This window comes from Streptomyces sp. NPDC048644, assembly GCF_043199105.1.
Classification (GTDB): Bacteria; Actinomycetota; Actinomycetes; order Streptomycetales; family Streptomycetaceae; genus Streptomyces.
In genome coordinates this window covers 278,038-334,036 of the sequence record NZ_JBICVO010000002.1, presented here as the reverse complement: position 1 = coordinate 334,036, position 55,999 = coordinate 278,038, and the positions used below count along the sequence as shown (strand labels likewise).

Genomic DNA, 55,999 nt, shown 5'->3' with positions numbered 1-55,999 from the left:
GATGACACCGAAGAGTACGACGCCGGAAATGGTCAGAATCATGGGATTCGCTCCTGGGTGGTGGGGACGGTCACCGTGAGTTCTTCCAGCCTCACAGGGCGCATCAAGCCCCCAAAAGCTGCAAATGGGTGATTTATCGTTGAAACCCCCCAAACAGGCCCACCCGTGCAGCGACCTCCCGCGCCATGTGCTGGGCGGGGCACCGGCCGTCGGCGCCTACCGGCACAATCGGGGGGTGCCGAAGAACAAGCCCCGCCGCGCCGCCGCGGTCACCCCCGAAAGCCCCTGCCCCTGCGGTCGCGACGCGTCCTACCGCGACTGCTGCGCGCCCTTCCATCAGGGCCGCGCCACCGCCCCCACCGCCGAGCGGCTGATGCGCTCGCGCTACGCCGCCTTCGCCGTCGGCGACCCGGCCTACCTGCTGCGCACCTGGCACCCCTCGACCCGGCCTGCCGGTCTGGAACTCGACCACGGCAGGCGCTGGGCCGGCCTGGAAATCCTCGGGACGACGGGCGGCAGCGCGTTCCACACCGAAGGCACGGTGGAATTCCGCGCGCACTCCACCCTGCGCGGGCATGCCGACGCCCAGTACGAGAACAGCCGCTTCGTCCGCGAGGACGGCGCGTGGGTCTATCTGGACGCGGACGCGGGGGAGTAGCGGGGGAGTGGGCGCGGGGAAGTAGCGGCCTCGGCGCGTCGGTTCAGTGGCCGCGCAGCTGCTCGATCTCGCGGCGGTCCCGCTTGGTCGGCCGCCCCGTGCCCCGGTCGCGGAGGCCGATGAGGGGGATCTCCTCGCGCGGCGGTTCCGGCGGGGTGTTGTCGACGAAACATTCGGCGGCGACGGCCGCGCCCACCCGCTTGCGCACCAGCCGCGAGACCACCACGACGCGCTCCCGGCCCGCGTGCCGCAGCCGCACCTCGTCCCCCGTGCGCACCGTGTAGGCGGGCTTCACCCGTTCCCCGTTGACCCGGACGTGCCCCGCTCGGCAGGCGGTCGCGGCCAGCGAGCGCGTCTTGGTCAGCCGCACGGACCAGATCCAGCTGTCGATGCGGGTGTTGCCCTCGTCTGAAGCCATGCCACGACTCTAGGACACGCGCCGGAGCCCGGGGAGTGCCACCGGAAGCGCCGCGGGCCGGGTGCGCCCGGGGCCGGACGCACGCCCGGACGCCCGCGGTCGAGGCGCTCAGGCCGACGCCCGCTTCCCGCCCTTCTTCGCCGCCGCCTTCTTCGCGGTGCTCTTCTTGGCCGACGCGCCGCCGGACGTGCCGGACGTGCCCGACCTGCCGGACCTGCCCGACGACGAGGCGCCGCCCGAGCCGGAGGCGCCGGCCTTCGCCCGCCCGCCCGAGGTCTTCGGCGCCGCCTTCTTCGCACCGGACGACGCGGTCTTCTTCGCCGCCTTCTTGGCCGGGGCCTTCGCCGCTGAAGCCTTCTTCGTGCCGCCCTTGTCCGCACCGGGCTCCGCACCGGACTCCGTGCTGCTCCTGGCGCCCTTCCGGCCCCGGATCGGGGTGACCGACGCCGGCTCCTCGCCCTCGTCCGCCGCGCCTTCCCCGCGTCCCTCCCGGGCCGCCTTCACGCTGCTCTCCAGCGCGGCCATCAGGTCGATCACCTGGCCGCCTGACGTGCCGGACGAGGTGGGTGCGACCGGTTCGCCGCCCTCCAGTTTCGCCGTGACCAGCGCCTCGACGGCCTCGCGGTAGTCGTCGTGCAGTTCGCCGGGATCCAGCTCGCCCAGGGAATCCATCAGGGTCTCGGCCAGCGTCAGCTCGTTCTCGCGGATCTCGACGCCGTCCGGCACCACACCGGCCGTCGAACGGATCTGGTCGGGCCACAGCAGCGCGTGCATCACGATCGCCCCGTCGTGGGACCGCAGCATCGCCAGGGTCTCCCGCCCGTGCATCGCCACCTTGCCGATCGCGACCTTCCCGTGGTGCTCCAGCGCCTCCCGCAGCAGGGTGTACGGCTTGACGGCGGCCGGCCCGTTGGGCCCCAGGTAGTAGGACTTGTCCATCTGGAGCGGGTCGATCTCGCCGGCATCGAGGAACGACAGGATCGTCAGCGTCTTCGTGGTCGGCAGCGGCAGCCGGGACAGATCGTCGTCGGTGATCGGCACGATCGAGTCGCCCGCCTGGTACCCCTTGCCGATCTCCTCGTTCGACACCTCCTCGCCGTCCAGTTCGCAGAACTTGCGGTACTGGATCCGTCCACCGTCCTTGTCGTGGATCCGGACGAAGGACACCGAGGTGCTGCGGTTCGTGGCGCTGTAGGTCTTCACGGGGATGCTGACCAGGCCAAAGGAAATAACGCCGTTCCATACAGATCGCATCATTCATCCCTTATGTGGGATTCTCATCGTATGTCGCCTATTACGGCCGTGGAGGGGCGGCGCCTTTCGCTGACCCGCCTGGAGAAGGTCCTCTATCCCGAGACCGGCACCACCAAGGGCGAGGTGCTGCACTACGTCACGACCACGGCGGGCGCGATCCTGGCGCACCTCCACGACCGGCCGGTGTCCTTCCTGCGCTTCCCCGACGGGCCGGACGGCCAGTGCTTCTTCACCAAGAACGTGCCGCCCGGCACCCCCGCCTGGGTGAAGACCTCCGAAGTGCCCCGCAAATCGGCCGACCACGGCCGCCAGGTGGTGCTCCAGGACGTCTCGTCCCTGGTGTGGGCCGCGAACCTCGTCGTCGAACTGCACGTACCGCAGTGGACCGTGGAGCGCCCCGGAGTCGCCGACCGGCTCGTCCTGGATCTCGACCCGGGCGCACCGGCCACCATCGTCGAATGCTGCGCCGCCGCCCGGTGGCTGCGCGACCGGCTGGCCGCCGACGGCCTGCACACCTACGCCAAGACCAGCGGCTCCAAGGGCCTGCACCTCATCGTGCCCGTCGAGCCCACTCCATCGGACGACACCACCGCCTACGCGAAGACCCTCGCCATCGAAGCCGCGGCGGCACTGCCCGAACTGGTCGTCCACAAGATGAAGAAGGAGCTGCGCCCCGGCAAGGTGTTCATCGACTTCTCGCAGAACTCCGCGGCCAAGACCACCGCGGCGGCCTACACCCTGCGCGCCCGCCGCACCCCCACCGTCTCCACCCCCGTCACCTGGGACGAGGTCGCCGACTGCACGGAACCCGGCCAACTCTCCTTCCTCTTCGGCGAGATCGCAGGACGGCTGGCGCGCCACGGAGATCTGCTCGGCCCGCTCCTCAACCTCAACCGCGCACGTCCGCTCCCGAGGGCCGCCCGGTGACCGCGCTGCCCCGGATCGCCCCCATGCTCGCCACACCCGGCATCCTCCCGGCCGCGCGCGACGACTGGCGGTGGGCGTACGAGAGCAAGCACGACGGGCAGCGCGCCGTCATCGAGCTGCCCGGGGACGGCGCGGTGCTGCTGCGGTCCCGTTCGGGTGCGGACATCACCGCCGTCTACCCCGAGTTGCTGCCCCTGGGTGCCGCCGCCGACGACGGGGCGCCGGCCGTCCTGGACGGGGAAGTGGTCGCGCTCGACGAGGAGGGCAGGCCCGATTTCGAGCGGTTGCAGTCCCGGATGGGGTTGTCAGGGTCGCCGGTGAAGGCCGCCCGGCTGGTGTCGGGGAATCCCGTCCATCTCCTGCTGTTCGACGTGATGTTCCTCCGGGGCCGCAGCCTGCTGCGGCTGCCGTACGCCGAACGCCGCGCGGCACTGGAGGGCCTCGGACTCCGGGGGCCGCACTGGTCGACGCCGGCCGCGCTGCACGGGCACGGCGCGCAGGCGCTCGCGGCCACGAAGGAACGCGGCCTGGAAGGCGTGGTCTGCAAGCGGCTCGACTCCGTCTACACGCCGGGCATCAGGTCCCGCTCCTGGATCAAGATCCGCAACATCCGGACCGTGGACGCGATCGTCGGCGGCTGGGTGCCGGGCCGGGGACATCTCGCAGGGCTGCCGGGCGCATTGCTGCTGGGCCGGTGCGAGGCGGGGGAGCTGCGCTACATCGGCAACGTCGGCACGGGATGGAACGCCCGCGAACGGGCCCTGCTCGCCGAGCTGTTGCGGATCGCGGCCGTGGACGCCTGCCCGTTCGCCACGGTGCCGCCGGTCGCGGACGCCCGATGGGTCCTGCCGCGCCTGGTGGGCGAGGTCCGCTACGCCACCGAGACGAAGGCGGGGCTGCTGCGGCAGCCGTCATGGCACCGGCTGCGCCCGGATCTGGCGCCCGGGGACGCCGGGTGAACGGGGCTGCCGAACGCCCCGGGTGCGCCAACCGCGTCCGTGGAAAGGGAGATGTCAGTGCCCCGGCATAGATTGGGGGCATGACGGAGGGGACACACGACACCGACACGATGCGGCTGCGGGCGCAGGCAGGTACCGCAGCCGCGGCACAGGCGGCGCCCGGTGCGGCGGCGGAGGCAGCGGAGCGGCCGGGGGAGCCACGCTCCGGGCGGCGGCGCCACGCGGCGGCCAAGGCCAACGGAGCGATGCGCTCCTCGATGCTGATGGCGGCGGGGACCATGGTCTCGCGCGCGACGGGCCTGATCCGGCAGGTGCTCCAGGCCGGAGCACTGGGCACCGGCCTGCTGGCGACGACCTACAACACCGCCAACGTCGTCCCGATGAGCATCTACACCCTGCTCATCGGCGGGGCGCTGAACTCCGTCCTGGTCCCGCAACTGGTCCGCGCCCGCACCGAGCACCAGGACGGCGGCCGTGCCTACGAACAACGCCTGGTCACCCTCGTGCTGTGCGTCCTCGGCGCGGGCACTCTCCTCGCCCTGTGGGCCGCCCCGCAGATCGTCGCCGTCTACGCACCCGACGGGGCCGACACGCACGCCGCGTTCGACCTCACCGTCGTCTTCGCCCGCTTCCTCCTGCCGCAGATCTTCTTCTACGGCCTGTATTTCATCCTGGGACAAGTGCTCAACGCCCGGCAGAAGTTCGGCGCGATGATGTGGACGCCGGTCCTCAACAACATCATCCTGATCGCGATGCTCGGCCTCTACATCGGGCTGCTGGCGGGCCCGGACCGCATCGAGGACATCACCCAGGGCCAGATCGACCTCCTGGGCATCGGCACCACCCTCGGCATCGCCGTCCAGGGCATCGCGCTGATCCCGTTCGTACGGGCCTCCGGCTTCCGCTTCCGCCCGCGCTTCGACTGGCGCGGCGCCGGCCTGCGCAAGAGCATCTCCGCCGCCCGGTGGACGCTGCTCTTCGTACTGGCCAACCTCGCCGCGATGACCGTCGTCACCCACTTCGCCAACGCCGCCGACCGGCAACTCCCCACCTCAGGCGTCGGCTTCACCGCGTACTCCTACGCGCAGACGATCTGGATGCTGCCGCAGTCGATCGTCACCGTGTCCCTGGTCACCGCGCTGCTGCCCCGGATGAGCCGCGCGGTCGCCGAACACCGCCTCGACGACCTGCGCGGCGACCTCTCCCGGGCCCTGCGCGTCAGCGGCGTCGTCATCGTGCCGGCCGCCTTCTTCTTCCTCGTCTTCGGGCCGCAGACCGCCCAACTCCTGTTCGCCCACGGCGCGGTGGACGCCGCGTCGGCCGCGCCGGCCGGGCACATGCTCCAGGCCCTGGGGCTCGGTCTGATCCCGTTCTCCGCCCAGTACCTGCTGCTGCGCGGGTTCTACGCCTTCGAGGACACCCGTACGCCGTTCTGGATGGGCGCCTGGATCGCGACCGTGAACATCGCCCTGGCCACCGCCTGCCATCTGCTGCTGCCTGCCCGCTGGTCGGTCACCGGCATGGCCGCCGCCTACGCCGTCGCCTACGGCATCGGGCTGCTGATCACCGCCCTGCGGCTGCGCAAGCGGCTGTACGGCAGGCTCGACGGGCGACGCCTGTGCCGGACCTACGGAAAGCTGGCTGCGGCTGCGGCCGTGGCCGGGGTGCTCGGCCGACTCGCCGCCATGGCCTGCGAGGCCGTCCCGGCGCCGAGCGACTGGGCACCGGCGCTCACCTTGATAGCGGGCGGCGCCACCATGGCCCTCGTCTTCCTGGCCCTGGCCCGTGCCCTGAAGATCGGCGAGCTGCGGAGCCTGCCGCTGCCGGGGCTGCGGTGAGGTGACGGGCGGCGCCCGCCGAGGCGCGCCGCCCGACCGGCCGGCCGTCCGCCGCTTACGACGCGGTGCGGGCCGCGGTGCCGATCCAGTTGATGACGGCCGTGGTCGTGGCATCGTCCAGATCTGCGAGGGCGCGCAGCGCCGCCGCGTCCTCCGGCGCCGGGGCGACCCCGGCGGCGGTGAGCGCCACCTGGAGGTCCAGCCGACGGCGGTCGGATGTGGACACCGGCGCGTGCGTCCGGCTCTCCGCCTGCGGGGCCGGGTCCTGGGGTGGCGCCTCCGGAAGCCGCGGGACGATCGGCAGCAGGTCCTCGGGGCGCGGCGGCGGCAGGAACTCGTCCACCTTGGTGTGCGGGCGGGCCAGCGGCATGGGCACCGTCACGGACGGGAGGCGCAGCGGCAGCGGCTGGGGCCGCCGGGCGGCCGTCTGGTGGGTCACCACCGTGGGCCACTGCTCGTGGGCGGCGGGCGCAGGGGTGGGACCGGCCCGGTTGCCGCTTTCGGTGCCGATCGGGGACTGCTCGCAGTACGGCAACATCGGGGGGCCTCCACAGCTCACGATCCGTAAGACGTCTTGACCTCCAGAACCTTCTCTGCGGTACGGGAGTTGCGGAGTCCGCCACGGTTCACCCGATGGGAGCAACACGGCAATTCAGGACAGGGGAGACAAGCCGCCGAGTGAGGTGACGGGCCCTCCGTTCTTTACTGGAACGATCGGTTGGAAACTTGTAAGGTCCTCCTCATGGGCAGGGGCAAGGAATTCGACCCGGATGTGGCGCTGCAGGCGGCCCTGGAGCTGTTCTGGCGCAAGGGGTACGAGGCCACGTCGATGCAGGACCTGGTCGACCACCTCGGCATCAACAGGGGCAGCATCTACGCGACGTACGGCAGCAAGCACGAGCTGTACCTCAAGGCGTTGGACCGCTACTGCGAGGGGGAGGGCAGCGTGGCGCTCGAACTGCTCAGCCGCCCCGGCTCGGCGCTCTCCGCGGTACGGGACTTCCTGCTCGCGCACGCCGCGCAGTGCCACCGGGACGAGGAGCGCAAGGGCTGCCTGGTGACCAACTCGGCCACCGAACTCCTCCCCGGTGACGCCGGTGTCGGGCGCCGGATCGAGACCGCGCTGCGCGATGTGGAGAACGCCCTCACGGGCGCCCTGATCCGGGCCAAGGGGCAGGGTGAGCTGGACGAGAACGCTCAACCCCGTTCCCTGGCCCGCTTTTTGGTCACCTTCATCCAGGGGCTGCGGGTCATCGCGAAGACGCAGGACGAGCGACGCCTGGACGACGCGGTCGACCAGGCGCTGACGCTGCTGCGCTGAGGCGACCGGCGGCCGGTGACCAGCGGCCGGCGACCCACAGCCGGTGACCGGTGAGCGGCGACCGACCGCCGGCCACTGGGCCGACGGCCGGCCGCTGCCCCGGTCGGCGCCCCGCCCTCCCCTTCTCCCTCCCCATGGATCCCCCTGCCCTTTTATTGGAACGATCGGTTAGAAAATTATGAAGGAGAGTTGACCGTGCCCCGTGCCGTATATGTGTTGTCGATGGGCATTTTCGCCATGGTGACCAGCGAATTCGTGGTCGCCGGTCTGATGCCGCAGATGGCCGGCGGGCTGGGGGTGAGCGTCGCGCAGATCGGCTACCTCATCACCGCATTCGCCGTGGCCATGGCGGCCGGCGGCCCCTTCCTCACTGTCGCAGTGCTGAAGCTCCGTCAGAAAAGGGCGCTGTACGTCCTGTTCGCCCTCTTCCTGACCGGGAACGTGCTGGCCGCCGTGGCGCCCGGCTACGGCGTTCTCCTCGCGGCCCGGATCATCACCGGCGTCGCCTCGCAGGCGTTCTTCGGCGTCGCCATCTCTCTCTGCGTCCAGCTGACCCGCCCCGAAGTCCGGGGCCGCGCCATCGCGCTGGCCATGAACGGGCTGATGCTCGGCACGCTGCTGGGCCTGCCGCTCTCCACCCTCATCGGCGAACACCTGGGATGGCGTGCGGCGTTCTGGGTGATCTCGGGAATCACCGTCCTCGCGGCGCTCGCCACGCTCGTGGGGGTGCCCGCCCTGGGGCGCGCGCCCGGAAGCGGCGGCATACGGGCCGAGTTGACCGCCTTCCGGAATCCCGGGCTGTGGCTCGCGCTCTCCACCAGCACGCTGATCATCGGCGCGACGTTCTCCGCGTTCAGCTACCTCCACCCCATCCTCACCGAGGTCACCGGCTTCGCGTCCGGTACCGTCCCGCTGCTGCTCATCGCGTACGGCGCCGCCACCGTCGTCGGCAACACCGTCGTCGGACGGCTGGCCGACCGGCACACCCTGGGCGTCCAACTGGCAGGTCTGGCGATGAACGCGCTCTTCCTCGCCGGGTTCGCCCTGCTCGCGGGGCACGCCGTGCCCGCCGTGGCGCTGATGGTGGGAGTCGGCCTGGTCGGCGTCACGATGAACCCGGCGATGGTCACCCGCGTCCAACGGGCCGGGAACGCACGCCCGTTGATGAACACCATCCACTCCTCCTTCATCACCCTCGGCGTCATCATCGGCTCTTCGGCGGGCGGCCTTGCGATCACCGCCCACGGGCTCCGCGCACCGCTCTGGCTCGGCGCGGCGCTCGCCCTCATCGGCATCGGCACGCTGGTGCCCGACCTCATCCGCGCCCGCCGCACCACCCGGACACCCCTTCAGCCGGCAACTCCGGCCACGGGCACCCTTTCCGCGCCCCCCGCGGTCGTCGCCACCGTTGCCGCCGACCCGAGTGAGGTCTGCGTGGCGGGTTCCTGACGACGCGGATCCGACGGGCCGTGAACGGAGCGGGCGGCCCGGGGAGGCCGGATCGAAGGGGTCGTCTGGCACGAAAAGCGTGGCCGTCACCAGCTGACCACACAACTCTCGCCTCGCATTCACACTGTGGTGATTACCGCGATGGAAAGCTGCCTGCGGCCGTATACCCAACGGCCGGTATCGGCCGTGCCCCCACATCACGCGGCCCGATGCCACATTTCGGGGAGAGGACACCATTCGTGGACAACACCCGCGTGACCCGCAGAGGTCGCCGCACCGCGCTCGCCGTGGCCGCAGGGACCGTACTGGTCGCGGTGGCCGCACAGGTTCCGGCCACCGCGACGGCCACTCCGGCCGCAGGACCGGCTGCCCGCCACTCCATATCCGCCGCACCCGCGATATCCGCCGGCGCCTACGACGACACGTACTACAAGGACGCCATCGGCAAGACGGGCCAGGAGCTCAAGGATTCGCTGCACCGGATCATCAGCAGCACCCAGACCGGGAAGCTGTCGTACGACCAGGTCTGGGACGCGCTCAAGGACACCGACGAGGACCCGGCCAACAGCGCGAACGTCATCCTGCTGTACTCCGGCCGCTCGCAGAGCAAGGACGCCCACGGCGGGAACCCGGACGACTGGAACCGCGAGCACGTCTGGGCGAAATCGCACGGCGACTTCGGCACCGCCACCGGACCCGGAACGGACATCCACCACCTGCGGCCCGCCGATGTGTCCGTCAACAGCATCCGCGGCAACAAGGACTTCGACAAGGGCGGTTCGGAGGTCGAGGAGGCGCCCGGCAACCGCACCGACGACGACTCCTTCGAGCCCCGCGACGCGGTCAAGGGCGACGTGGCCCGCATGATCCTCTACATGGCCGTCCGCTACGACGGCGAGGACGGGTTCCCCGACCTCGAACCCAACGACAAGGTCGACAACGGCTCGCAGCCGAACATCGGCCGCCTCTCGGTCCTCCAGCAGTGGAACCAGGCGGATCCGCCCGACACCTTCGAGCAGCACCGCAACCAGGTGATCTTCGACAAGTACCAGCACAACCGCAACCCGTTCATCGACCACCCCGAGTGGGTCAACGAGATCTGGTGACCCGCAGGGACTGAAGCGGGGCGACACGTGCCGGCCTCCCGCAGGACCGGCGCGTGTCGCCCCGGCGCGTCGTGGGGCGCCGGCGGCAAGCCGTCCGCCCCCGGCCCGCGCCGGAGCGGATGACACCTTCTCAGGCCGTCGGGGGAGCCGGTGAACCGTATGGAGCACTCCAACCGGCGACCGGCGGATGTCGTTCCTAGCGTGGCCTCATGTCGTCAGCGAGTTGGCCTTCCGTCAAAGCCGGTACCGCAGCGGTCGTTTGTGCCGCGTGCCTGGTGGTCACCTGCCCGCCGGCCACCGCCGGGTCGTCCGGCACCGATGATGAGCCCGGCAGCGGAGCATCCGGCTCCGGTACCCGGCTCGACCGCAGCGGTGTGCAGTTCCGTTCGGGCGTCTCCGATCCCCCTTCCGTCTCCGCCCTGTCGTGGATGGTCACCGACGCGGACGACGGGAGGATCCTGGCCGCCAAGAACGCGCACCGGGAGCTGCCGCCCGCCAGCACACTCAAGACGCTCTTCGCGGTGACCGTGCTCCCGAAGTTCGGGCAGGGGAGCGTGCACACCGTCTCCGAGGACGACCTGTCCGGCATCAACGCGGGCAGCTCCCTCGTCGGCGTCAAGGAAGACATGAGCTACTCCGTCGCCGACCTCTGGCGCGGGGTCTTCCTCAGCTCGGGCAGCGACGCGGTGCACACCCTGGCCTCGATGAACGGCGGTTGGCAGGAGACCGTCTCGGACATGCAGGAGATGGCGCACCGCCTCGGCGCCCGCGACACCACGGTGGAGTCGGCTGACGGCTTCGACACGCCGGGCCAGGTCTCCTCCGCCTACGACCTCACGCTGTTCGCCAAGGCCGGGCTGACCAACCGGGACTTCGCGCGCTTCGCCGCCACCAAGGAGGCGCAGTTCCCCGAAACGGGCGGCCCGGACTCGTTCGGCATCCAGAACACCAACCGGCTGCTGGTGGGCTCGCACGGCGTGACCCCCTACCCCGGCCTGGTCGGCGTGAAGAACGGCTACACCAGCAAGGCGGGCAACACCCTGGTGGCCGCGGCGCAGCAGGACGGCAGGACCCTGCTGGTCACGGTCATGAACCCGCAGTCCGGCCAGTACAACGCCGTCTACGAGGAGGCGCGCGCCCTCCTGGACTGGGGCTTCTCCGCGGAGCCCGACGCCTCCCCGGTCGCCATGCTGCCGGACAAGGTGGGACTGGCGATGGCCTCGACGTCCCGCACCGATGGCCACGACCGTGATCAGGACCGGGACCAGGATCGCGAACAGAACCAGAACCAGAACCAGAACCAGGGCCAGGACCGTGCCCGGGGCGATGACCGCGCCCGTGGCCACGATCACAAGCAGCCCGCGGGTGAGCACTCCGGTGTGGTCCACGTGTCCACGGTGAGCCGGGGCGACAAGGGCGGTACGGCGCCCTGGGGATGGTGGTTCGCCGTCATCGGCGCGGCGCTGCTGACGGGCCTCGGCACCGAGCTGTGGCGCAGCCGGCGGCGCGGCTGACCGTCCGGGGCCCCGGACGGCGCGTCCTGCCTCGTACTGGCGTGTCACCGGTCAGGGATTCGGCGGATCCCGATGGCCTCGGCCGGTGAACGATGACGCGACTGCCACGGTGGTGATGACTGGCGGGCGATGCTCGGTGTAGCGTCCTGATCAGCTGTCGTGGTTCCGAAGTGCCGGGCGCCCGTGTCGCATTCACGGGCGTTCTTTCTGTGCGATGCCTCTCCGGACCAGGGCGATCACCTCCGGATCCCGTGCCATGCGGGAGCCGATACGAGCCCATTGAACGAAGGAGACAGGTATGGCCAGCGGCACGGTGAAGTGGTTCAACTCGGAAAAGGGCTTCGGCTTCATCGCGCAGGACGGCGGCGGCGCCGACGTCTTCGCGCACTACTCGAACATCGAGGCCCAGGGCTTCCGTGAGCTCCAGGAGGGCCAGAAGGTGACCTTCGAGGTCACGCAGGGCCAGAAGGGCCCGCAGGCGGAGAAGATCCGCGTGGCCTGAGCCCGGCTCACTCCGGCGCCCGCCCCCGTTGCCATCCGGGGCGGGCGCCGTCGTCTGCGGACCTCCCCGGCGTCACGGCCTGCGGTCGTTGAGGATCCTCTGGAAGAGCCGGTGATCGCGCCAGGCACCGTCGATGTGCAGATAGCGCTCGGCGACGCCGTACGCCTCGAAGCCGTTCTTGGCCAGCACGCGCTGCGAGGCGACGTTGTCGAGCAGGGTGCCTGCCTGGATCCGGTGCAGGGCCAGCACGGAGTCCGCGGTTTCGCAGACCTGCCGCACGGCGGCGCCGGCCAGACCGCGGCCCACGTGCCCCACGTCGACCCAGTAGCCCAGGTCGGCGCTGCGGAACTGGCCCCGCACGATGCCACTGAGGACGATCCCGCCGACGATGTCGTCCCCGGCCCCGTCCCCGTGCCCGTCCCCGTGCCCGGCCCCGTCCCCGTCCCCGTCCCGCACCAGCACCCAGGACAGCAGCCGCTCCGCCTCCTCCTCGGCTCGGTGGGCGGCCAGGTGCGCCCGCTGCCCTTCGGTGGTGTAGAACGCGTCGTTCCTGGCCGGATCCCAGCGCTTGAGGTGGGCGCGGCTGCGCCGCTGTGCGCGGGCGAGACCCGCGGCGTCGTCCGGTGTCACCGGGCGCATCAGGACATCGGGGGCGAGCCGGGCCGAGATAGTGATCATCGGACCAGCGTAGAGGCGCCGTCGGGCGCCGTGGGAGCCCGCGGGGGCCACCGGCCGCCCGCGGCCCCCGCCGTCCGGGCCCGTACACAGCTGTGCCCCGCCCGGACGCGCCGGGTGGCGCGCCCGTCACGGGGCACGGGGTGGCGAGCCGGTGCGCGGGCGCCCGGTTCGCGTCGTCAGGTCTGCGGCGGCTGACCCTGGTCCCGGCCGAACTGGTCCTTGAGCTTGTCCTGGGCCTTGTCCACCTGGCTCTTGTACTTGTCTTGCGTCTTGCTGTCGACGTAGTCGCCGGCCTTGTCCACGCCCTTGCTCGTCTGGCTTTCGTGGCCCTTCAGCATGCTCTTGAGCTTGTCCATCATGGACATGGGTCATCCTCCTCGCGACGATCCCCCTCGGCTCCAGCATCACCCCCGGCCGCGCGTTCTGCATCCGCGCGCCAGGAGGGGCACCCGGCCGCGGACCCGCCCGAATGGCCCCCGTCCGGCGGGCGGGACCGCGGGGCCCGGCCGAGAATGCAGCGGTGAGCGATGAACACCGCAGTGCCGACGACGCCGCGCCGCGGCCCGCGCCGGATGACGAGGAACGGCGGCGCGCCAGGATGACGCTGGCCGACCGGGCGCGGGACGCGGACGACCTGTCCCTGCTGATGGACATGCTGGGCCTGTATCCGGGCCGGGACACCCGCCCCACGGCGGGCGGCGGCCGGCCGGACGGGCGCGGGACCGAGGACGAGTGACCCGGGTCCTGGCCCGTCCGGGGCCGGGGGTCAGCCGTCGCTGCCCGCCCTGTTCAGGCGCAGCGTGACGATCTGGAACGGCCGCAGCGCCATCCGCACCGTACGGTCCTCCCGGTGCAGTTCGGGACCGTCGTCCACCGGGCGCTCCAGCAGGTCCGTGGCGCGGGCGCCGGCCAGGCCGAAGGCGGTGGTGACGGCGGTGGCGGCCCGCCCGCCGCGTGCCTCGTGCAGCCGGACGATCACGTCGCCGCTGCCGTCGTCGGCGAGCTTCACCGCGGTCACCACGACCGCGTCGTTGTCCACCGTGACCAGCGGAGCGACCGGACCCGCGCCCGGGACGCGGCGTTCGGGGAGGTTGATGCGGTGGCCTTCGCGCACCGCGTCGCCGATGGCGGCTCCGGGCGCGAGGGCGTAGCGGAAGCGGTGCAGCCCCTGGTCGGTCTCCGGGTCGGGGAACCGGGGCGCGCGCAGCAGCGAGAGCCGCACGGTCGTCGTCGTACCGCGGTCCGGCGCGTCGCGGACGGTACGGGTGACGTCGTGGCCGTACGTCGCGTCGTTGACCAGCGCGACGCCCCAGCCCGGCTCCTCGATGTGCACGAAGCGGTGCGCGCAGGTTTCGAACTTGGCCGCCTCCCAGCTGGTGTTGGTGTGCGTGGGCCGGTACAGGTGCCCGAACTGGGTCTCCGCGGCGTAGCGTTCGGCGTGCAGGTCCAGCGGGAAGGCGGCCTTGAGGAACTTCTCGGTCTCGTGCCAGTCGACCTCGGTGTCGATGTCGACGCGCCGCTGCCCGCGGGCCAGCGTCAGCGTCTGCACGACGCGCGAGGCGCCGAAGCTCCGGACCACCCGCACCGTCGCCGCGTCCCCGGACACCGCGTCGAGGGTCACCTCGTCCGCCGCGGTCAGATCCGTGACGGTGTTCCGGTAGAACGCGTCCACGTCCCAGGCGTCCCACATGTTGGGGAAGTCCGGGTGGATCTGGAGCAGGTTGGCGGCGCCGCCCGGTGCGACTGCCTCCCGCCCTGCCGTCAGGTCGTACGCGGAGACGATCAGGCCCCGCGCGTCGACCTCGGTCCGCAGCAGGCCGTTGGCCAGCACGAATCCGCCGCCCGCGCGCGGCTCGGCCAGCACATCGGCGCCGTCGGACACCGCAGGCGCCAGGGCCCCGGCCGCGACACCTGACCTGGGGTGCGGCGCCGCGTTCGCCACCAGCTCCGCCGCGCCGTCACCGGCCAGCGCGGCCAGCGCGCCGGCGATCAGGCCCTCCAGCTCGGCGGCCACCTCGGCGTAGGTACGCTCCGCCTCGCGGTGCACCCACGCGATCGACGAGCCGGGCAGGATGTCGTGGAACTGGTGCAGCAGCACCGTCTTCCAGATCCGGTCCAACTCCGCGTACGGGTAGGGGTGTCCGGCCGCGACGGCGGCCGTCGCCGACCACAGTTCGGCCTCCCGCAGGAGGTGTTCGCTGCGCCGGTTGCCGCGCTTCGTCTTCGCCTGGCTGGTCAGCGTCGCGCGGTGCAGCTCCAGGTACAGCTCGCCCACCCACACCGGCGCCTGCGGGTACTCCGCCTCCGCCTTCGCGAAGAAGTCCGCAGGCTTCTCCCACACCACGGTGGGCGAGCCGTCCAGATCGCGCAGCCGGCGGGCCTTGGCGATCATCTCGCGGGTGGTGCCACCGCCGCCGTCGCCCCACCCGGTCGGCGCCAGCGAGTGCCGTGCCACGCCCTTGTCCTTGAAGTTCCGCGCCGCATGGGCGATTTCGCTGCCCGCCATCTGGCAGTTGTAGGTGTCGACCGGCGGGAAGTGCGTGAAGATCCGGGTGCCGTCGATGCCCTCCCAGCGGAACGTGTGATGCGGGAACGCGTTGATCTGGCTCCAGGAGATCTTCTGCGTCAGCAGCCACTTCGCGCCCGCCGCCTTGATGATCTGCGGAAGCCCGGCCGCGAACCCGAAGGTGTCGGGCAGCCACGCCTCGTCGTTCTCGACGCCGAACTCCTCCAGGAAGAACCGCTTGCCGTGCACGAACTGCCGCGCCATCGCCTCCGACCCGGGCATGTTGGTGTCGGACTCCACCCACATGCCGCCCGCGGGCACGAACCGGCCGTCCGCGACCGCCCGCTTCACCTTGGCGTAGACCTCGGGGCGGTGCTCCTTGATCCACGCGTACTGCTGGGCCTGGGACATCGCGAAGACGAAATCCGGCTCGTCCTCCAGCAGCGCCGTCATGTTCGACGTGGTCCTGGCGACCTTCCGCACCGTCTCGCGCAGCGGCCACAGCCACGCCGAGTCGATGTGCGCGTGCCCCACCGCGCTGATCCGGTGCGCCGACGCGCCCGCGGGCGCCGCCAGCACCTCGCGCAGCTCCGAACGGGCCGCCTCCGCACTCCCGTTGACATCCTGGAGGTCCACCGCGTCCAGTGCCCGCCCGATGGCCCGCAGCAGCTCCCAGCGCCGCGGCGCATCCACGGGCAGCTCGGCCATCAGCTCCCCGAGCACCTCCAGATCCTGGATCAGCTCCCACACGGTGGTGTCGAACACCGCGAGATCCAGCCGCGCCAGGCGGTACTGCGGCTCGTCGCCCGCGGTCTCCCGGTCGCCCAACGCGGTGGGCTGGAACGGGTGGACGTCCAGGATCACCGGGTTGGACGCGGCTTCGAGGTGCCATTCGACGCGTTCGCCGCCCTGCACCGGCGCGCCGGCCCGCACCCACTGGTTACGGGGGTTGATGGCCTTCACCGGGCTGCCGTCCGGTGTGTACACCAGCGCCTCGCACTGGAACCCGGGCATCCGCTCGTCGAACCCCAGGTCAAGGACGGCCTCCACGGTCCGGCCCGCCCACTTGGCCGGCACCTCGCCGGTCACCTTGAACCAGGTCGTCGCCCAGGGCGCGCCCCACGCGTCGCCGACGGCCACCGGTGTGTGCTCCGCCGCAAGACCCTCGGCCACCGGGACAGGCTCACCCGGCGCGACCCAGGCCGCGACCTCCAGCGGCACCGCGTCCGGGTACAGGGCGGGCCGGATCCGTTCGTCCAGCACCCGCTTGAGGCGGGCTTCGATCAGTGCGCGATCGTCATGCATGGCAGGTGGCTCCGTAATGTCGTGATGAGGGTGTGTGCGGTGGTACGGGAGGGGCGGTCGGCTACCAGGAGTGCCGGATCACAGCCGGCTCCGACGCGGTGAACAGTTCGCCGACCGCCCGGATGCGGAGCACGGCGGCCGGTTCCGTTCCGGCGCGGCGCAGCCCCGGCAGGTGGAACGCGGTGCCGCAGGTGCCGCCGAGGAACCGGACGCCGCCGCCCGGCAGTTGGCGGGACAGCTCGTAGTGGCGCACCGGGCCGGGAGCGCGCCGCCAGGACAGCCGCAGGGCGGTCGCGCCGTCGGCGGTCGCCGCGTCGGTGACGACCGCGCCGGTGGGCGCCGCCGGTATCGCCGCGTCGCCGTCCCGTACGGCCAGCAGGCCGAGCCGCCACCCGACCGGGGTGCCGCTGCGGCCGGTCAGCCGCACACCCAGCGCGTGCAGGATGCCGGGCGCGAGGGTGCCGAGCGGTACGGACGTACGCCGCCAGCCGTCGCCCGGTACGACGGTCCCGGCGGGCAGGTAGGCGAAGGGGGCCGGCTCCCCGGGGGCCGACGGCTCGCGCAGCGCGACGGCCACCTCCACGGTGACGGGCCCGGAGTCCGCGTCGGCCCGGTACACCAGATCGACCGTGGTGGCGCCGCCGACCGGCAGCCGGGCGCCGTACAGCTCCACCGTCGCCGGCGCGACGAGGTCACCGCGCACCCGCAGGCTGCTGCCGCCACGCCAGGCGTCCTGGAAGTCCAGCGTCACATCGGGGCGTTCGCCTTCGGTGCGGACCACCCAGCGCCGGGCGGGCAGCCGGTCCTGGAGCCCGAGGTGGTGCCACGGCGCGTCGGACACCGCGGCGCCGCCTTCGTACCAGCGCAGCCCGTGACCGGTGTTGAACGATGTCCCGAACGGCAGCGCGTCGAGCGTGGAACGGTCCGCCACGGCGGTGGCCGGCGCCCGCCAGCCGCTTTCGGTGCCGCCGGGGCGGGTCGGATCGAGGCCCTCACCGGACCAGAAGCGGTCGTCCGCCGCGTGGAACTGCTCGGGCGTGCGCCCATCGGGCAGGTGGTTCAGCGTCCAGTCCGGCCGGTAGAAGCCGTACGAGACCACGTGGTCGCGCCCGTCCGGGATGATCGCGTCCCAGTCGGTTGCGGTGTCCCAGCCCGCGGACTCGACGTCGACGCCGGCCCACAACGCGTACCGGCTGCGGCCCAGTTGCTCCGCCAGCCGCCCGGATGCGGCGAGCCGCTGCGCACTCCAGCGGAAGTCCACGAACATCGAGTCGGCGACCGGCCCGTGCGCGTCCTGGAAGAACGCCTGGTTACGGGAGTTGAGGGCGCCCTGCCAGCCCACCCGGCCGTCGGTGTCCATCGCGTCGTACCAGGTGATGCGCAGCCCGCGGCCGGTGCCCGCCGTGCGCAGCGCCCGCAGGAACGCCTGCATGTCCGCGGCCAGCGCGGCGTCCCCGCCACCGGTCTCGGCGTTGATGAACCACCCGTCGAAGCCGTACGCGCGGGCCACCTCCACCAGCTTCGCGGCCAGCGGGAAGCGGCCCGCCGCGGGTTGCCCGCGGTGTGGTCGAACGCCGCCAGGGCACTGATCCTGGCCTGGCCCTCGCGGGCCGTGGTGTTCGCGGGTACCGGCGTGAACCGCCGGGCGAGCGGCACCGTCGCAGTGTTGAACGCCAGGTCGCGGTCGGCCTGCGGGGTCCACGCCAGCAGGCTGCGCCAGGTCACGCCGTCGCCCGGAGTGCCGGACGGCAGCGAGTCGGGGAACCAGTACGACGCGTACGGCTGGAGGGGCGCGGCCTCACCGGCCGCCGCCCGGGGCCGTGCGGCGGCCGGGGCCGTGCCCAGCGGCGGGCCGAACAGCGCGGCGGCGGCACCGGCACCGGCCAGCACCACACGGCGGCGGGACAACGGGAACGGTTCCTGGGGCATGGGCTCCTCCGAAAGCGCGGACGGTGAACGGGTGGGACGGCCGTGGCCCTGGTACCGCCCGGATCCCGGCGGCCGGGACCGCCGGGACCGGGTCACGCCAGTACCTCCTGCGGCGTACGGACCTCGGTGATGCCACGTGCCGCCAAATGCTCTACGTCATCGGCGCGTTCGGCCAGTACGAGAGCGGGCCGCAGCCCTTGACCGGCCAGCCGCGCCCAGGCTTCGAAGACGTCGCCGCCGGGCGCGCACACCGAGCGGCGGGGGGCCGCGTCCGCGTCGCCCGCGTCCACGGCGAGGGCGGTGGTGCGCGCCGCGGGCCGGTGCACCCGCCCGCCCCACTCGCCGGCCAGCGCGGCGAGCGCCTTGGCCGCCGGCTTGACCGTCCCGTCGTTTCCGAGCAGGCCGAGGTCGTACTCAAGAGCGGGAAAGTCCGCCAGCGACCGGGACACGTCGTGCGAGCACCACCACGTCACGCCCCACACGTCCGGGCAGTCCAGGGCGTTGCGGACGGTGGCATCCGTGAACCGTGCCGCCTGATCCTCGGGGATGTGCGGGGCGGGGGCGCCGACTTCCTGGAGCCACACCGGGCGGTGCGGATCGCTCGCCCACGCCTTCGACAGCTCGATCAGATAGGCCGCGTGCTGCTCCGTCGCGGTGCCCGTCGGACCGTGCCGCTGCGCGGTGCCGTTGAACACCCAGGAGTGCACGGCCGTCACGGCACCGCGCCGGGCGGCGTGCGCCGGGGTGAAGGGGTGTTCGTCGCGGTACCAGGCGGCGTCGTAGGCGGCGTGCAGATGCATCCGGCCGGGGGCGCCCCGCTCGCAGGCCGCCAGCATCCGGTCGAGCCACGCCCCTGCCTGCGCCTCGGTGATCAGGTCAGGGTCGGGATGCGGGCCGTCCGAGAACTGGTTGATCTCGTTGCCCAGCGTCATGCCGAGGAAGTTGGGCCGGCCGGCGAGCGCCGCGGCCAGCGTGCGCAGGTATTCCTCCTGGCCCGACAGGACGTCCGGGTCGGTGAAGAGGTTGCGGCGGTGCCAGGTCTGCGTCCAGGCGGGCAGGAAGTCGAAGCTCGACAGGTGGCCCTGGAGACCGTCGACGTTGACGTCGAGGCCGCGTTCGGCCGCGGCGTCCGCCAGCCGTACCAACTGCTCGACGGCGGCCGGCCGGATCAGGGTGCGGTTGGGCTGGAACACCGGCCAGAGCGGGAAGACCCGGACGTGGTCGAGGCCGAGGGCGGCGACGGCGTCGAGGTCGGCGCGTACCGCGTCCAGGTCGAAGTCCAGCCAGTGGTGGAACCACCCTTGGGCGGGTGTGTAGTTGACGCCGAAGCGGAGCGGGCGGTGGGCGGGGTCCTGCTCGGGCATAGCGGTCCCTGTGGGTGAGAGGCGGCGGACGGCACGGGCGGGGGAGCGGCCGGTGGTTCTGCGGGCTTCAGCCCTTGACCGCACCCTCGCCGACACCGCGGAAGAAGAAACGCTGGAGACAGGCGAACAACACGATCAGGGGGAGCACGGCGATGACGGTGCCGGCCGCGACCAGGCGCTGATTGTTCGCGAAGGTGCCGTGCAGGAAGTTCAGGCCGATCGTCAGGGTGAACTTCGACTGGTCGCTGAGCACGATCAGCGGCCACAGGAAGTCGTCCCACGCCCCCATGAAGGCGAAGATCGCCACCACCGCCAGGGTGCCCTTGACCGAAGGCAGCGCGATCCGCAGGAACCGCTGCCAGGCGTTGGCACCGTCGACGAACGCCGCCTCCTCCACCTCGTAGGGCAGCGCGGCGAAGGCGTTCCGCATCAGCAGCACGTTCATGGCGCCGATGCAGGCGGGCAGCAGCACCCCGATGAGGGTGTTGTTGAGCTGGAGTTCCCGCATCGTCACGAACTGGGCGATCATGATGCTCTCCACCGGCACCAGCATCGCCATGAGGAAGACGACGAGTGCGGCCTTCCGGCCGCGGAACTTCATCCGGGCCAGCGCGTAGCCCGCCAGCGCCGCGCCCAGACAGTTCGTCAGGACGTTGGCGACCGCGACCTTCAGGGAGTTCAGCGCGAAGTCCCAGACCGGGATGATCTTTGCGACACCGGCGTAGTTGTCCAGCGTCGCCGCGTGCGGTACCAGGCTCGGCGGATAGCGGTAGATGTCCTCGCCCGCCCCCTTGAGCGAGGTGGACAGCTGCCACAGGAACGGCCCCACGGTCAGCGCCAGCACGGCGAGCAGCAGCAGGTACCGCAGTACCCATTGCCACACCGGTGTCCGCCGGCCGCTCCTGCCGCGCCGTGCCCGGCCGTCGTCGTCCGGCGCGGCCCGCCGCTGCTGTCCTGCCGTGACACTCATGCGTCCTCCTTGCGGTTGGCGCGCAGCACCAGCAGCATCAGCCCCAGCGTGATCACGAACACCACGACGGACAGCGCCGACGCATAGCCGACCCGGCCGTTGAGACCCGTGCCGACCTGCTGGACCAGCATCACCAGCGTGGTGTCCTCGCCACCGGGGCCGCCGGTCGGACCGGCCATCAGATAGACCTCGGAGAACACCTTGAAGGCGCCGACCGAGGCGAGCGCGGCCACCAGCACCATCGTGGAGCGCACCGCGGGGACGGTGACCGTCCAGAAGCGGCGCACCGCCCCCGCGCCGTCGACGGCGCACGCCTCGTGCAGTTCGCGCGGGACGTTGGCCAGCGCCGCCAGATAAACGATCATGTAATAGCCGAGGCCCTTCCAGACCGTGACCGCCATCGCGCTGAGCAGCAGCAGCCACGGATCGCTGAGGAAGCCGACCTTGCCGAAGCCGACCGCCTCCAGCACGGCGTTGATCAGCCCGCGGTCGTCCAGCAGCCACACCCAGATCAGCCCTACCACCACGACGGACGCCACCACCGGCGTGTAGAACGCGGCACGGAAGAACGTGATCCCGGGGAAGCGCCCCTGGACGAGCAGGGCCAGCAGCAGCGGCAGGATCACCAGCAGCGGCACGACCCCCAGGACGTACAGCAGGCTGTTGCGCAGGCCGGTCCAGAACATCGCGTCATGGATCAGCTCCTGGTAATTGGCGCCGCCCACGTACTGCCCCGCGACGAGCGTGCGGGAGTCGGTGAAGGAATTCACCACCGTGCTCAGGAACGGATACAGGCTGAACCCGGCGACGATCAGCAGCCCGGGGGCGAGGAACAGCCAGGGGCTGGTGGGCAGATGCCTGCGGACGGCCCCCGGCACCTTCGGCGCTCGGGCCGTGCCGGTCGTCACCGTGCGCCCGCACCGGTCGTGAGCAGCCGGTTGCACTCGTCGACCGCACCGTCGAGCGCGGCCTTGGGCGACTCCTTGCCCTGCACCGCCTTCGCGACGGCGTTGCGCAGCACGGTCTTCATCTGGTCGCTGATCAGCACCGGCGTGTAATTCACCGCGCTGCCAAGGGACGTGGCGGACGCGATGCGTACCCGGGTCGCGTCGGTGCCGTCCTCCTTGGTGAAGTACGGATCGCCGAGCGAACCCTCGGTGCTCGGGAAGATCGCCACCCGCTTCGCGAAGTCCATCTGGTTCTTGCGGTCCGTGACGAAGTGGGCGAACGCCACCGCGGCCGGTTTGACCTTGCTCTGCGCGTTCACCATCAGGCCCTGGACGTACATATTGGCCTTGCCGGTGTTGTTGACCGTGTCCGTGATCCCGATGTTCTTGTAGAGGCTCGGCGCCTCCCTCTTGAAGTTCCCCAGATCCAGCGCACTGCCCGGGTTCATCGCCACGGACTGCTGCTGGAACTTGCGCCCCGCGGACTCGGCGACGGCGGTCAGGGCCTGCGAATCCAGCGCGCCCGCCTTGTACAACTCCCGGTAATGCCCGAGCAGTTCGACACCCTTCGGCTCATTGAAGGTGAAGGCGGTGCCCTGCGCGTTCATGAGCCGTACGCCGTAGCGCCCGAAGTCCTCGATCGACGGGGTGCTCGCCAGCATCGCGATCTTCCCGTCGCTCTTCTTCGCCATCGTCAGGGCGTCCGCGAAGAGCTTTCCGTACGTCGTCGGCGGCTTCTCGGGATCGAGCCCCGCCTTCTTGAAGAGCGCCTTGTTGTAGAACATCGGGCCGGTGTTCAAATACCAGGGGAATGCATAGACACCCGCCATGCCCGGCATCTCGTAGCTCTTCCAGGCACCCGCCAGATACTCGTCCTTGTACTTTCCCGCCGCCTTGTGCAGATCGAGCGCGATACCAGCCTTGGCCAGCGGATAGGCGAGGTCCGGTGACACATTGACCACATCGGGGAGCGTGCCGCCCGCCGCGTCCGCGCTGAGCTTGTCCGGATAGCCTTCGGCCGGCTGATCCACCCAACTGACCTCGGCGTCCGGATACTTCTTCTCGAAGTCCGCGATGAGCCCTTCGAAGTAGTCCTTGAAATTGGCCTTGAGATTCCAGGTCTGGAAGGTCACCCGACCCTCGACCTTTCCCGTCGCGCTGTCCGAAGCGCCGGAATCTCCCGAGGCCCCGCACGCGGTCAGGGCGAGCGCCGATGTGACCAGTGCCGCGGCGGACGCGGCTGCTCGGCGGGATATACGCATGGCTGGCTGGCTCCTCTTCTCGGACCAGAAACAGGGCGAATCATTGCGGCAGCCGGATGCGACAGGGCGTGCTTCCGGAGCGGACTTTTTTGGCATCCACGCGCTGCCGCTGGATGCCGCTTCCTGCCCCGGACACACGGAAATCAACAACTGTGCCGTGCCCCTTCAACGCACCGGCCGACCGTTAACGCGAGCCTCGGTGCGATGATGCGGCAGACGGTACTAATGCGATTTAGTGAGTGTCAATACCCGCACCGGAATCGGCCCAGCGGAGGGTCGCGGGAAGTCGTATTCACCCGCCCTGACCTGCGGAAACAACCGTCGAACGCCGACATGTGGAGCGCGGGGGAAAGCCCTGGAGCCGCCGATTGACACACCTCGCCCCAGTGATCAGACTGACGGCACTAATGCGGTTTAGGAAGCAGCACGCGAGAGGCACCCGCACCGCCTGGCACGCCGCTGCGGCCACCGCGACGAGGCGAGCGAGACCACCGCACGAGGAGAGCCCGTCATGACAGCGCCAGGCGAGGCCGCCCGCCGCAAACCCGCCAGGCGGCCGACGATCAAGGACATCGCGCGCCGCGCCGGGGTCTCGGAGAGCGCCGTCTCGTTCGCGCTCAACGACCGCCCCGGCGTCTCCCGGGACACCCGCGCCCGGATCCGCCGCGTGGCCGAAGAGCTGGGCTGGCAGGCCAACAGCGCGGCCCGCGCGCTCTCCGGCGAACGCGCGGGCAGCGCGGGCCTGGTACTCGCCCGCCCGGCCAGCACACTCGGGGTCGAATCCTTCTTCCTCCAACTGGTCTCCGGCATCCAGGAAGTCCTCTCGGCACGCCGGACCGCGCTGCTCTTCCAGGTGGTCGAGGACCTGGAAACGGAATGCGCCCTCTACCGCCGCTGGTGGGCCGAACGCCGGGTGGACGGCGTCCTCGTCGTCGACCCCCGCACCGAGGACCCGCGCCCCGGCCTGCTCGCCTCACTCGGCCTGCCGGCCGTCGTCGTCGGCGGCCTCCCCGACCAGGCACCCCCCGGCGCGGCCACCGCCGCCGAACCCCCGCAGGTCTCCACGGTCTGGGCCGACGACTCCAAGGCCATGGCCAGGGTCATCGACCACCTCCACGGCCTCGGCCACCGCCGGATCGTGCACGTCGCCGGCCTGCCGGGACTGGCCCACACCGCGCGCCGTATCCACTCCCTGCGCACCGAAGCGGACCGCCGCGGCCTCGGCCCGCACCAGGTCCGCTCGGTGACCACCGACTACTCCGACGCGGAGGGCGCCGAAGCCACCCGCCGCATCCTGGAGACCGCCGAGCCACCCACGGCGATCATCTACGACAACGACGTGATGGCCGTGGCCGGCGCCTCGGTGGCGGCGGGCCGCGGCATCTCCGTCCCGGGCGGCCTGTCGATCGTGGCCTGGGACGACTCGGCCCTGTGCCGCGTCACCCACCCTCAGCTCACCGCCCTGGTCCGCGACACCCCAGGCTTCGGCCGGCTCGCCGCCCAGGAACTCCTCGCCGTCATCGACGGCGGCCCGCCACGCACCGTGCACGGCGAACTCCCGCACCTGGAAGCCCGCGAGAGCACCGGCACACCGGACGCGCCGTAGCCCTGGGTCCGCCGCCCACAGCACGCTCCGCCCCTGGCCAGACGGAGCTGTCGATGACACCACGGAGGCGTATCGTCCCCATATGCCCTTTATCGACGGCCGCCCAGCGCACGGCCGCCATGCCCCACGGAGGAGACCGCCCGCATGGCCCAGACCGAGCCGTCACCCGCGGCCCGCCCCCTCGCCCTGGTCACCGGCGCGACCGGCTACATCGGCGGCCGGCTCGCCCCCGAACTCCTGGCCGCCGGATACGCCGTACGCACGCTCGCCAGAAGCCCGGAGAAGCTGCGCGACCACCCCTGGGCCGGCCGGACCGAGGCGTGCCGCGGGGACGTCACCGACGCCGCATCGGTCCGCGCCGCCCTGGACGGCGTCGACACCGCCTACTACCTGGTGCACGCCATCGGCACCGGCCGCGACTTCGAGGAGACCGACCGCAGGGCCGCCCGGATCTTCGCCGAACAGGCCCGCGCCGCCGGTGTCCGCCGCCTCGTCTACCTCGGCGGCCTGACCCCCGACGGCGTACCGCAGCAGGAACTCTCGCCCCACCTCCGCTCCCGCGCCGAGGTCGCCGACATCCTCCTGGCATCCGGCGTCCCCACCGCCGTGCTGCGCGCCGCCGTCATCATCGGCTCCGGCTCCGCCTCGTTCGAGATGCTGCGCTACCTCGCCGAACGCCTCCCCGTGATGGTGACGCCCAGCTGGGTACGCACCCGCATCCAGCCCATCGCCATCCGCGACGTGCTGCGCTACCTGGTGGGCTGCGCCGGCCTGCCGGACGACGTCTCGCGGGCCTTCGACATCGGTGGCCCCGACGTGCTCACCTACCGCGACATGATGCAGCGCTACGCCCGCGTCGCCGGCCTCCCGGAGCGGCTCATCCTCCCCGTGCCGATGCTCACACCGGGCCTGTCCAGCCGCTGGGTCGGGCTGGTCACACCGGTGCCCGGCGCCCTGGCCAGGCCGCTCGCCGAGTCGCTGCGGCACGAAGTCGTCTGCCAGGAGCACGACATCGCCCGCTACGTACCCGACCAGCCGGGCCGCCCCATCCCCTTCGACGACGCACTGGACCTGGCACTGCGGCGGATCCGCGAGGCCGAGGTCGCCACCCGCTGGTCCAGCGCCGCGGTGCCGGGCGCACCGAGCGACCCGCTGCCCACCGACCCCGACTGGGCGGGCGGCTCCCTCTACACCGACCGCCGCGCACGGCGGGTGGACGCCGCCCCCGAGGCGCTGTGGCGGGTGGTGGAAGGCATCGGCGGCGAACACGGCTGGTACTCGTCGGGCCTGGCCTGGGCGGCGCGCGGCTGGCTCGACCGGATCGTCGGCGGGGTGGGGCTGCGGCGCGGCAGACGTGACGCGGGCCGGCTGCGGGTCGGCGACGCCCTGGACTTCTGGCGCGTCGAGGAGATCGTGCCCGGCCGGCTGCTCCGGCTCCGCGCCGAAATGCGGCTACCGGGCCTGGCCTGGCTGGAGTTGGCCGTCGGCCACGACACCCACGGCCGTACGGTCTATTGTCAGCGGGCCCTGTTCCACCCGCACGGCCTGGCCGGGCACGCCTACTGGCGGGCGGTTTCCCCGTTCCACGCAGCGGTGTTCGGCGGCATGGCCCGCAACATCGCCAGGACCGCGGAGATGGCGCCGGAACCGCCCGCCCCTTGAGACGACCGGCCACGTCGCAGCTCGCCATACACACGTCGCCATGCAAAAACGGCGGATCCCGGGCACCCGGCCCGGAATCCGCCGTGCGCGCTGCTCAGTGGTGGGTCACCGTACCGGCCGCCAGCCGACCGCAGTTCGAGCCGTTGACGCTGACACTGACGTTTTCGATCGTGCCGCCCCAATCCACACAACGGCCCTTCGCGAGCAAATACACCGGGCCCGCATAACTGGTGTAAAGCCCGCTGTCGAAGACCGTGTCGGAACTCCCGTCGGTCGGCCCGAGATAGGTATAGATGGATACCGGCTTTCCTGTGGTGTTCCGCACCGTCACGACACAGTTCTTACCCGTCTTTCCGCTGTAGGTGAGAAACACCGTTCCCTTTCCGGAGATCTCCGCGGAATTCACTACGCTGTAGCCGCTTCCACAGGCTCCGTTGTAAGCCGCCGACGCGGCACGTGCGGGTGTGGCCGACGCACTGGTGGCGCCGGCCATCGTGGCCAGACCCGCCACTGCCAGCACGGCCGAACCTGCGATGGCACGAGAACGCTTCATGGGAATACCCCCGTCAGAGGTGGTGTCCTTCGCGTGGTCATTGCACAGTGTTGGACGACGCTCGTACGGAGAAGGTTGTACCGGCCGTGGGTGAACTTCCCGCACCCCGTTCGAACAAGCCACTCGCCCGGCGTCAAACCGCCCCGGAAAAAGTCCTGTTGCCGCACTTCACCGCCAATTCCCCGCTCCTCGAACGGGGTTGTCGAAATTTTTTCGCAGACGGTCACGGGGCACGGCAACGGCCGGTCCCCGGCGCCTGGTGCGGCGCCGGGGACCGGCCGTCGGCAGCTGCTCCCGCGGGCGGGTCAGCCGTTGGCGAGTGCCTTGAGGCGGGTGAGCGATCCGTTGAAGCGGTTGTGGTCGCCGACCGTCGGCCCGGTGGAGGTGTACTGCCAGATCGTCTGGTACGGCCACCCTGCCGGGAGCGTCCCGACGGACGAGCCGTAGCGCGGCACCCACAGCGGATTCGTCTTGCCGAACTTGCTGGAGTTCCCGGTGCACTTCGTCCACCAGTTGGTGGAGGTGTAGATGACCGCGTCCCGCCCGGTCTTCGCCCGGTACGTGGTCACGAAGTCGGCGATCCACTGGATCATCGCCGAAGTGCTCTTGCCGTAGCAGGTCTCCCCGTAGGGGTTGTACTCCATGTCGAGCGCCCCGGGCAGCGTCTTGCCGTCCTTCGACCACGCGCCGCCGTGCCCGGCGAAGTACGTCGCCTGCGACGCACCGCTGGAGTGGTCGGGCAGCGCGAAGTGGTACGCGCCGTGGATGATGTCGGCGTCGTACGAGCCCCGGTACTGCTGGGTGAAGTACGGATTCTTGTAGGTGGTCCCCTCGGTGGCCTTGACGTACGCGAAGCGCACGCCACTGGTGCGCAGTGCGGACCAGCCGACGTTGCCGTTGTGGCTGGAGACGTCGACACCTTCGACCGACGACGCCGAGGGGGACGCCTGCGTATCGGAGCCACCGGCGCGGTCGACGCCCTCGTGGGCGGCGATCGTGGAGCCCATCCAGTCCTGCTCGGGGTGGGCGGGTTCCTTACCGCCCCCGGCCGCCGCGGCGGTGCCGGGCAGGGCGAGTGGCAGGACGAGCGCGGAGAGGGAGAGGAGCGTTCCGGCCGCGGCGGGGAAGGTGCGACGGGCCGGACCGGATCTGCGCAGGGGCATCGGGTACCTCCGAAGGCCATCGGTTGGCGGTGCGGCAGATTTTGAGCAGATTCCTGCCGATAAGGAGACATATACGCTGCACCGCTCGCTCCTATGACCCGACAGACCTTCAGGCCCCCGTCCGGCCGGACGGTGTCACCCGTCCGGCGCCACAACGGCCCGGTGGCGCGCTCCTCGCGGCGCACCTGGGAACGCGAAAGCGGGCCCCGTGGTGCCGGGGCCCGCTTGCCTGCGCAGCGGCGCACGCGCCAGTCGCCGCATCCGTCAGTTCGGTGGTGAGGGCGTCATCTCGTGGTGCGCCGCCTCACCGGTGCCTCGCATCCGTACCGCATCGCCGCGGTGCCGGAGTGCCGCGTCAGCTCAGTAGGCGGAGTTGACGTTGTCGATGGAGCCGTAGCGGTGTGCTGCGTAGTTGGCTGCGGCGGTGATGTTGGCGATGGGGTCGGTGAGCTTATGGGGGGTGCCCTTGACGTGGTAGGTGTCGAAGGTGGGCTGGATGACCTGGAGGAGTCCCTTGGAGGGGATGCCGTTGATGGCGTTGATGTCCCAGTTGTTGACGGCGTTGGGGTTGCCGGAGGACTCGCGCATGATGTTGCGGTGGAGGCCGTTGTAGGAGCCGGGTATGCCCTTGCTCTCCATGATGTCGAGGGACTGGCGGATCCAGCCGTCGAGGTTGTTCTTGTACTGCTTCGGCGCGGCCTTCGGGGCAGCCTTCGGCGCGGCGAGCGCCTTGCGCTCCAGGGAGCGGTTGGCGGCCTGCTGGGCGGTGTGGCCCTGCTCGGCGATGGCGGTCACCTTGAGCCGGTCGGCCACCGAAGCGGTGGTCTCGCCCGCGGCCTTCGCGCTCTTCGCGGCCGTGTCCTTGCCGGTCTGGGCCTTGGCGGGCAGGCCGTTGGCGCTGACGGGCTTCACCGCGGCGGGGGCGTGTGCGCTGCTGGTGGCCTGGGCGTCGCCGGGGGATGCGGTGACGGTGAGGGCGGTGGTGGCGCCGGCGGTGGCGAGGACGGCGACGGCGATCTTGTGGGTGCGGGTGATGCGGGCGTTGCGGAGCAGGGTGAAGCTGGGCATGCGGGGTGACCTCTTCCGGGTGGTGTGCGGGGGAGCGGCCTTCGGCGGCGCGTGTGACCGAGGTCTGGCCGCGCTCGCTCGCCACGGGGAGGAGCCTTTTCGGCACGTTCTCGGTGCTACCCGAGTAATGGTTAACGCGGCCCCGGAGCGGTGGCAATGATGGGTTGTACTACCCCTCATCGTCAGATCCACCGAAATGCCCGATGTTGTGACCGTTTTCCCCAGTGGGGGAGCGGGGTGGCATCGACTAGGCGTGCTCGTACGTGACGCACGTCCTGTGCCGGGCATCACCCCGGACCCCTGGTCCGCGGCCCCTTGGAGTTGCGTGGCTCACAGGAGGCGGAGGGGTGCGCGGGAGGAGTCCGGGGGTGACCGGGAGTGCTGCCCCGGGGGTGCGGCCGTGTGCGGCGTCCGTTGTGGCGGAGCCGGTGGGCCGTTCGTAGCGGTGCGCGGGCTGTCGGGTGGCCGCGCCGGCGGGGGTTCCCCGAGGGTGAGAGCCCCACTGGGAGTCACTCACCGTAAGGAACCGCATATGTACCGTCGCCTCGCCGTCGTCGTCGCGGGTGTGCTGGCCGCCGGAGTACTCGCCTCCGGTACGGCGTCCGCCGACGACCACGAGCTCACGCCCAAGGAGAAGGCCGGCCTGGAGTTCGCGGGGGGCGTCGTCGGCGCCCTTCTCGGAGGGCCGTTGCCGGGAGGCGCCTTGCGCTGACCTCCGGGCGCCCGGCCCGCCGGCCGGACGCAGACATGACGAGGGCCCTGTCCGCGGGAAGCGGGCAGGGCCCTCGTCGGGTCGACGCTGCCGTACCGGCACGTCCGGCCGGCCTTCGCCAAGTGCCGGCGCCGTACGCGCCGGCCGTCATGTTCCGGCTCAGTAGGCGGAGTTGACGTTGTCGATGGAGCCGTAGCGGTGTGCTGCGTAGTTGGCTGCGGCGGTGATGTTGGCGATGGGGTCGGTGAGCTTATGGGGGGTGCCCTTGACGTGGTAGGTGTCGAAGGTGGGCTGGATGACCTGGAGGAGTCCCTTGGAGGGGATGCCGTTGATGGCGTTGATGTCCCAGTTGTTGACGGCGTTGGGGTTGCCGGAGGACTCGCGCATGATGTTGCGGTGGAGGCCGTTGTAGGAGCCGGGTATGCCCTTGCTCTCCATGATGTCGAGGGACTGGCGGATCCAGCCGTCGAGGTTGTTCTTGTACTGCTTCGGCGCCGCGGCCTTGCGCTCGGCGGCCTGCTGGGCGCTGTGCTGCTTGCCGACAGCGGTCACCTTGAGCGTGTCGGCGACGGACGACACTGCGGACGTCGAGTCCGCGCTCTTGCCGGTCTGGGCCTTGGCGGGCAGGCCGTTGGCGCTGACGGGCTTCACCGCGGCGGGGGCGTGTGCGCTGCTGGTGGCCTGGGCGTCGCCGGGGGATGCGGTGACGGTGAGGGCGGTGGTGGCGCCGGCGGTGGCGAGGACGGCGACGGCGATCTTGTGGGTGCGGGTGATGCGGGCGTTGCGGAGCAGGGTGAAGCTGGGCATGCGGGGTGACCTCTTCCGGGTGGTGTGCGGGGGAGCGGCCTTCGGCGGCGCGTGTGACCGAGGTCTGGCCGCGCTCGCTCGCCACGGGGAGGAGCCTTTTCGGCACGTTCTCGGTGCTACCCGAGTAATGGTTAACGCGGCCCCGGAGCGGTGGCAATGATGGGGTGTACTACCCCTCATCGTGAGATCCGCCGAAATGCCCGATGTTGTGACTGTTTTTCAGCACGGTTGAGCGGACACGCCTCGACTACGACGGCTCGTACGTGACGTGCACCCTGTGCCCGGCATCACCCAACGGCGCCCGGAACATCGGAGTCGCGGGCCAACGGGACGGCGTCGAAGTTGCCTGGGTCACACGGAAGATGGCGCGCGGGGACGCACCGCGGCCCTGGTCAGGCCACGGCCGGCCCCACCAGGCGCAGAACTGCGTCCAGGCCGCGCCGGCAACCAGGCGTCGCGCCGCTCGGCAGTACATAGGACCGCAGACCCGCGCCCGCGCCGCCGCCGTCCTTGGCCGGATGATCACCGACCATCAAGGTCTGTCCGGGCTCGACGTCCAGCAGTCGGCAGGCGTGGCGGAACAGGAGCGGATCCGGCTTCTCCGTGCGGTGCTCGTAGGAGTGGACCCAGGCGCCGATGTACCCGTCGAGCCGGTGCCGCGCGAAGGTGGGCCGCAGGTCCCACCCCACATCGCTCACCACTCCGACCGCGATGCCGCGGTCCGCCAGCCCGGCGAGTGCTTCCCCGGCGTCGGCGTACGGCAGCCAGTGCGCGGGCGTCCGCAGCTGTTCGTACAGCGCCCCGGCATACGGCGCGAGGGCGGGCACGGACCCGTACCAGGTGGTGAAGGCGCGCCGGTGGGCAGCCGCCGACACGTCCCGGCCGTGCTGGGCCGCTGCCACCTCCGGATCCGAAAGCCCCGCCTCCAGCCCGGTGAGCAGGGCGTCCATGGCGTGGTCGCCGACGGGGTGGGGCAGGGCGGCGCGGATGCGGTCGGCGTAGGACGCGATCTGGAAGAGCGTGCCGGAGAAGTCGAAGAGCACCGCGCGCACCGGGGCGGGCCGCGGCGCGGCGACCGCGGGCCTGATCGGCCCTTCCGGTCCGCAGACGGGGCTGTACGGCATGCGGTCTTCCGGTCCGGACGTCATGCGGACTTCCTACCGGATACGGGCCGGGCGCGGGCCCGCCCGGCCGAATCCGTCCGGCTTCCGGGGACCGGGAATGGCGCGGGACGCCGACCGGCCGGCCCGCTGTGCACGCGGCGGCAGCGCCCGATTCACGCACGGGTAAGGACTGTCACGGGGACGACGCGTACGCCCCCCTCACGCGTACGCGGTCCCATCGGCCGGTTCTTCCTCGCGGGTGGCCGGGGCCAGGCCGGGGGCCGAGGACAGGGGGCCGTCCGTGAAGAAACGGGCCGTCAAGTCCGCGACGGCCTGCGGGCGTTCGAGGACGACCCAGTGGTCGGTGTCGGGGATGGTGAGGAACCGGCCTTCGGAGAGGGTGCAGGCGAAGCGGCGCTGACGGGCCGGGGAGGTGACCGTGTCGTGCGCGCCGCTGAAGACCAGGGTGGGCACCCCGGCCAGACCGCCGGAGAAGTCCGGGCGGTTGGCCGGCGCGCGGAGCAACGAGTCGACGGCGTGCGGTGCGTGCCGGGCCGCGTGCAGCACGGCCCGCTGCACATAGCGGTGGGCGAGCCGTCTGCGGGTGATGAACCGCTGCTCGTCCGGGCACAGCAGACCGTCGGCGATCAGCGAAGCGAAACGGTCGACCGCACCGCGTGACAGTTCTTCGCGCGCCCGCTGCCAGCGCTCGGTCTGCGCCGCACCGATGTGGACCGGCGTGCCGCCGAGCGCCAGCCGCGCGATCCGCCGGGGGAAGCGCCTGGCGCAGCCGAAGGCGATCCCCGCGCCGTAGGAGAAGCCGAACAGGTTGATCCGCGGGACGTCGAGGTCGTTGATGATCCGCTCGACCGCCGCGCACAGCAGGTCCACGCCAGGACCGGGCGGGAGTGCGGCGGCGCTGCCCATGCCCGGCAGATCGGCGGTGATCACACTTGCCACCGGGCGCAGCCGCATTTCCATCTGCTGCCAGTCGGACATTCCCTGTAGTGCGCCGCCGAGCACCAGCACGGGTTCGGTGATCCCGTCCGGCTGCCGCAGCACGCGGTACGCGTAGGGCACCCCGTTCACCGACAGGGAGCGGATCGTTTCCTCGGACATGGCTTTCCTTCTGGGGAGGTCCGTGGTGTGAGCCGACGGCGGCCGGGCGGGGATGCGGTCAGCCGCGGGTCAGGACCAGCGCGGCGTTGTGCCCGCCGAAGCCGAGCGACGTCTTGACCGCGCAGTCGAACCGGGCGGAGCGGGCTTCCCTGCGCACGATCTCCATCGGGATCCGCGGATCCGGTGTGTCGAGATTGACGGTCGGCGGCACCAACTGCGCTTCCAGCGCGAGCACCGTCAGCGCCGTCTCGATGCCGCCGGCGGCGCCCAGCGTGTGCCCGGTCATCGCCTTGGTGGAGGTGACCAGCGGGTGCGCGCCGATCACCCGGCGCAGCATCGTCGCCTCGATCCGGTCGTTGACGACCGTCGAGGTGCCGTGCGCGTTGACGTGCCCGACGTCGGCCGCCGTCACCTCCGCGTCCGCCATCGCGGTGCGCAGCGCGCGCTCGATGCCCCGGCCTTCGGGGTCAGGCGCCACCGCGGCGTACGCGTCGCTGGACGCGCCGTATCCGGCGAGGTTGGCGCGGATCGTGGCGCCGCGTGCCCTGGCGTGCTCGGGGCGTTCCAGGACCAGGAGGCCGGCGCCTTCGCCGACGACGAAGCCGTCCCGGTCGGTGTCGAAGGGGCGGCAGGCGGCTGCCGGGTCGTCCCGTCGGGTGGAGACCGCCTTCATCTGGCAGGCGCTGGCGATCAGCAGCCGCGAGCACACCGACTCGGCGCCGCCGGCGATGGCGATGTCGCAGGCCCCGGAGCGCAGCAGTTGGTGCGCGGTGCCCAGGGCGACGGTCCCCGATGAGCACGCGGTCGCCACACCGAGGCTGGGGCCCTGCGCGCCCAGGTCCATGGAGACGTTGCTGGCCGCGCTGTTGATGACGGTCAGCGGGGCGAGTTTGGGGGAGACCCGGCGGGCGCCGCGTTCGAGCAGGGCGGTGTGCTGCTCGTCGTAGAAGGGCAGTCCGCCGTGGGCCGAGCCGATGACGACGGCGACCCGGGTGCTGTCCCAGGTGGTGGCGTCGAGGCCGGCGTCGGACATCGCCTCGCGGGCCGCGATCACCGCGAGCTGCGCGAAGCGGTCCAGCAGGCGGATGGCCGCGACGCCCAGCACCGCGGTGGTGTCCAGGTCGTCGGCGCCGTACATGAAGTCGCAGGGCAGATCGGTCAGTTCGGGTCTGTGCCGGACTCCGGAAGGGGAAGGATCCTCGGTGACGGCGTGCCAGGTGGCCTTGGTGCCGACACCCGCGGCCGTCACCAGTCCGATGCCTGTCACCGCCGCGGAGAACGGCTTACGGGCGGCCGTCACGCGGCGACTTCGCCGTCGACGGGCGCCGTCGGCCGGGGGTGGCGCAGCGGGGGCTCGGTGGTGACGCCGGCCGGATCGGTCCCGGATCGTTGGGTCAGCAAGGTGCTGACGACTTCTGCCGCGTTCACGTGGCACTCCTCCGCTGTTCGTGGGCGATCTGCCAACCGCGGCCCGGCGGGTGCGCGCCGGCGGCTCCGGCTGTGCTGCACAGGGGCGCATACAGGGCGCGCGCCCCCTGTGCGCGTACCGCGGAAGGCACTTGCCAGGTCTAACGGCGCGGGGCGACGGGAGGGTACGGGGCGTGGCTGGATCGGGACGGTCCAGGGCCCGGCGCCGCGGGGCTCACGCCTCGTCGAGTGCGCCGGTCACCCGCCCCAACAGGCCGCGCAGGGTGCGGAGTTCCTCAAGGGTGAGGCCGGTCGCCGCGAGCATCCGGCGGGGTACGGGCAGGGCGCGCTCGCGCAGATCCTCGCCGTCCGGGGTGAGGCGGACGGTCACCGACCGCTCGTCGTCGGTGCTGCGTTCGCGGCGTACCAGGCCGGCCGTCTCCAGGCGCTTGAGAAGCGGGGAGAGGGTGCCGGAGTCGAGGCGGAGGCGCTCGCCGATGGCCTTGACGGGCCGCGGGCCGTCCTCCCAGAGCACGAGCATGACCAGGTACTGGGGGTAGGTCAGCCCGAGGTCCTTGAGCGCGTCCCGGTAGACGCCGCCGAACGCGCGCGAGGCGGCGTGCAGCGAGAAGCAGACCTGGTGGTCGAGCCGGAGCAGTTCGGTGTCGGGTACCGGGGGCGTGGTCATGGCTCCAGATTAGCCCTCCACGGCATTGAGTCGCGGGAGGCTTAATTGCGCACAACTTAGTTGTGTGCAATCTTTATGGGTGTCGGGCGGTCGAAATTCGGCCGCCGCGCTATCGAAGGAGTTCCGTGATGGACGCGCTCTACACCGCTGTCGCCACCGCCAACGGCCGTGAGGGACGGGCGGTCAGCTCCGACGGCCGCATCGATCTGGCTCTGGCCATGCCGCCCGCGCTCGGCGGCGACGGTGCGGGCACCAACCCGGAGCAGCTCTTCGCCGCCGGATACGCCGCGTGCTTCGCCAGCGCGATGGGGAACGTCGGAAGGCAGCTGAAGGTGGACACCAAGGACGTCTCGGTCACCGCCGAGGTCTCCATCGGCAAGGACGACACCGGCTTCGGCCTGGCCGTCGTCATGCGGGTGGAGCTGCCGGACAGCCTCGCGGGCGAGAAGGGCAGGCAGCTCGTCGAGGCCACCCACCAGTACTGCCCCTACTCGAAGGCGACCCGCGGCAACATCGACGTCGAGCTGGTCATCGAGTAGCCCGCCCGTGCCCGGTGTCCGCCGTGCCGCTGCCCGTACGCGCCTTTCCCGTACGGCTGTTGAACCCCACGGCCGCGATCACCACCGCGCACCCGGCGAGCTGGGTGACCGTCGGACGCTCGCCGATGGCCAGGCCCAGCAGCAGCGCCAGCACGGGCTGGAGCAGCAGCAGCGCGGCCCCGGCGTGCGGGGCCAGCCGTGGCAGCGCGGTGGTGATCAGCAGCCAGGCCAGGACCTGCCCGAACACTGCCAGCGCCGCCAGCCAGCCCCAGGCCGGCCAGCCGGGGGCCAGGTCGATGCCCGTCCACAGGCCGCCCAGCACCGCGGCTGCCACGGCCGCCGCCCCGGTGGACACGCACACCGGGGCGACGGTCTGCGCCCGCCCGCCGCCGAGCCGCAGCAGGAACAGGTACCCGGCGTACGCCACCCCGGCGGCGATCCCGTACGCCACACCCGCCACCGGATCGCTGCCCGGCTGCGGCTGCCCGACGGCGCCGCTCGCGAGCGCGACCCCGCCCAGCATCAGCGGAGCCGTGCACAGGAACCGCCGGGACAGCGCCGCCTTCGATACCAGCCTGGCGAGCAGCGGGAAGACCACGACCTGGACGTTGAGCAGCAGCGTGGCGACGGCGGCGCCGACGTGCAGGACGCTCGCCGCCCAGAAGACCAGGTCGACGCCGAGCAGCAGCCCGGCCACGAGATCCGTCAGCAGGTGGGACACCGGCCGGCGCCCGGTCCGCCGCCGCTCCCGCAGCGCGAGCGGCACCAGCACCGGCAGCGCGAGCACGCACCGCAGGAACGCCGCCGTCCCCGCGTTCGTACCGGACAGCTTCATGAACACCGCCGACGCCGAGATGCACGCGGACCCGGCGACGACCCCCGCCACCGGCCTGCTCCAGCGCCCCGCGCGGCGCGGCACCGCGCCATCCGGCGCCCGCCCGGCTCCGGCCCGCAGTGCCGTCGCCGGGGACGCCGTCGCCTCGTTCCGCGCCTCGTCGGATCCCATGCGTCCACTCTGGCCGTCACAACCCAGAAGGAAAAGCGAAGATTCGGCGGCAATACCCAGTAGAATTGCTGATGTGTTCAGCATCGACCGGCTCCGCGCCCTCGCCGCGGTGGCCGCCCACGGCTCCATCGCCCAGGCCGCCAAGACGCTCCAGCTGACCCCGTCGGGCGTCTCCCAGCAGCTCGCCAAACTGGAACGCGAGGCCGGGCATCCGCTGCTCGAACCCCAGGGCCGCAGCGTCCGCCTCACCCACGCGGGACGCGTCCTCGCCGGCCACGCCGACCGGCTGCTCGCCCAACTCGCCGCCGCCGAGCGGGATCTCGCCGACCTCGGCGACGACGTCATCGGCCCGCTGCGGATCGGCGGCGTGGGCAGTGCGGTACGCGCCCTGCTGCCCAGGGCGCTGGCCGCACTGACCGCCGCCCACCCCCGGCTGGCCCCCACGGTGCGCGACGGGGAGGCCGTCGACCTGTTGCCGCTGCTGCTCGCCGGCACCCTCGACCTGCTGCTCGTCGAAAGCTGGGCCAACCGCCCCCTCTTCGTCCCCGAAGGCGTGAGCGTACAGACGCTGACCAGCGAGGACGCCTACGTGGCGGTGTCCGCTGACCACCCGCTCGGCGACCGGGAAACGGTCGGCCTCGCCGAGCTGGCGGGCACCGCGTGGACCGCCTGCCCGCCGGGCACCGAGCCGTACGAAGCGCTCCTTCAGGCGCTGCGCGCCGAAGACGTCGAACCCGAGGTGCGCTACACCGTCGCCGAACATCTCACCCAGCTCGCCCTGGTCGAGCAGGGCATCGCCGCCGCCCTCATCCCCGCCGTGTCCCGCGGCCTCGCCCCACCCGCCGTGCGGTTCCTGCGTACCCGCCCCGCCCTGCGCCGCGACATCAAGGCCGCCTGGCTCACCCGCACCGCGAGCCCGCCGGTCCGCGCCTGCGTCAACATCCTGTCGGCACAGCCCACCCGGATGTCCTGACCCGGACGGCGGCGGCCGGCCGGCCCGGTCCCGGGAGCCGCCGCTCGCCCGAACGGCCTACGGGGCGCGGGGCGTTGCGCGGCAGCCCGTGGGCCGCGGCGGCGGGCGCGGCGCGGCGCGGGCGCCACCCGGTCGGCGAGCGTCGGCGCGACGGCTCCCGCCTGCGCTTCTAGGGTCGGCCGTGTGACCGCACCACCCGCCCCCCACACCGCGCCCCGACCGGGACACCCGGCACACGGGTTGCGCCGTCCCCCCACAGGACCCCGGCCGTGACCGCCCCCGCCGACGGCCCGCCCCACGACTTCGCGCTGCGCATCGACAAGGGCGTGGCCGAGCCCGAGGAACTCGCGGCGATCACGGTGATCCTCTGGGCCCGGCTGGCCCAGGGCATCGCCGGCGCCCAGGACGAGCGGCCCGCGGGGCTCCGCGCCGACCGCGCCCACCGGCACCATCTCCCGCCCTTGGCCTGCTGGGCCGGCTGCTGGACGTGCGGCTGAGTACCACGCGCCCGGCGGACCGGTGCCGGCCGCCGGGCGCGTACGCCATCCGTCCCAGGGAGCGAACAGGGACATCTCGGCAGGTAAGACCGCACGGTGGGCGGTGAAGGCCGGGCCGCTTGGGGGATCCGGGGTGCTGACCGGCAGAATCCGCGTCAGGTCCCGCGCACGCAGGGCCGTCCAGCCGGGAAGCGAAGCAGGAGGCCGAAGCTGTGTCGGAGCGTCAGGTGACAGGTGGGGGCGGGGGCGCCGACGCGCCGGGGGTGCAGATACAGGAGGGCAGGCTCCGCAGGGAACTGGGCTTCTGGGGGCTGACCGCGATCGGCTTCTCCAACATCGTCGGCTCCGGGTGGCTGTTCGCGGCCATGTACGCGGCGCAGACCGCGGGCCCCGCGTCGCTGCTGTCCTGGATCGGGGCGGGGCTGCTGTGCGCCCTGGTCGCCCTCGTCATGATCGAACTCGGCGCCTCGCGTCCCGAGGGCGGCGGCACGGTCCGCTGGCCGCTGTTCGCCAGCGGGCGCCTGGTCGGCACCCTCGTCGGCTGGTCGGTGCTGCTGTCGGTGGGCGGCACCGCCGCCGAGATCAGCGCGATCATGCAGTACGCCGCGCACTACCTGCCGGACATCTACAACGGCCACACCCTCACCGCATCCGGGCTCGCGCTCGCCGCCGGACTCAGCGTGCTGCTGACCGCGCTGAACTGGTTCGCGGTACGGATGTTCGCCCAACTCAACAATCTCGTCTCGGTGTTCAAAATCGTCGTCCCGGTGATCACCGTGATCGCGCTCATCGCCTCCGGCTGGCACTCCGGCCGCCTCACCGACCACGGCGGCTTCGCCCCGTACGGCTACGCGGCCTGCCTGACCGCGCTGGCCGGCGGCGGCATCGTCTACTCCGTCAACGGGTTCCAGGCCCCGCTGGACTTCTCCGGCGAGACCCGCAACCCGCGCCGCACCATCCCCGCCGCCGTCCTCACCGGCATCGGCCTGGCCGTCCTGATGTACCTGGCCCTCCAGGTGGCCTTCCTGTTCACCGTCCCCGACAAGCTGCTCGGCGGCGGCTGGAGCGGCGTCTCCTTCGAATCACCCTTCGGCCAGCTCGCCCTGATCCTCAATCTGCACTGGCTCTCCAGCCTGCTCTACGCCGACGCGGTCATCTCGCCCGGCGGCTCCGCCTACGTCGGCGTGGCGATCGACGCGCGGCACACCTACGCGCTCGCCAAGAACGGCACCATCCCGCGCTTCTTCATGAAGGTGCACGAGCGCTCCGGCATGCCGCGCCGCGCCCTGGTCATCAACCTCGCGGTGATCATCGTCTTCCTGCTCCCGGTCGGCGGCTGGCAGGACATCGTCAGCGTGATGGGCGACATGTACCTGCTGATCTACGCGGCGTCGGCGGTGGCCGTCGCCGTCTTCAGGGCCGAGCCGGGCGGGGGCACCGCGGGATGGGTGCCGGGGCTGCGCTGGATCGCCCCGCTCAGCTTCGTGGTGGCCACCGAGTTCGTCTACTGGTCGGGCTGGCACGACCTGCGGCTCGCGCTGCCCCTCGTGCTCGGCGGGATCCTGATCTTCCTGGCCATGCGGCGCCCCGGCGCGCAGCGCGGCACGGAACCCGGCGGGCGCCGCGGGTCGCTCACCGCCGAACTGCGGACCGGCGCCTGGCTGGTGTGCTACCTCGCCGCCCTGACCCTGCTGTCCTGGCTCGGCACCTTCGAGGGCTCCGCCCGGCTCCCCGCCCCGTACGACTCGCTCACCGTCGCCGTCATCGCCCTGGCCGTCTTCTTCTGGGCGGTCCGCTCCGGAGTCACGTACCGGGCCACGACCCCCGCCCCCGCCGCCTGACCACGGCCCGCACTGCCGCACGGGCGCCGCGTCCCCGCCCGCCGGGCGCCTGCCACCGCCAAGCGGAAGGCGCCCGGCGCGCCTATCCTGAGCGTGGAGTTTCCGGGTGGGGCCGTCCGGCGCCACCCGAAGGAGAGGCCCGGCAGGGGTGTCCCGGCCGGGGCACCCGTTCAGGAGGCCGGAAGGGGCACCCCGCAGCGGCCCACGACCTGATGCACCTCGGAGTCGTCCATGTTCCGGCGTCGTCCTCCGCGGTCGGTGAGCGCCGACGACCTGCTGACCACGCTCGGGCGGCTCACCGCCCAGGCACGGGCGGGAGCGGAGCTGCAGCGGGCCAGGGTGGAGCTCGCCCAGGCCCTCCAGCGGGAGATGCTGCCGGCCGCGCTGCCGCAGCTCCCCGGCCTGCGGGCCGCGGCCGGATACGCCCCCGCCCGGCACGGCCTGGACATCGGCGGCGACTGGTACGACGGCTTCACACTGCCCGACGGGTCGGTCGCCTTCTCGCTCGGCGACGTACAGGGCCACGACGTCGAAGCCGCCGCCTTCATGGGACAGATCCGGATCGGGCTGCGCGCCGTGGCCACCGTCGCCGCCGACCCGGGAGAGGTGCTGAGCCGCGCCAACGACCTGCTGCTGTCCGTGGATTCCGGTCTCTTCGCCACCTGCACGTTCCTCCGCTTCGACCCCGTCACCTGGGAGTTGTCCAGCGCCCGCGCGGGCCACATCCCCGGTGTCTGGGCCACGTCCGACGGCCGCTGCGGTCTCGCCGAGGACGCCGGCGGGGTGCCGCTCGGCGTGCTGCCCGGCGAAACCTACCCGGTGACCCGCCGCCCGCTGACCAAGGCCGGGGCGTTCGTCCTGCTCACCGACGGTGTGGTCGAAGGGCCTTCGTTCCCGATCGAGGCTGGCCTCGCGGAGGCGACCCGGCGGGTCAGTATCCGGGCACCGCACGGCGACCCGGCCGCCGTCGCCGAGGCCGTCATGGGCGTGGCCGAATTCACCGGTCACGCCGACGACGCCGCGGTGATCGCCCTCTGCTTCGACAGGGCGGCCCGCGGCCCGGAGTGACGCACGGCCAGGTGTGCGTGTCGGTGGCCGCAGGGCGTCGCCGACGTTGTCTGATGACTGCTGTGGTGCGCACCGAGGATGTCCGGCGTCCGGCGACCGCGGCCCTGAGGATCCTCGCCCTCGCCGCCGCCTACTACGCGGCTGCCCGTATCGGCCTGCTGGAGCAGGTGGTGATCGCGGGAGCGGTGGTCACCCCGCTCTGGCCGCCCACCGGCATCGCCCTCAGCTGCTTCCTGCTCTTCGGTCTGCGCACCTGGCCCGGCGTCGTCCTCGGCACCTTCCTCGTCATCGCCACCCTCGGCCCGCTCGACATCGGCATCATCGGCAATCTCCTGGGCAACACGCTCGGCCCGGTGGCCGCCTTCCTGATGCTGCGCAGAGCCGGCTTCCGCGTCGAACTCGACCGGCTGCGGGACGGGGTGGCGCTGGTCGTGCTCGGCGCCTTCGCCGGCATGCTGATCAGTGCGACGCTGGGCACCGGCACGCTGCTCCTCAGCGGGAAACTGCCCGCCGGCGGGTTCTGGCCCACCTGGTCGGCGTGGTGGGCGGGCGACGCGATGGGCGTCCTGATCATCACGCCGCTGCTGCTGTCGCTACGGGCGATCCGGCTGCCGCTCTCCGTCCCGTCGCGCTGGGCCGAGGCGTCCGCCCTGCTGCTCGCCGCGGCCGGCATCTCCCTGCTCGGCACCCGCAGTTCGCTCGCCCTGCTCTTCCTCGTCTTCCCGCTGATCGTCTGGGCGGCGCTCCGCTTCCAGCTCGCCGGGGCCGCCCCGTGCGCCCTGATCATCTCCGTCCTGGCGATCACCGCAGCCAAGGACAGGGCCGGTCCGTTCGCGGGGCACAGCCTCTTCTCCGTGATGGTCAACCTCCAGGCGCTGAACGCCTCGGCCGCGCTCACCGCGCTGCTGCTCGCGGCGACCGTCACGGAGCAGAACGGCATCCGCCGCAAGATCGAGGACGCCTGCCGGGAACTGGCCGAGGTGGTGGACCGCCTGGCACCCGGCGAAACCGCGCACCGCTGGCCACCGGACGGACGGCCGAAGAGGTGGAAGGACGAGCAGTCCTGACGACCGGACCGCCGTCCGGGACGCCCCGGCGCCCCGGCATGCAGCGGGGCGGGCGGCACCAGGCCACCCGCCCCGCGTCCCCGCTCGCCGTCAACCACCCGGCAGCCGCGGTTTCTTACGGATGGCAGAAATCGGCGGAGGTGATCCAGCCGCCGCCGTTCTCGTCGTCGGTGCCGAGCACCCCGGTGGCCGAGCCCGGCACGCAGGCGAGTGCCTCGATCTTGTGGCCGGAGAAGGAGGATATTCGCTCCGGCGTTGCGGGCACGTCGAGTTGGGCGTCGTGGCCGCCGGTGAACGAGACCTTTCCGGCGCGGTAGAGGGTCGATTCGAACGGGCCGTCGTCACCCGGGTCGGATGCGGAGGAGACCGTCAGGGTGCCGTCCGCGGCGATCTTCACGTCCGAGATGTGCCGCACGTTCTCGGTCGGGAAGGGTACGTGCAGGTCGGCGGATTCGCGCTTGCCGAAGTCGTGGGTGTCCGGATTCCACTCGGCCGCGGTCAGCACGCCGGGATCGTCGTCCTCGCCGCGGTCCGCCCAGACCGCGAGCAGGCGGCCGTCCACGGCGGACAGCGCGAAGCCCTCGTAGTTGCCCTTGGACGAAGTGCCGGGCAGCGCGAAGGAGTCGATGACGGTGGCCGTGTCGCCGTCCCTGCGGATGCGGTACGCCGTTCCGTCGCTGGCCAGCACCACGTACTCGTGGGCGTGACCGGGGACCGCGTCGAGCGCTTCCAGGTCGACCGGCTGCTCGCCGCTCCACGTCACCGGCCGCGCCTGCGGGGCGGCGCCCGGACGGTAGCGCACCGCCACCAGACGGTTCTCGCCGTCCTCCTTGTTGTCGCGGACCGCGAGGGTGTCCACCGCGTCGCCCGACACGCCGTCGACGACGATGCCGCTGATGCCCGCGGTGATGCCATCGCCGACCTGCTGCCAGCCGTCGTCCGCCGCGTGGGACACGGTGCCGGGGGAATGCGCGGGACGCGGCGTGCCGGTCGGCGGGGTGTGGGCCTGGGCGCTGCCGGCCACCGCCAGCAGGGCCGCACCGGCGACGGCCGTGGTGAATGCTTTCCTGATCATGGCCGGAGTGTACGGACAGGGGTGAAGAGGGGCGAGGGGCACGGCAGTTGATTCTGCGGGCAGCCGGTGGGGCCGCCGCGCAGCGGTGCGGGAGAGGGGCGCGGCGTCAGCCGTTGTAGAGGGGCAGGTGCAGCAGTGAGGCGACGTCCGGGCGGCGTTCGCCTTCGGTGGCGACGGTCAGCACCTGCCGTACCGTGCCGCCGGCCGCCGCCACCAGGTTGTGCAGCGCGGTGAGGACGCCGCTGTTGCTGATCACCTCGTCGATGAGGGCGATCCGGCGGCCCTCGACGAGCGCGGCGTCGTCCTCGCCGAGGAACAGCTCCTGCTTGTCGGGTGTGCCGATGTTCCGGACCGGCACCCGGACCGGCCGTGCCATGTTGGGGTGCCGCCTCTTGCGGGCGATGACGTACGGACGGCCGGTGTACCGCGAGAGTTCATGGGCGAGGAGGATGCCACCGGCCTCCGGGCCCAGGATCACCTCGGCGTCCGACGGCATCCGCCCGGCGAGCGCCTTGGCGCAGGCGACGGTCAGCTCCACATCGCCGTAGAGCTTGAGGAACGCGATGCGGGTGTTCTCCGCGACCCGTACGACCGGCAGGTCCCGGCGGATGTCGCCGACGGAGATGGTGTGGGTGAGCGTCATGAACAGGCGTCCTTGTCCAAGGTGGCGAGCGGGAGGGCAGGGAGTGCGGCCGTACGGGAGGGGAGCCGGGCGCCGGCCGGGGTCGGGCGAGGGGGCGGTGCTGCGGGTCGCGCCGGGTGAAGTCGGCGTGCGGGGGCGTGAGTTGACGGCCACCGAAGAGGCCGATGGGGTGGCGGCGGTGTGGCCCGGCAGGCCGTCCGCCGCCGTCCGGGCCGTGCCTCGGTGCGCGGAGCGGCTGTCCCGGACTGACCGGGCTCGGCGCTCCGCACCGTCAACATGGCCGAGCGTGGTGATGCGGTCCCGGCAGGCCGGCGGGTGCTTCTCTGCCGGTCGGATCCATGTCTGCCGCGGTGAGCTGACCGCGCAGTGCGCCGGCGGCACGGGTGTACGCGGGGCTGTTGGCCGGGGCCACTCCGCGGAACACCGTGACGGCCGTTGCCATGGATGGCCTCCTTGCGTCAAAAGTTGCCAAAATCAGCACCTAATGTTGCGCCGAGTAATGCTGGGGTGACTGATTGAATCACAAGATCATACGTATGATGTCCGCGCAAGGGTGATGGACGTCGAATGCCCTTGGTTCACCGGGTAGTTGGTGCGCTGTCGGGCGAGGGACATTTCCCCCGCCCACGGCCCGCGTGACCGGCTCGCGCCCGTTCAGTCGGCCTGCGCCGCCGCGGCCTGCGGTGCGGCCGACGACCGCTCGGCCAGCCGCGCCAGGAACGGCGTGACGAGCCCCGTGAGCGCGAGCAGGGCGGCCAGTCCCAGCCAACCGGATGGGCCCACGTCCACGACGGCCATCACCAGCAGCGCGGGGCCCGCGACCGTGACGCCGGTGGCCCCCAGTTGATAGATGCTCAGCTGGTAGGTGCGCTGCGCCTCGGGGGCCAGGCTGTAGGAGATGCCCCAGCCGCCCGCCGACTGCCACAGCTCGCCCAGCGTGAGGGCGACGGCGGCCAGCAACAGCACGATCGCGGCGGCGGGTTCGTCCATGGTGCCGGTCATCGCGACCAGCAGGCAGAACGCCGCGAGCGCGAGGCCGGCCGTCCGTTGCTTGCGGGCCGCGCACCCGATGGCGTCGCCGCCTCTGCTGAGCCGTACCTGGAGGAAGACCGCCATCAGCGTGTTGACGGTCAGCGCGATGCCGACCAGGGAATGCGGCGCGTTGGTGCGGGTGACGATCCACAGCGGGAAAGCCACCGACAGGATCGGCATGTGGGCGTAGAGGATGCCGTTCGTCAGGGACAGCAGCAGGAACGGCACGCTCTTGAACGGCAGCAGCTTGGAGCCGGGCGCCGGTTTCTCCGCCTGGTCCGCCGACCTGCGCGGCAGCCGCAGCCGTAGCAACAACAGCCCCGATACGAGGAATCCGAGCGCGTTGAAGAGGACGAAGGCGACGTAGGCGCGCGGCGAAGCCCAGGTGATCACCGCGGTCGCGGCCAGCGCGGACAGCGCGTACGCGGAGTTGCGGGCGACGGCCACCACCGCCATCGCGCCCACCATCGAATGCTCCTCGCTGGTGGTGCCCGCGACCGACTGGATGATCGGCACCGCAGCCCATTCGACGGCCCCGACCAGGCAGGCCACCACCAGGAACGTGCCGAAGCCGTGGACCAGCGGATAGACCAGGAAGGCGGCTGCCCGCCACAGTTGCAGCGCCACCAGGGTCGGGCCGTCGCCGAACCGGTCGGCGAGCCAGCCGATGGGGATCGCGCACACCAGGCCGACGAGCCCCGCGACCGAGAGTCCCAGCCCCACCTGGGCGTTGGTCAGCCCGATGACCTGGGTGTAGAAGAGCGCCGAACCGGCGAGGAAGAGGCCGCGGCCCGCGGCGTCGACGAAGGCGACGAGGAGGAAGGTGCGGGCCGCCCGCCCCTGGGGGATGTTCCGGGCGGCCCCTCGTGCCCACGCGAGCGGCCCGCGCCCCGGCGGGAGCGGTCGGCCGGCCGGCGGTGATTCCTCGTCGTGCAGGTCCACTGTGCTGTTTCTGCCTTTCCTGGCGGCGGAAGAGGGGATGCGGGGAAGGTACCTGTGTGGCGGGTGTTCACGCCCGCGCGTCGTATTTTGCGGCGGCGAGGCGTGCGAAGTAGGCGGTGGTGACGGCCATGACCGCGTGTCCCGTCATCCCGCCGACGTCGTGGGCCGGTGCGAACTCCACGATGTCGTAGCCGATCACAGGATCGGGCAACTCCTCCAGCAGGCCGAGCAGTTCACCGGTGCCGAAGCCGCCGGCCACCGGTGTGCCGGTGCCGGGCACGCAGGACGCGTCGAGCACGTCGATGTCGAGCGTCGCGTAGAAGTGGCCGACCCGCGCCGCGATCTCGGCCAGATGGCGGCGGTAGGCGTCCCGTGCCCGCTGCGGGTCATCGGCGAAGTGCGCGGCCCGTACCTCCCGGATGCCCTTCTTCTCGATGTAGCCGGCCTCGCCATCGTCGTAGGCGCGGGTGCCGACGAGCAGGACGTTCTCGGGGTCGACCACGCCGTCCTCGATGATCCGGCGCAGCGGCGAGCCGTGCGAGACGGTGGAGCCCTGGTAGCCGTCCAGCACGTCCGGATGCGCGTCGAACCAGACGAGTCCGAGCCGCCGCCCGGCCCCGGCGGCCGAGACGATGGGGTAGGTGACCGAATGGTCGCCGCCGTAGGTCAGGACCGGCACGGTGGTGGCGCGGAACACCTCGCCGTAGACCTCCCGGATGTGGGCGACGGACCGGGGCAGGTCGAACCGCCAGGTGGGGACGTCGCCCAGGTCACGCAGCCGGACTCCGGACGCGTCCCGCCCGTGCCGGTCGGTGGTCTTGACGCGGCGGGACAGCTCCCGGACGCGGGCGGGCCCCAGCGAGGCGCCGCCCGCCCCGCCGGCGCCGCCTTCGAAGGGCACCCCGATGACGACGGCGTCGGGCGCCGCGGTCGTGTCGGGGGGCAGGGCGAGCCCGTTCCAGAGGCCCGCGTCCGCCGCCACTGTCAGATCCATCGATGGCCTCCTGGTGAACCGAAGGGGTGGGAAGGAATTCGAGGGAATCGGGGAACGGGAGGGATCGCGGCGATATCCCCTAAGGGAGCGCCTGGACGGTGAAGTCGAAGCGTTCGTTCTCCTTGATGCGGCGCACGATGTCGGCCATGGGCGTCACCACGGCGCAGTAGGAAGCCAGCCATTCCAGCGCGCGGTCGCGGTCCGCGTCGCGTGTGGAGACGACACCGTCGGTGGGCACCACGACGTTGTAGCCGCGGAAATGCGCGTCGGCCGCCGTCGTCTGGATGCACACCTGCGCCTGCATGCCCGTGATGATCACGGTGTCGATGTCGTGTTCCTGGAGAAAATCATGGAGACCGGTCTCGAAGAAGCCGCTGTCCTTCTTCTTCTCCATGACGATGTCGGACGGCTCGACGAACTCCGGAAGCAATGCGGCGCCCGGCGTGCCGCGCAGCACCGGAATACGGCCGTCGTGGAGTTCGATCTTCTTGTCGCCCTCGTCGTAGATCAATTGAAGGTGGATCACCGTGACGCTCTGTTCCCGCATCTGTGCGAGGAATTCCCGGAACGCCGGTGTCATCAGGCCCACATTGGCCTTGCGCTGCTCGTTCTTGTCGACCAGATCGCGCTGGAGATCGTTGGTCAGAATCGCGTATCGAGGCATGCGTCGTCCCTGGATCGGGAGTTGGGGTGTGCCGAGACGTGACCTCGGACGGCACGAGCGTAGTCATACGCATGATGCGCGGCAATGGTGGATCAATGGCTGGTTCAGGACAGTCTTGATACGGCCAGGAGTTGACATCTGACGCTCCTCTTGTCGGTGCGTCATGCGTATGACTAATCTGCCACGCGGTGGCCGGACTGCCGGGGCGAAAAAGCTCCGTTGACAGTTGCCCCTTCGACACCGTACGAGAAAAGAGGCACGCCATGACCGAGCGCCTTTCCGTGCAGATCGACGAGAGGAACGACGCCTTCACCAATGCGGTGAAGGAGCAGCTGCTGAAGGATCTTCCGCAGGTCGGCACGGAGTCACTGGAGTGGCTGGTGAGGGAGCACTATCAGTTCTCCTTCGCGAACAAGACCCTCCTTCAGAAGGCCGTCGACTGCACCAAGAAGCTGGCCGACAAAGGAGTTTCGACGGAACTCCAGCGCAATGTCGACGAGGAGGACGGCCACGCCCCGATGTACAAGAAGGGCATGCTGGAAGCCGGTACCGACATGGACGAACGGGTGGAGTTCGCGCCCACCACCCGCTTCCTCGCCGACGTCGACGCGCTGTGCGCCCCCGACCCCTCGCGCGCCCTCGGCTCGCTGTACGCCACCGAGACCGCGGCCATCTTCGAGCACGAGGTCTTCTACGAGATCTGCAAGGAGATCTGCGACCGCCGCGGCTTCACCTACGACGGGAGCCTGATCAAGCGCTTCCACGACATCCACCTGGAGGACGGCATCGAACAGGGCCACAAGGACGGCCTCGCCGCCTTCGTCGACCTCGGCCCCGACGCCGCCGACGGGGACGGCGACCCGATCGACATGGCCGAGGTCCGCAAGGGCGCCATGGACGCCATCGAGATCATGCGGGTGTGGTGGGACGCCCTCCTGGAGAAGACGCTCCGCAGCCCCGGTGCCACGGCTGCCTGACCGGTCCCGGCGGCTTCCCGCGGACTTCCGTGGCCACCCACGGACTTCCGCCCTCTCCCACGGTCTTCGCGTTCCCCCACGAAAGGCTGGCGCGTGACGAAGACAGTTGTCCTGGACCACGGAGCCGGTGGCGGGATGAGCCAGGAGCTCATCTCGGGCACCATCGCCTCGATCCTCGGCGATACCTACATCGGTGAGATGGAGGACAGTGCGCTGCTGGAACTGCCCGGTCGCCGGATCGCCATGACCACCGACTCGTTCGTGGTCGATCCGGTGTTCTTCGGCAACGGCGACATCGGGAAGATCGCCGTCGCCGGCACCGTCAACGACCTCGCGGTCAGCGGTGCCAGGCCGCTCTACCTCACCCTCGCCGTCGTCCTGGAGGAAGGCTTCGCGCTGGCGGACTTCCGGCGGATCCTGCACTCCGTCAGGGACACCGCGGAGGCGGCCGGTGTACGCATCGTCGCGGGCGACACCAAGGTCGTACGGCGCGGCGAGGCCGACGGGATCTTTCTCAACACCACCGGCATCGGCGTGCTGGAGCGCGCCACGGGGCTCTCCAGCCGCGCGCTGCGCACCGGCGACCAGATCATCGTGACGGGCTACCTGGGCGATCACAGCATCCACATCCTCTCGCTGCGCGAGGGCCTGGGCTTCGAGCAGCGGGTGTTCAGCGACTGCGCGGTGCTCAACCACGTCATCGCGGACGTCCTGGACGCCTGCGGCGACGGCGTCCGGTGCATCAGGGACGTGACCCGCGGCGGCCTGGGCACCGTCGTCAACGAGTTCGCCCAGGCGTCCGGCGTGGCGATCGGCCTCACCCAGCAGGCGCTGCCGGTGCGTCCTGAGACCGCGATGGCCGCCGACATGCTGGGTGTCGACGTCATGTACCTCGCCAACGAGGGCAACCTCTGCCTGGTCGTCGCGCCCGACCGGACCGAGGCCGCACTCAACGCCCTGCACGCGCACGGCACCTGTGCCGCCGCCGCCGTCGTCGGGAGCGTCGTCGAAGGACCGCAGGGAGTGGTGCGGATGACCGGCGCCGACGGCCGCGAGGCCACCGTGGAACTGCTCTACGGCGCCCAGCTGCCCAGGCTCTGCTGATGGACGCGGTCCGCCGCACCCTGCGCGTCACCGGCTTCGTCCAGGGCGTCGGCTTCCGGCCGTTCGTCCACCGCCTGGCCACCCAGCACCTGCTGGGCGGCTGGGTGCTCAACGACGCCCGCGGCGTCACCCTCTGCGTTGAGGGCCCGCGTGCCGCGGCCGACGCCTTCGGCCGCGACCTGCGCGAGCGGCTGCCGGGACTCGCCCGCATCGACACCTGCGAGGTCGTCGCCGAGGAAGCGGTGCGGGACTGGACGACCACCTTCGCCATCCGCCGCAGCCGCTCCGACGGCGGGGCCGGCGTCCTGATCACCCCCGACAGCTACGTCTGCACCGACTGCGTCGCCGAACTCTTCGACCCCGGCGACCGCCGCCACCGCTACCCGCTCATCAACTGCACCAACTGCGGCCCCCGTTACAGCATCATCACCGCGGTGCCCTACGACCGCCCGCAGACCACCATGGCCGACTTCGTCATGTGCCCCGCCTGCCGCGAGGAGTACGAATCGGCCGCCGACCGCCGCTTCCACGCCCAGCCCAACGCCTGCTGGGACTGCGGCCCGCGGGTGCGGCTGCTCGCGCCCGACGGCGCCGAACACCCCGCGCCCGACCCCGTCGACGCCGCCGCCGCACTGCTGCGCGGCGGCCACATCCTCGCGGTCAAGGCGCTCGGCGGCTACCAGTTGATGGCCGACCCGCACCACGCCGACGCCGTCGCCGCACTCCGCGCCCGCAAGGAACGCAGCGCCAAACCCTTCGCCCTGCTGGCCGCCGGCAGCGAGACCGTCGCCCGCTACGCACACCTCGACGCCCACGAGACCCGGCTGCTGGAATCCCCGGGACGCCCCATCGTCCTGCTCCGCGCCCGAGCCGGCAGCGGCCTGTCCCCGCAGATCGCCCCCGGCTCCCCGACGCTTGGCTTCATGCTGCCGACCACCCCGCTCCAGCACCTCCTGCTGGCCGGCACGTCCGGCGTCCTCATCGCCACCAGCGGCAACGCCCCCGACGAGCCGATGGCACGCACCGAGGACGAGGCCCTGGACACCCTCCAGGGACTTGCCGACCACTTCCTGGTGCACAACCGCGCGATCCACCTGCGGATCGACGACTCCATCGCCCGCATCGTGCACAGCCCCGGCGAGCCCAAGGTGACCTTTCTGCGCCGGGCCCGCGGCTACGTCCCCGACCCGGTGCCCGCCCCGTTCGCGATCCCGCCGGTACTCGCCGTCGGCGGCGAGCTGAAGAACACCGTCTGCGTCGGCTCCGGCACCTCCCTCTACGTCGGCCAGCACATCGGCGACCTCAAGACCACCGGCAACCAGCGGTTCTTCGCGGAGACCATCGATCATCTGCGCGGCGTGTTCGGGGTGACCCCGCGCTACGTCGCCCACGACCTGCACCCCGACTTCCACTCCACCCGCTACGCCCGCTCCTGCCGGGACATGGAACCGGTCGCCGTCCAGCACCACCACGCCCACATGGCCTCCTGCATGGCCGACAACGGCCTCGACCGCCCGGTCATCGGCGTGATCTTCGACGGCACCGGCTACGGCACGGACGGCACCATCTGGGGCGGCGAATTCCTCGTCGGCGACTACCGCGGCTTCGAACGCGCCGGACACCTGGCCCGCTTCCGCCTGCCCGGCGGCGACAAGGCCGTCCGCGAACCGGCCCGCGTGGCGATCGCGCTGCTCACCCAGCACTTCGGCCAGGACGCCGCCTCCCTCCCGCTCGACCTGCTGCGGCACCGAGACCCCTTCGAGGTCGGCGTCCTGATGAAGATGACCACCCGCGGCATCAACGCCCCGCAGACCTCCAGCATGGGCCGTCTCTTCGACGCGTACTCCGCGCTGCTCGGCGTCTGCGAGGAGTCCGGCTACGAAGGCCAGGCCGCCATCGAACTGGAGGCGCAGATCGCCTGGGACCACACCCCGGCCGCACCCTGGCCGCTGAGGCTGACCGAGGACGAGGGTTGTCTGGTGGTCGACCACCGTCCGTGGCTGGCCGCGCTGCTCGACGGAATCCTGGAACACCGCGCCACCACGGCCGAGTTGAGCCGGGCCTTCCATGAGAGTGTGGTGCACGCCGTGGTCGAGGTCTGTCTGCGGCTGGCGCGCACCCACGGGCTGCGCGATGTCGCCCTCAGCGGCGGGGTGTTCCTCAACCAGCATCTGCTGGTGCGTACGGAAGCGGAGCTGACCACCGCCGGTCTGCGGGTGCACACCCACCGGCGGATCCCCACCAACGACGGCGGCCTGTCGGTGGGACAGGCGATGGTCGCCGCGGCGCTGGCCACGGCGCAGGAGACGGCGAGCTGACGAGGCGGTCATGGACGCACAACGGGTACGGGAGTTGCTGGACTCCGTCGTCGGGCAGATCCGGAAGTACGTGCCCGACATGGCGCCCTACTTCGAGGACGGCAGGCCGCTGGGGGAGTACGCCGGCACCCTGCACCCCACCGCCCCGGCCGCCCCGGAGCACACCGCGCGCCAGGAACTGGTCGCCCGCGCCACCCGGCGGGTCCTGGCACGCGCCTTCGGCCCCCGGGGGCACGGCGCCACCGTCACCGCACAGCAGTTGCGCGCGGTGAACATCGTCGACCACCACCAGCTCCTCAACCACCCGCTGCTGCTGGGCACCAACATCATCGCCAACGCCTCCCGCCTCCTGGACGGCCGCCAGGGGGCGCCGATCGTCACCCTCTCGTGCAGCAACGTCGGCCCCGGCAACCACTACATGCGCGGCGGCTTCCGGTTCCGCGGCCGGGACGTCCCGTACTTCGCGGCGAAGGAGCACCGGGACGTCATGTACCACGTACCTGCCCGCCCCTTCGACTTCGTGGAACGGCAGCGCGCCCTCAAGCGCTGGTCCGCCCACACCCCGGCCGACCAGGACTTCCTCCAGGAGTACCAGGACCTCCTGAACGGGCTCGACCACACCCACACCCGCGCCCACCGCGACCAGCTCGCGGTCGCCGTGCACGGCACCTGGCCGCGGCTCTTCGCCCCGCCGCTGCGCGACCGCGTCCCGCACCTGCTGTACGCCAACGCCGAGGACGTGGCACGGGAATCCCTCATCGAGCTGCTGGCGGGCGAGAGCGCCCTGGCCGACGCGCTGTTCGAGCCGACGCTGCGCGGCCACGTCCTGGACGCCTTCCGGGGCGTCGTCGTCGCCTGGGACGAGGCGGCGGGCAAGGGCACCCACTTCTTCTGGCGCACCCACCCGCACCGCCCCGGGCTGCTGCGCCTCTACGTCCGGGGGAGGTCCCTGGTCCCCGCCGACCCCCGCTTCGCGCATCTGGGCATCGAGCTGACCCGGGACGCCGTCCGCGAGGCCCTGGCCCGCGAGGAGATCATCCCGTCCGTCGCGCTGTGGGTGAGCCTGCTGCTCTTCGCCGGCATCAAGCCCCTGGTCGGCCCCGGCTCGCTCGTCTACACCAGCCGCCTCCGGCAGGGCTGGTCGGCGCTCTTCGACGACCACGGGTTCCCGGACGAGGCCCGCCTGATGGCGGGCGCCGACATCAGCGGCATGATCGCCGGCACCCCGGTCTTCTTCGCACGCGCCGGATCCGCACTCACCACGCTCTACGCCGCCGACGTCATCCGCGGCGGCGGGGTCGACGAGAGCTACCTGGCCGCGGTGTTGCGCACGCCGCTCCACGACGTCCTGTCGGTGGGGGCGAGCGGTGTCCACGACCTGTTCTCCCACTCGTACATCCCCAAGGACCAGCAGCCCACCGAGCGCATCGGCTTCGACGAGGCCGCGAGCGTCATCCACGGCTGGGTCTGAGGGGAGGCCCCCGGAAGCGGTCCGTCCCGGTGCGGTCAGCCGCGCGGCGCCGGGCCGATGGACTCCCGCTGCCGGAACGTGACCGGCAGTGACACGCCCTCCGGCATCCGGCCGCCGCGCAGTTCCACCAGGGCGCGCATGCCCTGCCCGCCCAGCTCCTCCAGGGGAAGGCGCACGCTGGTCAGGGGCGGCGTGGTCGGCGGGGTGGACGGCGCGTCGTTGAAGCCGATCACCGACAGGTCCGCGCCGACGGTCAGGCCGAGGCTCGCCGCCGCGGCGTAGACACCCGTCGCCATGTTGTCGTCGTCGCAGATCATCGCGGTGGGACGGTCCGCGGCGGCGAGTACCGGGAGCACCCGCTTACGCACCTCGGCAGGCGGCAGCGCACTGGGCACCCGCAGTGCCGCGGCCTGCGGGGCGGCCCGCATGCTCCGGTCGAAGACCTCGGCGCGCCTGCGGAAGGTCCACGCGTGCCGGTCGGCCCGTATGTGGGCGATCCGCCGATGGCCGAGCGCCAGCAGCCGGGACACCGCCGTGGCCATGCCGGTGCCGACGTCCATGGTGACGGTGGGAGTGCCGGTCACCGGTGCGTCGTCCAGGACGACGAGCGGCACACCGGCGCTGAGGTCGCCGACGTTGTCGGCGGACAGCGAGCAGGCGATGACGCCGTCGAGTGCCTGCTGCGGGGCGGAGAACGGGCTGGCGCCGTCCTCGGCGCCGAGCGGGAAGACCACCACGCCAAGGCCGTGCCCCGCGCCCACCCGGGCCGCGCCCGCGTGGACGGCGGCGAAGGCGCTGTTGGTCAGCGTGGGCACCACGAGCAGAACCGTTCCGCTGGTGCCGAGACGCAGGTGGCGGGCGGACTGGTTGATGCGGTAGCCGAGCCGGCGCGCGGTTTCGGTGACCCTCCGGGCGGTCCGCTCGCTGATGCGGCCCGCCGACTTGCCGTTCAGAACGAGGGAGACCGTCGACTGGGATACGCCGGCGACACGTGCGACGTCGGTCGCCGTGGTGGCGCGAAAGGGGTCAACTGTAGTCATTCCGGGATCTTTTTGGTGGGTGGTGCCGCGTTCAACGATCTCTTCTATCGCACAATCGCGGGGCGCGGGAGGGGGGTGCGCAAAGTGAGATCAAGCGGCCGGCGGTGCCGAACCCCGAACGGGAGGGGGTTGGCGCGAGATGCCGACGTGATGTCGGACGTGGCCCGTGCGAAATATGCGGCGAGAGACTGTGAGGTGCGCCACATTCCGACCGGCGTGCCGGGCCGCACCGTCCGGGTGCCGAGGGGTGAGTCAAGTTCCCCTGCCTGTAGTCGAGTTGAGAGTGTTCGCGCTGGCCAGGGTGGCGGCCCGGCGCGGGCTCGGCGATTATCCGCCGCGCCGTCCGGGGTGGCGGGCGGTCGCACATCTGCGTAACAGGATGATCGCTTTCCGTATTTTTCTTTCGGGCTGCGTTGCACGTTTGCCCATCTCCTTCCGAAATCCTGCCCGTTGAGGACAGCACGTCCTCCGGCGCCCACCGCAGACGCGGCAGCGCCGTCCGCCGGAAGGAGGACAGAAACGTGACGCTCAATGATGCCCTCGCCTCACTGGCACTGATCACCGCGGTGCGCGTCTTCGCCCCTGACATGCGCCACCTGACGCGGCGACTGCTGCGTGCGGGGGTGCGCGTCGGGGCGGCGGCCCTGGTGGAGGACCACCGGACCGCCGCGCCGCAGTACGAGGCCCGCACCCCCGCCGCCTGGGACGAGGAGGTATCGCCGTGAATCCCGACCTGCCGCCGCGCGACGACTGCGGCGACCACCTCGCCGAGGTGCAGTACACCTTGCCCACCGCCCTCGAAGCCTTCCACGACCTGTACGTCAAGGCGTACCTCAACTACGCCTACACGATGCTCGGCGACAAGGAAGCGGCCATCGCCGTCGTCCGCCGCTGCTTCTCCCACCTCGCCCTGAACTGGGCACAGGTGATCCGCGGCGAAAGCCCCGAGGCGTACGCCTGGGCGCTGCTCAAGGCCCGCGTCGACACCCACCTGCGGCTCGCCGGAAAGTCCTCCCGGATGGTGGAGACCGCGGCCTTCCAGCGCACCGCACGCGCCGCACTCGAATCGGTGCGCTGCCAGTTCGAGGTGATGGAGACCTCACTCGGCCTCTACACCGCCATCGCCTCGCTGCCCGAGCGGCAGTACGACGTGATCGTGCTGCTGCACGTACTCGGCTACCCGTCCGACCGCGTCGCCCGGATCATGGGCGTCAAGCGCGACACCGTCCGCTCCCACCGGCGGCTGGCCAGGCGGCGCATCGCCAAGAAACTCGGCCTTCCGCAGTCCATGGCCGCCGACGACGACAAGGAGTGACATGCGGCCCTCGCGCAGCATCCACGAAACACTGGAAGACGCCGTGATACCCGACGCGTTCGCCGACTACGACCTCGCCGCCTCCAGACGCCGGATGGCCCACGACGTCGCCGACACGCTCATCTTCGACAGCGCCGCGGCCCGCGCCGCAGGCATCGCACGCCGCGCGCCTGCCCTCGCCGCCGGCGCCTTCCCCACCGTCCACGACCAGGCGGGCAGCGACCTCCGCGCGCTGTCCGCGCACGCCCTGCACGGCAGCGACGCCGCGGAACTCCTCGCCAAGCTCGCCAACAGCCGCCGCATCGACCCGGACGGCGCGCTGCACTTCGCCTGCCTGCTCAACCTGGCAGGCTGCACCGAAGGCGCCCAGTTCTGGTGGCAGTTCGCCGCGGGCGCGGGCAACCCCACCGCCGCGCACTGCCTGCACCTGCTCCACCTGTACCGCGGGGAACTGCGCGACGCCGAGCACTGGGCGGGCCAGGCCGCCGACCTCGCGGGCGGCGCCGCCGCGCCCCTCACCCGGGGGGCCGCACCCCGCGCACGCGGACACCGACGGCACCCCAGTCCGGCCCTGCGCGCCGCCGTCCGCCACCTGACCGTGGACGTGGACGACGAATTCGGCCGCGTCCCGCATCCCG

At 71.6% G+C, this 55,999-nt stretch carries 53 protein-coding genes and 1 pseudogene (2 of these 54 running past the window's edge); 26 read left to right on the top strand and 28 right to left on the bottom strand.

The window, feature by feature from the left end:
- Window positions 1-42, bottom strand: the beginning of a protein-coding gene (locus ACGFNI_RS05645; protein WP_393680882.1) for a hypothetical protein. Its footprint begins 153 nt before the window's first position; the window shows 42 of its 195 coding nt (coding positions 1-42); it begins with the start codon at window positions 40-42; its stop codon lies off the left edge, out of view.
- A 193-nt stretch (window positions 43-235) separates the two neighbouring features.
- Here ACGFNI_RS05645 and ACGFNI_RS05640 point away from each other — a divergent pair, with 193 nt between their 5' ends.
- Entirely contained in the window at window positions 236-658 is a 423-nt protein-coding gene (locus tag ACGFNI_RS05640; RefSeq protein WP_393680880.1) for a YchJ family protein, read from the top strand.
- Window positions 659-701: 43 nt separating this feature from the next.
- Here the strand turns inward: ACGFNI_RS05640 and ACGFNI_RS05635 are convergent, their stop codons facing one another.
- Together ACGFNI_RS05635 and ACGFNI_RS05630 are read right to left on the bottom strand one after the other, a co-directional pair.
- The gene (locus tag ACGFNI_RS05635) at window positions 702-1,076 is read right to left on the bottom strand and encodes an RNA-binding S4 domain-containing protein (RefSeq protein ID WP_393680878.1); all 375 of its coding nucleotides are present in this window, start codon (window positions 1,074-1,076) and stop codon (window positions 702-704) included.
- Window positions 1,077-1,184: 108 nt separating this feature from the next.
- Window positions 1,185-2,279: a Ku protein gene (locus ACGFNI_RS05630; protein WP_393680876.1), complete on the bottom strand. Its 1,095-nt coding sequence runs from the start codon at window positions 2,277-2,279 to the stop codon at window positions 1,185-1,187.
- Between the two features lie 81 nt (window positions 2,280-2,360).
- On the opposite strand from ACGFNI_RS05630, the gene ligD reads away from it, so the two are divergent.
- The 3 genes from ligD to murJ all read left to right on the top strand — a co-directional run bounded on the left by ligD (window position 2,361) and on the right by murJ (window position 6,054).
- On the top strand, window positions 2,361-3,257 hold the full coding sequence (ligD, locus tag ACGFNI_RS05625) for a non-homologous end-joining DNA ligase (protein WP_393680874.1): 897 nt from the start codon (window positions 2,361-2,363) through the stop codon (window positions 3,255-3,257).
- Window positions 3,254-4,216 carry an ATP-dependent DNA ligase gene (locus ACGFNI_RS05620; RefSeq protein ID WP_393680872.1) on the top strand — a complete coding sequence of 321 codons (963 nt, stop codon included), beginning with the start codon at window positions 3,254-3,256 and terminating at the stop codon, window positions 4,214-4,216. The genes ligD and ACGFNI_RS05620 overlap by 4 nt, the downstream gene beginning before the upstream one ends.
- Before the next feature lie 263 nt (window positions 4,217-4,479).
- The gene (gene murJ, locus ACGFNI_RS05615; RefSeq protein WP_393681451.1) at window positions 4,480-6,054 is read left to right on the top strand and encodes a murein biosynthesis integral membrane protein MurJ; all 1,575 of its coding nucleotides are present in this window, start codon (window positions 4,480-4,482) and stop codon (window positions 6,052-6,054) included.
- A gap of 55 nt (window positions 6,055-6,109) precedes the next feature.
- Here the strand turns inward: murJ and ACGFNI_RS05610 are convergent, their stop codons facing one another.
- Window positions 6,110-6,592, bottom strand: coding sequence for a hypothetical protein (locus ACGFNI_RS05610; protein WP_393680870.1), 483 nt, complete (start codon window positions 6,590-6,592; stop codon window positions 6,110-6,112).
- 204 nt (window positions 6,593-6,796) lie between these two features.
- Here ACGFNI_RS05610 and ACGFNI_RS05605 point away from each other — a divergent pair, with 204 nt between their 5' ends.
- The 5 genes from ACGFNI_RS05605 (at window position 6,797) to ACGFNI_RS05585 (ending at window position 11,946) form a co-directional block, all read left to right on the top strand.
- Window positions 6,797-7,375: a TetR/AcrR family transcriptional regulator gene (locus ACGFNI_RS05605; RefSeq protein WP_393680868.1), complete on the top strand. Its 579-nt coding sequence runs from the start codon at window positions 6,797-6,799 to the stop codon at window positions 7,373-7,375.
- Window positions 7,376-7,570: 195 nt separating this feature from the next.
- Complete coding sequence (locus ACGFNI_RS05600) at window positions 7,571-8,824, top strand: MFS transporter (protein ID WP_393680866.1); 1,254 nt, start codon at window positions 7,571-7,573, stop codon at window positions 8,822-8,824.
- A gap of 239 nt (window positions 8,825-9,063) precedes the next feature.
- Window positions 9,064-9,930, top strand: coding sequence for an endonuclease I family protein (locus tag ACGFNI_RS05595; protein ID WP_393680864.1), 867 nt, complete (start codon window positions 9,064-9,066; stop codon window positions 9,928-9,930).
- 209 nt (window positions 9,931-10,139) lie between these two features.
- On the top strand, window positions 10,140-11,444 hold the full coding sequence (locus tag ACGFNI_RS05590) for a D-alanyl-D-alanine carboxypeptidase family protein (protein WP_393680862.1): 1,305 nt from the start codon (window positions 10,140-10,142) through the stop codon (window positions 11,442-11,444).
- Between the two features lie 298 nt (window positions 11,445-11,742).
- On the top strand, window positions 11,743-11,946 hold the full coding sequence (locus ACGFNI_RS05585) for a cold-shock protein (protein WP_227049263.1): 204 nt from the start codon (window positions 11,743-11,745) through the stop codon (window positions 11,944-11,946).
- A gap of 72 nt (window positions 11,947-12,018) precedes the next feature.
- Here the strand turns inward: ACGFNI_RS05585 and ACGFNI_RS05580 are convergent, their stop codons facing one another.
- Both ACGFNI_RS05580 and ACGFNI_RS05575 read right to left on the bottom strand, forming a co-directional pair.
- Entirely contained in the window at window positions 12,019-12,624 is a 606-nt protein-coding gene (locus tag ACGFNI_RS05580; protein WP_393680860.1) for a GNAT family N-acetyltransferase, read from the bottom strand.
- A gap of 176 nt (window positions 12,625-12,800) precedes the next feature.
- Window positions 12,801-12,989, bottom strand: coding sequence for an antitoxin (locus tag ACGFNI_RS05575; protein ID WP_393680858.1), 189 nt, complete (start codon window positions 12,987-12,989; stop codon window positions 12,801-12,803).
- Window positions 12,990-13,144: 155 nt separating this feature from the next.
- Between ACGFNI_RS05575 and ACGFNI_RS05570 the strand changes: the two genes are divergently transcribed.
- Window positions 13,145-13,360, top strand: a complete 216-nt coding sequence (locus ACGFNI_RS05570; RefSeq protein ID WP_393680856.1) for a hypothetical protein — start codon at window positions 13,145-13,147, stop codon at window positions 13,358-13,360.
- 30 nt (window positions 13,361-13,390) lie between these two features.
- Here ACGFNI_RS05570 and ACGFNI_RS05565 read toward each other — a convergent pair whose 3' ends face one another.
- From ACGFNI_RS05565 to ACGFNI_RS05540, 6 genes and pseudogenes are all read right to left on the bottom strand, one after another.
- Window positions 13,391-16,435 carry an alpha-mannosidase gene (locus tag ACGFNI_RS05565; protein WP_393680854.1) on the bottom strand — a complete coding sequence of 1,015 codons (3,045 nt, stop codon included), beginning with the start codon at window positions 16,433-16,435 and terminating at the stop codon, window positions 13,391-13,393.
- A gap of 61 nt (window positions 16,436-16,496) precedes the next feature.
- Window positions 16,497-18,364 (bottom strand): annotated as a pseudogene (locus ACGFNI_RS05560) (endo-beta-N-acetylglucosaminidase).
- A gap of 92 nt (window positions 18,365-18,456) precedes the next feature.
- Window positions 18,457-19,728 carry a glycosyl hydrolase gene (locus tag ACGFNI_RS05555; RefSeq protein ID WP_393680853.1) on the bottom strand — a complete coding sequence of 424 codons (1,272 nt, stop codon included), beginning with the start codon at window positions 19,726-19,728 and terminating at the stop codon, window positions 18,457-18,459.
- A gap of 67 nt (window positions 19,729-19,795) precedes the next feature.
- The gene (locus tag ACGFNI_RS05550; RefSeq protein WP_393680851.1) at window positions 19,796-20,698 is read right to left on the bottom strand and encodes a carbohydrate ABC transporter permease; all 903 of its coding nucleotides are present in this window, start codon (window positions 20,696-20,698) and stop codon (window positions 19,796-19,798) included.
- A complete protein-coding gene (locus ACGFNI_RS05545; protein WP_393680849.1) occupies window positions 20,695-21,606 on the bottom strand; it encodes a carbohydrate ABC transporter permease in 912 nt (303 codons plus the stop codon). Before ACGFNI_RS05545 ends, ACGFNI_RS05550 begins: the two co-directional genes overlap by 4 nt.
- Window positions 21,603-22,907, bottom strand: coding sequence for an ABC transporter substrate-binding protein (locus tag ACGFNI_RS05540; RefSeq protein WP_393680847.1), 1,305 nt, complete (start codon window positions 22,905-22,907; stop codon window positions 21,603-21,605). The genes ACGFNI_RS05545 and ACGFNI_RS05540 overlap by 4 nt, the downstream gene beginning before the upstream one ends.
- Before the next feature lie 511 nt (window positions 22,908-23,418).
- On the opposite strand from ACGFNI_RS05540, the gene ACGFNI_RS05535 reads away from it, so the two are divergent.
- A complete protein-coding gene (locus ACGFNI_RS05535; RefSeq protein ID WP_393680845.1) occupies window positions 23,419-24,513 on the top strand; it encodes a LacI family DNA-binding transcriptional regulator in 1,095 nt (364 codons plus the stop codon).
- 144 nt (window positions 24,514-24,657) lie between these two features.
- Window positions 24,658-26,175: an SDR family oxidoreductase gene (locus ACGFNI_RS05530; protein ID WP_393680844.1), complete on the top strand. Its 1,518-nt coding sequence runs from the start codon at window positions 24,658-24,660 to the stop codon at window positions 26,173-26,175.
- 94 nt (window positions 26,176-26,269) lie between these two features.
- On the opposite strand, the gene ACGFNI_RS05525 is transcribed toward ACGFNI_RS05530, so the two are convergent.
- From ACGFNI_RS05525 to ACGFNI_RS05515, 3 genes are all read right to left on the bottom strand, one after another.
- Window positions 26,270-26,728 (bottom strand): spore-associated protein A, encoded by a 459-nt coding sequence (locus ACGFNI_RS05525; protein ID WP_393680842.1) that lies wholly within the window; start codon window positions 26,726-26,728, stop codon window positions 26,270-26,272.
- Between the two features lie 305 nt (window positions 26,729-27,033).
- A complete protein-coding gene (locus ACGFNI_RS05520; RefSeq protein WP_393680840.1) occupies window positions 27,034-27,891 on the bottom strand; it encodes a lysozyme in 858 nt (285 codons plus the stop codon).
- A gap of 360 nt (window positions 27,892-28,251) precedes the next feature.
- Window positions 28,252-28,959, bottom strand: a complete 708-nt coding sequence (locus tag ACGFNI_RS05515; RefSeq protein ID WP_393680838.1) for a transglycosylase SLT domain-containing protein — start codon at window positions 28,957-28,959, stop codon at window positions 28,252-28,254.
- Between the two features lie 532 nt (window positions 28,960-29,491).
- Between ACGFNI_RS05515 and ACGFNI_RS05510 the strand changes: the two genes are divergently transcribed.
- On the top strand, window positions 29,492-29,671 hold the full coding sequence (locus tag ACGFNI_RS05510) for a hypothetical protein (RefSeq protein ID WP_393680836.1): 180 nt from the start codon (window positions 29,492-29,494) through the stop codon (window positions 29,669-29,671).
- A gap of 159 nt (window positions 29,672-29,830) precedes the next feature.
- Here ACGFNI_RS05510 and ACGFNI_RS05505 read toward each other — a convergent pair whose 3' ends face one another.
- The 6 genes from ACGFNI_RS05505 to ACGFNI_RS05480 form a co-directional block, all read right to left on the bottom strand.
- Window positions 29,831-30,478 carry a transglycosylase SLT domain-containing protein gene (locus tag ACGFNI_RS05505; protein ID WP_393680834.1) on the bottom strand — a complete coding sequence of 216 codons (648 nt, stop codon included), beginning with the start codon at window positions 30,476-30,478 and terminating at the stop codon, window positions 29,831-29,833.
- Window positions 30,479-30,870: 392 nt separating this feature from the next.
- Window positions 30,871-31,626 carry an HAD family hydrolase gene (locus ACGFNI_RS05500; protein WP_393680832.1) on the bottom strand — a complete coding sequence of 252 codons (756 nt, stop codon included), beginning with the start codon at window positions 31,624-31,626 and terminating at the stop codon, window positions 30,871-30,873.
- Between the two features lie 174 nt (window positions 31,627-31,800).
- The gene (locus tag ACGFNI_RS05495) at window positions 31,801-32,700 is read right to left on the bottom strand and encodes an alpha/beta fold hydrolase (RefSeq protein ID WP_393680830.1); all 900 of its coding nucleotides are present in this window, start codon (window positions 32,698-32,700) and stop codon (window positions 31,801-31,803) included.
- A 58-nt stretch (window positions 32,701-32,758) separates the two neighbouring features.
- Complete coding sequence (locus tag ACGFNI_RS05490) at window positions 32,759-34,000, bottom strand: beta-ketoacyl-[acyl-carrier-protein] synthase family protein (RefSeq protein WP_393680828.1); 1,242 nt, start codon at window positions 33,998-34,000, stop codon at window positions 32,759-32,761.
- On the bottom strand, window positions 33,997-34,128 hold the full coding sequence (locus ACGFNI_RS05485; RefSeq protein ID WP_393680826.1) for a hypothetical protein: 132 nt from the start codon (window positions 34,126-34,128) through the stop codon (window positions 33,997-33,999). Before ACGFNI_RS05485 ends, ACGFNI_RS05490 begins: the two co-directional genes overlap by 4 nt.
- Before the next feature lie 214 nt (window positions 34,129-34,342).
- Complete coding sequence (locus tag ACGFNI_RS05480) at window positions 34,343-34,795, bottom strand: MarR family winged helix-turn-helix transcriptional regulator (RefSeq protein WP_393680824.1); 453 nt, start codon at window positions 34,793-34,795, stop codon at window positions 34,343-34,345.
- 128 nt (window positions 34,796-34,923) lie between these two features.
- On the opposite strand from ACGFNI_RS05480, the gene ACGFNI_RS05475 reads away from it, so the two are divergent.
- The gene (locus tag ACGFNI_RS05475) at window positions 34,924-35,334 is read left to right on the top strand and encodes an organic hydroperoxide resistance protein (RefSeq protein WP_393680823.1); all 411 of its coding nucleotides are present in this window, start codon (window positions 34,924-34,926) and stop codon (window positions 35,332-35,334) included.
- Here the strand turns inward: ACGFNI_RS05475 and ACGFNI_RS05470 are convergent.
- The gene (locus ACGFNI_RS05470) at window positions 35,324-36,340 is read right to left on the bottom strand and encodes a DMT family transporter (RefSeq protein WP_393680821.1); all 1,017 of its coding nucleotides are present in this window, start codon (window positions 36,338-36,340) and stop codon (window positions 35,324-35,326) included. The genes ACGFNI_RS05475 and ACGFNI_RS05470 overlap by 11 nt on opposite strands.
- Window positions 36,341-36,413: 73 nt before the next feature.
- Between ACGFNI_RS05470 and ACGFNI_RS05465 the strand changes: the two genes are divergently transcribed.
- The 5 genes from ACGFNI_RS05465 (at window position 36,414) to ACGFNI_RS05445 (ending at window position 41,786) form a co-directional block, all read left to right on the top strand.
- Window positions 36,414-37,313 carry a LysR family transcriptional regulator gene (locus ACGFNI_RS05465; RefSeq protein WP_393680819.1) on the top strand — a complete coding sequence of 300 codons (900 nt, stop codon included), beginning with the start codon at window positions 36,414-36,416 and terminating at the stop codon, window positions 37,311-37,313.
- A gap of 269 nt (window positions 37,314-37,582) precedes the next feature.
- Complete coding sequence (locus ACGFNI_RS05460) at window positions 37,583-37,810, top strand: acyl-CoA carboxylase subunit epsilon (RefSeq protein WP_393680818.1); 228 nt, start codon at window positions 37,583-37,585, stop codon at window positions 37,808-37,810.
- A gap of 212 nt (window positions 37,811-38,022) precedes the next feature.
- Window positions 38,023-39,651, top strand: a complete 1,629-nt coding sequence (locus tag ACGFNI_RS05455) for an APC family permease (protein WP_393680816.1) — start codon at window positions 38,023-38,025, stop codon at window positions 39,649-39,651.
- 231 nt (window positions 39,652-39,882) lie between these two features.
- Window positions 39,883-40,719 carry a PP2C family protein-serine/threonine phosphatase gene (locus ACGFNI_RS05450; RefSeq protein WP_393680814.1) on the top strand — a complete coding sequence of 279 codons (837 nt, stop codon included), beginning with the start codon at window positions 39,883-39,885 and terminating at the stop codon, window positions 40,717-40,719.
- Between the two features lie 62 nt (window positions 40,720-40,781).
- A complete protein-coding gene (locus tag ACGFNI_RS05445; protein WP_393681449.1) occupies window positions 40,782-41,786 on the top strand; it encodes an MASE1 domain-containing protein in 1,005 nt (334 codons plus the stop codon).
- Window positions 41,787-41,901: 115 nt separating this feature from the next.
- Here the strand turns inward: ACGFNI_RS05445 and ACGFNI_RS05440 are convergent, their stop codons facing one another.
- From ACGFNI_RS05440 to ACGFNI_RS05420, 5 genes are all read right to left on the bottom strand, one after another.
- Entirely contained in the window at window positions 41,902-42,861 is a 960-nt protein-coding gene (locus tag ACGFNI_RS05440; RefSeq protein ID WP_393680812.1) for a hypothetical protein, read from the bottom strand.
- A 106-nt stretch (window positions 42,862-42,967) separates the two neighbouring features.
- The gene (locus ACGFNI_RS05435; protein ID WP_393680810.1) at window positions 42,968-43,504 is read right to left on the bottom strand and encodes a hypothetical protein; all 537 of its coding nucleotides are present in this window, start codon (window positions 43,502-43,504) and stop codon (window positions 42,968-42,970) included.
- Between the two features lie 654 nt (window positions 43,505-44,158).
- The gene (locus ACGFNI_RS05430; RefSeq protein WP_393680808.1) at window positions 44,159-45,478 is read right to left on the bottom strand and encodes an MFS transporter; all 1,320 of its coding nucleotides are present in this window, start codon (window positions 45,476-45,478) and stop codon (window positions 44,159-44,161) included.
- A 67-nt stretch (window positions 45,479-45,545) separates the two neighbouring features.
- A complete protein-coding gene (locus ACGFNI_RS05425; RefSeq protein ID WP_393680806.1) occupies window positions 45,546-46,472 on the bottom strand; it encodes an arginase family protein in 927 nt (308 codons plus the stop codon).
- Window positions 46,473-46,551: 79 nt separating this feature from the next.
- The gene (locus ACGFNI_RS05420; RefSeq protein ID WP_393680805.1) at window positions 46,552-47,136 is read right to left on the bottom strand and encodes a cysteine hydrolase family protein; all 585 of its coding nucleotides are present in this window, start codon (window positions 47,134-47,136) and stop codon (window positions 46,552-46,554) included.
- Window positions 47,137-47,399: 263 nt separating this feature from the next.
- On the opposite strand from ACGFNI_RS05420, the gene ACGFNI_RS05415 reads away from it, so the two are divergent.
- The 4 genes from ACGFNI_RS05415 to ACGFNI_RS05400 all read left to right on the top strand — a co-directional run bounded on the left by ACGFNI_RS05415 (window position 47,400) and on the right by ACGFNI_RS05400 (window position 53,006).
- On the top strand, window positions 47,400-48,113 hold the full coding sequence (locus tag ACGFNI_RS05415; protein ID WP_393680803.1) for a hypothetical protein: 714 nt from the start codon (window positions 47,400-47,402) through the stop codon (window positions 48,111-48,113).
- Window positions 48,114-48,206: 93 nt separating this feature from the next.
- A complete protein-coding gene (gene hypE, locus ACGFNI_RS05410; protein ID WP_393680802.1) occupies window positions 48,207-49,217 on the top strand; it encodes a hydrogenase expression/formation protein HypE in 1,011 nt (336 codons plus the stop codon).
- Window positions 49,217-51,535: a carbamoyltransferase HypF gene (hypF, locus tag ACGFNI_RS05405; RefSeq protein WP_393680800.1), complete on the top strand. Its 2,319-nt coding sequence runs from the start codon at window positions 49,217-49,219 to the stop codon at window positions 51,533-51,535. The genes hypE and hypF overlap by 1 nt, the downstream gene beginning before the upstream one ends.
- Before the next feature lie 10 nt (window positions 51,536-51,545).
- Window positions 51,546-53,006: a hypothetical protein gene (locus ACGFNI_RS05400; protein WP_393680798.1), complete on the top strand. Its 1,461-nt coding sequence runs from the start codon at window positions 51,546-51,548 to the stop codon at window positions 53,004-53,006.
- Window positions 53,007-53,041: 35 nt separating this feature from the next.
- On the opposite strand, the gene ACGFNI_RS05395 is transcribed toward ACGFNI_RS05400, so the two are convergent.
- Window positions 53,042-54,046, bottom strand: coding sequence for a LacI family DNA-binding transcriptional regulator (locus ACGFNI_RS05395; RefSeq protein ID WP_393680796.1), 1,005 nt, complete (start codon window positions 54,044-54,046; stop codon window positions 53,042-53,044).
- Window positions 54,047-54,567: 521 nt separating this feature from the next.
- Here ACGFNI_RS05395 and ACGFNI_RS05390 point away from each other — a divergent pair.
- The 3 genes in view from ACGFNI_RS05390 to ACGFNI_RS05380 are tightly spaced (at most 1 nt apart) and all read left to right on the top strand, a layout consistent with a single transcriptional unit that may run on beyond the window.
- The gene (locus ACGFNI_RS05390; RefSeq protein ID WP_393680794.1) at window positions 54,568-54,771 is read left to right on the top strand and encodes a hypothetical protein; all 204 of its coding nucleotides are present in this window, start codon (window positions 54,568-54,570) and stop codon (window positions 54,769-54,771) included.
- A complete protein-coding gene (locus ACGFNI_RS05385; protein ID WP_393680793.1) occupies window positions 54,768-55,361 on the top strand; it encodes a sigma-70 family RNA polymerase sigma factor in 594 nt (197 codons plus the stop codon). Before ACGFNI_RS05390 ends, ACGFNI_RS05385 begins: the two co-directional genes overlap by 4 nt.
- A 1-nt stretch (window position 55,362) precedes the next feature.
- Window positions 55,363-55,999, top strand: the 5' portion of a protein-coding gene (locus tag ACGFNI_RS05380) for a hypothetical protein (RefSeq protein WP_393680791.1). Its footprint extends 47 nt past the window's final position; 637 of the gene's 684 nt are visible here — the first part of the coding sequence; its start codon is at window positions 55,363-55,365; its stop codon lies beyond the right edge, outside the window.

Bases quoted from the DNA above. Each gene is read 5' to 3' on its own strand.
- ACGFNI_RS05635 (WP_393680878.1), bottom strand. From the start codon at position 1,076: ATGGCTTCAGACGAGGGCAACACCCGCATCGACAGCTGGATCTGGTCC.
- ligD (WP_393680874.1), top strand. From the start codon at position 2,361: ATGTCGCCTATTACGGCCGTGGAGGGGCGGCGCCTTTCGCTGACCCGC.
- murJ (WP_393681451.1), top strand. From the start codon at position 4,480: ATGGCGGCGGGGACCATGGTCTCGCGCGCGACGGGCCTGATCCGGCAG.
- ACGFNI_RS05610 (WP_393680870.1), bottom strand. From the start codon at position 6,592: ATGTTGCCGTACTGCGAGCAGTCCCCGATCGGCACCGAAAGCGGCAAC.
- ACGFNI_RS05605 (WP_393680868.1), top strand. From the start codon at position 6,797: ATGGGCAGGGGCAAGGAATTCGACCCGGATGTGGCGCTGCAGGCGGCC.
- ACGFNI_RS05590 (WP_393680862.1), top strand. From the start codon at position 10,140: ATGTCGTCAGCGAGTTGGCCTTCCGTCAAAGCCGGTACCGCAGCGGTC.
- ACGFNI_RS05585 (WP_227049263.1), top strand. From the start codon at position 11,743: ATGGCCAGCGGCACGGTGAAGTGGTTCAACTCGGAAAAGGGCTTCGGC.
- ACGFNI_RS05580 (WP_393680860.1), bottom strand. From the start codon at position 12,624: ATGATCACTATCTCGGCCCGGCTCGCCCCCGATGTCCTGATGCGCCCG.
- ACGFNI_RS05575 (WP_393680858.1), bottom strand. From the start codon at position 12,989: ATGTCCATGATGGACAAGCTCAAGAGCATGCTGAAGGGCCACGAAAGC.
- ACGFNI_RS05565 (WP_393680854.1), bottom strand. From the start codon at position 16,435: ATGCATGACGATCGCGCACTGATCGAAGCCCGCCTCAAGCGGGTGCTG.
- ACGFNI_RS05555 (WP_393680853.1), bottom strand. From the start codon at position 19,728: ATGCCCGAGCAGGACCCCGCCCACCGCCCGCTCCGCTTCGGCGTCAAC.
- ACGFNI_RS05550 (WP_393680851.1), bottom strand. From the start codon at position 20,698: ATGAGTGTCACGGCAGGACAGCAGCGGCGGGCCGCGCCGGACGACGAC.
- ACGFNI_RS05540 (WP_393680847.1), bottom strand. From the start codon at position 22,907: ATGCGTATATCCCGCCGAGCAGCCGCGTCCGCCGCGGCACTGGTCACA.
- ACGFNI_RS05535 (WP_393680845.1), top strand. From the start codon at position 23,419: ATGACAGCGCCAGGCGAGGCCGCCCGCCGCAAACCCGCCAGGCGGCCG.
- ACGFNI_RS05530 (WP_393680844.1), top strand. From the start codon at position 24,658: ATGGCCCAGACCGAGCCGTCACCCGCGGCCCGCCCCCTCGCCCTGGTC.
- ACGFNI_RS05525 (WP_393680842.1), bottom strand. From the start codon at position 26,728: ATGAAGCGTTCTCGTGCCATCGCAGGTTCGGCCGTGCTGGCAGTGGCG.
- ACGFNI_RS05520 (WP_393680840.1), bottom strand. From the start codon at position 27,891: ATGCCCCTGCGCAGATCCGGTCCGGCCCGTCGCACCTTCCCCGCCGCG.
- ACGFNI_RS05515 (WP_393680838.1), bottom strand. From the start codon at position 28,959: ATGCCCAGCTTCACCCTGCTCCGCAACGCCCGCATCACCCGCACCCAC.
- ACGFNI_RS05510 (WP_393680836.1), top strand. From the start codon at position 29,492: ATGTACCGTCGCCTCGCCGTCGTCGTCGCGGGTGTGCTGGCCGCCGGA.
- ACGFNI_RS05505 (WP_393680834.1), bottom strand. From the start codon at position 30,478: ATGCCCAGCTTCACCCTGCTCCGCAACGCCCGCATCACCCGCACCCAC.
- ACGFNI_RS05500 (WP_393680832.1), bottom strand. From the start codon at position 31,626: ATGACGTCCGGACCGGAAGACCGCATGCCGTACAGCCCCGTCTGCGGA.
- ACGFNI_RS05495 (WP_393680830.1), bottom strand. From the start codon at position 32,700: ATGTCCGAGGAAACGATCCGCTCCCTGTCGGTGAACGGGGTGCCCTAC.
- ACGFNI_RS05480 (WP_393680824.1), bottom strand. From the start codon at position 34,795: ATGACCACGCCCCCGGTACCCGACACCGAACTGCTCCGGCTCGACCAC.
- ACGFNI_RS05475 (WP_393680823.1), top strand. From the start codon at position 34,924: ATGGACGCGCTCTACACCGCTGTCGCCACCGCCAACGGCCGTGAGGGA.
- ACGFNI_RS05470 (WP_393680821.1), bottom strand. From the start codon at position 36,340: ATGGGATCCGACGAGGCGCGGAACGAGGCGACGGCGTCCCCGGCGACG.
- ACGFNI_RS05450 (WP_393680814.1), top strand. From the start codon at position 39,883: ATGTTCCGGCGTCGTCCTCCGCGGTCGGTGAGCGCCGACGACCTGCTG.
- ACGFNI_RS05440 (WP_393680812.1), bottom strand. From the start codon at position 42,861: ATGATCAGGAAAGCATTCACCACGGCCGTCGCCGGTGCGGCCCTGCTG.
- ACGFNI_RS05435 (WP_393680810.1), bottom strand. From the start codon at position 43,504: ATGACGCTCACCCACACCATCTCCGTCGGCGACATCCGCCGGGACCTG.
- ACGFNI_RS05425 (WP_393680806.1), bottom strand. From the start codon at position 46,472: ATGGATCTGACAGTGGCGGCGGACGCGGGCCTCTGGAACGGGCTCGCC.
- ACGFNI_RS05420 (WP_393680805.1), bottom strand. From the start codon at position 47,136: ATGCCTCGATACGCGATTCTGACCAACGATCTCCAGCGCGATCTGGTC.
- ACGFNI_RS05415 (WP_393680803.1), top strand. From the start codon at position 47,400: ATGACCGAGCGCCTTTCCGTGCAGATCGACGAGAGGAACGACGCCTTC.
- hypF (WP_393680800.1), top strand. From the start codon at position 49,217: ATGGACGCGGTCCGCCGCACCCTGCGCGTCACCGGCTTCGTCCAGGGC.
- ACGFNI_RS05400 (WP_393680798.1), top strand. From the start codon at position 51,546: ATGGACGCACAACGGGTACGGGAGTTGCTGGACTCCGTCGTCGGGCAG.
- ACGFNI_RS05395 (WP_393680796.1), bottom strand. From the start codon at position 54,046: ATGACTACAGTTGACCCCTTTCGCGCCACCACGGCGACCGACGTCGCA.